Annotated in this window: 40 protein-coding genes and 1 riboswitch (1 of these 41 running past the window's edge); of the genes, 17 read left to right on the top strand and 23 right to left on the bottom strand. The window is 64.0% G+C overall.

Annotated features, from left to right (window positions below):
* Positions 1-295 precede the first annotated feature (295 nt).
* The 22 genes from NKJ11_RS26855 to NKJ11_RS26750 form a co-directional block, all read right to left on the bottom strand.
* Positions 296-1,024 carry an ABC transporter ATP-binding protein gene (locus NKJ11_RS26855; protein ID WP_206535279.1) on the bottom strand — a complete coding sequence of 243 codons (729 nt, stop codon included), beginning with the start codon at positions 1,022-1,024 and terminating at the stop codon, positions 296-298.
* Entirely contained in the window at positions 976-2,262 is a 1,287-nt protein-coding gene (locus NKJ11_RS26850; RefSeq protein WP_127293254.1) for a lipoprotein-releasing ABC transporter permease subunit, read from the bottom strand. Before NKJ11_RS26850 ends, NKJ11_RS26855 begins: the two co-directional genes overlap by 49 nt.
* Positions 2,259-3,587: a proline--tRNA ligase gene (proS, locus tag NKJ11_RS26845; protein ID WP_128304417.1), complete on the bottom strand. Its 1,329-nt coding sequence runs from the start codon at positions 3,585-3,587 to the stop codon at positions 2,259-2,261. Before proS ends, NKJ11_RS26850 begins: the two co-directional genes overlap by 4 nt.
* Before the next feature lie 654 nt (positions 3,588-4,241).
* Positions 4,242-4,526 carry a DUF1467 family protein gene (locus NKJ11_RS26840; RefSeq protein ID WP_023812375.1) on the bottom strand — a complete coding sequence of 95 codons (285 nt, stop codon included), beginning with the start codon at positions 4,524-4,526 and terminating at the stop codon, positions 4,242-4,244.
* A complete protein-coding gene (gene mce / locus NKJ11_RS26835; protein WP_352612446.1) occupies positions 4,523-4,927 on the bottom strand; it encodes a methylmalonyl-CoA epimerase in 405 nt (134 codons plus the stop codon). Before mce ends, NKJ11_RS26840 begins: the two co-directional genes overlap by 4 nt.
* Before the next feature lie 117 nt (positions 4,928-5,044).
* Complete coding sequence (locus NKJ11_RS26830; RefSeq protein ID WP_127267199.1) at positions 5,045-6,715, bottom strand: ribonuclease J; 1,671 nt, start codon at positions 6,713-6,715, stop codon at positions 5,045-5,047.
* A 118-nt stretch (positions 6,716-6,833) separates the two neighbouring features.
* Positions 6,834-7,655: a biotin--[acetyl-CoA-carboxylase] ligase gene (locus tag NKJ11_RS26825; protein ID WP_352612444.1), complete on the bottom strand. Its 822-nt coding sequence runs from the start codon at positions 7,653-7,655 to the stop codon at positions 6,834-6,836.
* A 5-nt stretch (positions 7,656-7,660) separates the two neighbouring features.
* On the bottom strand, positions 7,661-9,097 hold the full coding sequence (nuoN, locus tag NKJ11_RS26820) for an NADH-quinone oxidoreductase subunit NuoN (RefSeq protein ID WP_352794697.1): 1,437 nt from the start codon (positions 9,095-9,097) through the stop codon (positions 7,661-7,663).
* Positions 9,098-9,115: 18 nt separating this feature from the next.
* Positions 9,116-10,621: an NADH-quinone oxidoreductase subunit M gene (locus tag NKJ11_RS26815; RefSeq protein WP_352612441.1), complete on the bottom strand. Its 1,506-nt coding sequence runs from the start codon at positions 10,619-10,621 to the stop codon at positions 9,116-9,118.
* Positions 10,621-12,594 carry an NADH-quinone oxidoreductase subunit L gene (nuoL, locus tag NKJ11_RS26810; protein WP_352612439.1) on the bottom strand — a complete coding sequence of 658 codons (1,974 nt, stop codon included), beginning with the start codon at positions 12,592-12,594 and terminating at the stop codon, positions 10,621-10,623. The genes NKJ11_RS26815 and nuoL overlap by 1 nt, the downstream gene beginning before the upstream one ends.
* A 10-nt stretch (positions 12,595-12,604) precedes the next feature.
* The gene (nuoK, locus tag NKJ11_RS26805) at positions 12,605-12,913 is read right to left on the bottom strand and encodes an NADH-quinone oxidoreductase subunit NuoK (protein WP_010910101.1); all 309 of its coding nucleotides are present in this window, start codon (positions 12,911-12,913) and stop codon (positions 12,605-12,607) included.
* A 1-nt stretch (position 12,914) separates the two neighbouring features.
* Entirely contained in the window at positions 12,915-13,535 is a 621-nt protein-coding gene (locus NKJ11_RS26800; RefSeq protein WP_023812381.1) for an NADH-quinone oxidoreductase subunit J, read from the bottom strand.
* A gap of 239 nt (positions 13,536-13,774) precedes the next feature.
* Entirely contained in the window at positions 13,775-14,266 is a 492-nt protein-coding gene (nuoI, locus tag NKJ11_RS26795; RefSeq protein ID WP_023812382.1) for an NADH-quinone oxidoreductase subunit NuoI, read from the bottom strand.
* A complete protein-coding gene (gene nuoH, locus NKJ11_RS26790) occupies positions 14,266-15,309 on the bottom strand; it encodes an NADH-quinone oxidoreductase subunit NuoH (RefSeq protein WP_352794696.1) in 1,044 nt (347 codons plus the stop codon). The genes nuoI and nuoH overlap by 1 nt, the downstream gene beginning before the upstream one ends.
* A 2-nt stretch (positions 15,310-15,311) precedes the next feature.
* On the bottom strand, positions 15,312-17,393 hold the full coding sequence (nuoG, locus tag NKJ11_RS26785) for an NADH-quinone oxidoreductase subunit NuoG (protein WP_352794695.1): 2,082 nt from the start codon (positions 17,391-17,393) through the stop codon (positions 15,312-15,314).
* Positions 17,394-17,466: 73 nt separating this feature from the next.
* Positions 17,467-18,156, bottom strand: coding sequence for a helix-hairpin-helix domain-containing protein (locus tag NKJ11_RS26780; RefSeq protein WP_352794694.1), 690 nt, complete (start codon positions 18,154-18,156; stop codon positions 17,467-17,469).
* Between the two features lie 71 nt (positions 18,157-18,227).
* Positions 18,228-19,532 carry an NADH-quinone oxidoreductase subunit NuoF gene (nuoF, locus tag NKJ11_RS26775; RefSeq protein WP_352794693.1) on the bottom strand — a complete coding sequence of 435 codons (1,305 nt, stop codon included), beginning with the start codon at positions 19,530-19,532 and terminating at the stop codon, positions 18,228-18,230.
* A gap of 10 nt (positions 19,533-19,542) precedes the next feature.
* The gene (locus tag NKJ11_RS26770) at positions 19,543-20,823 is read right to left on the bottom strand and encodes an NADH-quinone oxidoreductase subunit E (protein WP_352612434.1); all 1,281 of its coding nucleotides are present in this window, start codon (positions 20,821-20,823) and stop codon (positions 19,543-19,545) included.
* Positions 20,824-22,014 carry an NADH-quinone oxidoreductase subunit D gene (locus NKJ11_RS26765; RefSeq protein WP_352632380.1) on the bottom strand — a complete coding sequence of 397 codons (1,191 nt, stop codon included), beginning with the start codon at positions 22,012-22,014 and terminating at the stop codon, positions 20,824-20,826.
* Positions 22,015-22,617: an NADH-quinone oxidoreductase subunit C gene (locus tag NKJ11_RS26760; protein WP_127293230.1), complete on the bottom strand. Its 603-nt coding sequence runs from the start codon at positions 22,615-22,617 to the stop codon at positions 22,015-22,017. It lies immediately after the preceding gene.
* A gap of 4 nt (positions 22,618-22,621) precedes the next feature.
* The gene (locus NKJ11_RS26755; protein ID WP_013531090.1) at positions 22,622-23,203 is read right to left on the bottom strand and encodes a NuoB/complex I 20 kDa subunit family protein; all 582 of its coding nucleotides are present in this window, start codon (positions 23,201-23,203) and stop codon (positions 22,622-22,624) included.
* Complete coding sequence (locus NKJ11_RS26750) at positions 23,194-23,559, bottom strand: NADH-quinone oxidoreductase subunit A (RefSeq protein ID WP_010910112.1); 366 nt, start codon at positions 23,557-23,559, stop codon at positions 23,194-23,196. The genes NKJ11_RS26755 and NKJ11_RS26750 overlap by 10 nt, the downstream gene beginning before the upstream one ends.
* Before the next feature lie 331 nt (positions 23,560-23,890).
* Between NKJ11_RS26750 and NKJ11_RS26745 the strand changes: the two genes are divergently transcribed.
* From NKJ11_RS26745 to NKJ11_RS26700, 10 genes are all read left to right on the top strand, one after another.
* Positions 23,891-25,099: a winged helix-turn-helix domain-containing protein gene (locus NKJ11_RS26745; RefSeq protein ID WP_352794692.1), complete on the top strand. Its 1,209-nt coding sequence runs from the start codon at positions 23,891-23,893 to the stop codon at positions 25,097-25,099.
* 51 nt (positions 25,100-25,150) lie between these two features.
* Positions 25,151-25,828: a DUF6348 family protein gene (locus NKJ11_RS26740; protein WP_352794691.1), complete on the top strand. Its 678-nt coding sequence runs from the start codon at positions 25,151-25,153 to the stop codon at positions 25,826-25,828.
* Between the two features lie 29 nt (positions 25,829-25,857).
* Positions 25,858-26,154 carry a hypothetical protein gene (locus NKJ11_RS26735; RefSeq protein WP_352612427.1) on the top strand — a complete coding sequence of 99 codons (297 nt, stop codon included), beginning with the start codon at positions 25,858-25,860 and terminating at the stop codon, positions 26,152-26,154.
* Between the two features lie 45 nt (positions 26,155-26,199).
* Positions 26,200-26,403, top strand: a riboswitch (cobalamin riboswitch).
* A gap of 38 nt (positions 26,404-26,441) precedes the next feature.
* Positions 26,442-26,870, top strand: a complete 429-nt coding sequence (locus tag NKJ11_RS26730) for a DUF1636 family protein (RefSeq protein ID WP_352439823.1) — start codon at positions 26,442-26,444, stop codon at positions 26,868-26,870.
* A gap of 2 nt (positions 26,871-26,872) precedes the next feature.
* On the top strand, positions 26,873-27,925 hold the full coding sequence (gene cobW / locus NKJ11_RS26725) for a cobalamin biosynthesis protein CobW (protein ID WP_352612425.1): 1,053 nt from the start codon (positions 26,873-26,875) through the stop codon (positions 27,923-27,925).
* Positions 27,926-27,943: 18 nt separating this feature from the next.
* On the top strand, positions 27,944-31,657 hold the full coding sequence (locus NKJ11_RS26720; protein WP_352794690.1) for a cobaltochelatase subunit CobN: 3,714 nt from the start codon (positions 27,944-27,946) through the stop codon (positions 31,655-31,657).
* Positions 31,654-33,165 (top strand): precorrin-3B synthase, encoded by a 1,512-nt coding sequence (cobG, locus tag NKJ11_RS26715; protein WP_352794689.1) that lies wholly within the window; start codon positions 31,654-31,656, stop codon positions 33,163-33,165. Before NKJ11_RS26720 ends, cobG begins: the two co-directional genes overlap by 4 nt.
* Positions 33,166-33,167: 2 nt before the next feature.
* A complete protein-coding gene (locus NKJ11_RS26710; protein ID WP_352723154.1) occupies positions 33,168-33,800 on the top strand; it encodes a precorrin-8X methylmutase in 633 nt (210 codons plus the stop codon).
* Positions 33,797-34,555 carry a precorrin-2 C(20)-methyltransferase gene (locus NKJ11_RS26705; RefSeq protein ID WP_352794688.1) on the top strand — a complete coding sequence of 253 codons (759 nt, stop codon included), beginning with the start codon at positions 33,797-33,799 and terminating at the stop codon, positions 34,553-34,555. The genes NKJ11_RS26710 and NKJ11_RS26705 overlap by 4 nt, the downstream gene beginning before the upstream one ends.
* Positions 34,552-35,316: a precorrin-3B C(17)-methyltransferase gene (locus NKJ11_RS26700; RefSeq protein ID WP_352794687.1), complete on the top strand. Its 765-nt coding sequence runs from the start codon at positions 34,552-34,554 to the stop codon at positions 35,314-35,316. The genes NKJ11_RS26705 and NKJ11_RS26700 overlap by 4 nt, the downstream gene beginning before the upstream one ends.
* Here NKJ11_RS26700 and NKJ11_RS26695 read toward each other — a convergent pair.
* The gene (locus tag NKJ11_RS26695; RefSeq protein WP_352794686.1) at positions 35,280-36,041 is read right to left on the bottom strand and encodes a cobalt-precorrin-6A reductase; all 762 of its coding nucleotides are present in this window, start codon (positions 36,039-36,041) and stop codon (positions 35,280-35,282) included. The genes NKJ11_RS26700 and NKJ11_RS26695 overlap by 37 nt on opposite strands.
* A gap of 1 nt (position 36,042) precedes the next feature.
* Here NKJ11_RS26695 and cbiE point away from each other — a divergent pair, with 1 nt between their 5' ends.
* The 7 genes in view from cbiE to cobT are tightly spaced (at most 50 nt apart) and all read left to right on the top strand, a layout consistent with a single transcriptional unit that may run on beyond the window.
* Entirely contained in the window at positions 36,043-37,284 is a 1,242-nt protein-coding gene (cbiE, locus tag NKJ11_RS26690) for a precorrin-6y C5,15-methyltransferase (decarboxylating) subunit CbiE (protein WP_352794685.1), read from the top strand.
* A complete protein-coding gene (locus NKJ11_RS33885; protein WP_502905818.1) occupies positions 37,263-37,817 on the top strand; it encodes a cobalamin biosynthesis protein in 555 nt (184 codons plus the stop codon). Before cbiE ends, NKJ11_RS33885 begins: the two co-directional genes overlap by 22 nt.
* Positions 37,814-38,578 carry a precorrin-4 C(11)-methyltransferase gene (gene cobM, locus NKJ11_RS26675; RefSeq protein WP_128304431.1) on the top strand — a complete coding sequence of 255 codons (765 nt, stop codon included), beginning with the start codon at positions 37,814-37,816 and terminating at the stop codon, positions 38,576-38,578. The genes NKJ11_RS33885 and cobM overlap by 4 nt, the downstream gene beginning before the upstream one ends.
* Entirely contained in the window at positions 38,575-39,393 is an 819-nt protein-coding gene (gene cobA, locus NKJ11_RS26670; RefSeq protein WP_352794684.1) for a uroporphyrinogen-III C-methyltransferase, read from the top strand. Before cobM ends, cobA begins: the two co-directional genes overlap by 4 nt.
* Positions 39,390-40,703, top strand: coding sequence for a cobyrinic acid a,c-diamide synthase CobB (locus tag NKJ11_RS26665; protein ID WP_352794683.1), 1,314 nt, complete (start codon positions 39,390-39,392; stop codon positions 40,701-40,703). Before cobA ends, NKJ11_RS26665 begins: the two co-directional genes overlap by 4 nt.
* A 3-nt stretch (positions 40,704-40,706) precedes the next feature.
* Entirely contained in the window at positions 40,707-41,483 is a 777-nt protein-coding gene (locus tag NKJ11_RS26660) for an adenosylcobinamide-GDP ribazoletransferase (RefSeq protein ID WP_352794682.1), read from the top strand.
* A 50-nt stretch (positions 41,484-41,533) separates the two neighbouring features.
* Positions 41,534-41,572, top strand: partial view of a nicotinate-nucleotide--dimethylbenzimidazole phosphoribosyltransferase gene (gene cobT, locus NKJ11_RS26655; protein WP_352794681.1) — the 5' portion only. It continues 972 nt past the right edge of the window; only the first 39 of its 1,011 coding nucleotides appear in the window; it begins with the start codon at positions 41,534-41,536; the stop codon falls past the right edge of the window.

The following is a 41,572-nucleotide window of genomic DNA, read 5'->3' as shown; positions in this document are numbered from 1 at the left end:
CATCGGCCACCTCGTCGAAACCATCGAGGCAGCCGAATGCAAGAACTACTTCGAAAACGCAGGCTACGCTTCCGTCAAAATATGAAACGCTCTAGGGCGGAGCAAGGGGCGGAGCGACGCGCACAGACCCTAGGATCCATGCCGTGACCTAGGGGCGATGCTACGGTGCAGAATTATCGCTCTGATAAAGGTCGCATATCCTCGACCCCTGCATTTGTCTCGAAAGTAACGGCATGGATCCTAGGGTCTACGCTCCGCTCCGCGGAGCTCCGCCCTAGGATGACGACATCGGAGACTAAAGCGGCACCACTTTGCCGTCGGCTAGCGTAACGCGCCGGTCCATGCGAGATGCCAGTTCGTGATTGTGGGTGGCGATCAGCGCCGCAAGGCCCGACTGCTTGACCAGCGCCGCCAGTGCCTCGAACACATAAGACGCGGTGACCGGGTCGAGATTGCCGGTCGGCTCGTCCGCCAGCAGCACCAGCGGCGCATTGGCAACCGCGCGGGCAATGGCGACGCGCTGCTGCTCGCCGCCGGAGAGTTCGGACGGCCGGTGCGACGCGCGCTTGCCGATCTGCATGTAATCGAGCAGCTGCGCCGCGCGCTCGGCCGCGTCCTTGCGGCTCAGCCCTTTGATGAGCTGCGGCATCATGATGTTTTCCAGCGCCGAGAATTCCGGCAGCAGGTGATGGAACTGGTAGACGAAGCCGACATCGTTGCGGCGGATCGCCGTGCGCTCGTCGTCGGAAAGCCGCCCGCAGGCACGGCCGGCCAGGATGACGTCACCGGCGTCGGGACGCTCCAGCAGGCCGGCAGTGTGCAGCAGCGTCGACTTGCCGGTGCCCGACGGCGCCACCAGCGCCACCATCTCACCGCGCTTCAGCGAGAAATCGGCGCCGTTCAGGATGGTGAGCTTGCGCGGCCCCTGGACATAGTGCCGCTCGACGCTCTTCAGCTCGATAATGACCTCGGCCACTACTCGTACCTCAAGGCTTCGACCGGATCGAGACGCGCGGCGCGCCATGCCGGAAACACCGTTGCCAGGAAGGACAGGCCGAGCGCCATCAGGACGACATAGGTGGTCTCGCGTGGATCCATCTTCGCCGGCAACTGGCTGAGGAAATAGAGTTCAGGATTGAACAGCACCTTGCCGGTCATCCATGAGAAGAACTGGCGGATGGATTCGATGTTGGTGCAGATCAGCACGCCGAGCAGCACACCGGCAAGCGTGCCGGTCACGCCGATCGCCGCACCCGTCATCAGGAAGATGCGCAGGATGGCGCCGCGCGAAGCCCCCATGGTGCGCAGGATGGCGATGTCGTGGCCCTTGTCCTTCACCAGCATGATCAGGCCGGAGATGATGTTCAGCGCCGCCACCAGCACGATCAGCGTCAGGATCATGAACATGACGTTGCGCTCGACCTGCAGGGCGGAGAAGAAGGTCTCGTTGCGCTGGCGCCAGTCGACCATGTCGATCGGCCGCTGCGCCGCCGCCTCCACCTTCGGTTTCAGCGCATCGACATCGTCTGGATTGTCGACATAGATCTCGATCGTCTGCGCCCGCCCATCCATGTTGAAATAGAGCTGCGCTTCGGAAAACGGCATGTAGACGATGGAGGTGTCATATTCGGACATGCCGACTTCGAAGATCGCCGCGATCTTGTAGCCCTTCATGCGCGGCGTGGTGCCGATCGGCGTCACGTCGCCGTCGGGCGAAATCAAGGTGATGGTATCGCCAAGCGTCAGGCCGAGATTCTCGGCCATGCGCTTGCCGATGGCAACCCCCTCGCCAGAGTCGAAATCGGCGATCGAACCCTGCTTGATGTTGCTGGCAACGATGGCGATCTTGCTCAGATCCTCGCCGCGTATGCCGCGCACCAGCGCTCCGGTTCCGCCGCCGACATTGCCTTGCGCAAGCACCTGGCCATCGATCAGCGGGATGGCATATTTGACGCCTGCTACACCGTTGATGCGGCTGGCGACCTGCGCATAGTCCTCCAGCGGCGAATCGAGCGGCTGCACGATCAGGTGACCGTTGACGCCGAGGATGCGCGTCAAAAGCTCCGCCCTGAAACCGTTCATCACCGCCATGACCACGATCAGCGTGGCGACGCCCAGCATGATGCCGAGGAAAGAGATCGAGGCGATCACCGAGATCACCGTCTCCTTGCGCCGCGAACGCAGATAGCGCCAGGCAACCATGCGCTCGAAGATGGAAAAGGGTCCGGCGCCGACCGGTCTTGCCGCCACCGCCTCGCTCATGCGGCGACACCGAAGCGCTTTTTCACGTCTGCGATCGGCAGCGTCTCGCGCTCGCCGGTCTTGCGATTCTTGATCTCGATCTCGCCGGCGGCGACACCGCGCGGGCCGACGATCACTTGCCAGGGCAGGCCGATCAGGTCGGCGGTGGCGAACTTGCCGCCGGGCCTCTGGTCGGTGTCGTCATAGAGCACGTCCTTGCCGGCGGCGACGAAAGCGGCATGCAGCTCGTCGCAGACGCGGTCGCACTCGGCGTCGCCCGCTTTCATGTTGATCAGCCCGATGTCGAACGGCGCCACCGCCTCCGGCCAGATGATGCCGTTGTCGTCATGGCTGGCTTCGATGATCGCAGCGACCAGCCGCGACGGACCGATGCCATAGGAGCCTCCGGAGACGAAATGATCCTTGCCGTCTGGCCCGGTCACCTTGGCGCCCATGGGTTTCGAATATTTATCGCCGAAATGGAAGATGTGGCCGACCTCGATGCCGCGCGCCGAAACCTTGTCGCTCTCGCCGATCTTCTCCCACGCCGCCTCGTCATGCATCTCGTCGGTGGCCGCGTAGGGTGTCGTCCAAGTCTTGACGATATCGCCGATCTCGGCGGCATTGGCGAAGTTGGTCTTCTCTCCGGGCACATCGAGCGAAAGATAGTCGCGGTGGCAATAGACCTGGCTCTCGCCGGTGTCGGCCAGGATGATGAATTCATGGCTGAGATCGCCGCCGATCGGCCCGGTGTCGGCCCGCATCGGTATTGCCTGCAGCCCCATGCGCGTAAAAGTCCGGAGATAGGACACGAACATCCTGTTGTAGGCCGCCCTGGCGCCCTCGAAGTCGAGGTCGAAAGAATAGGCGTCCTTCATCAGGAACTCGCGCGAACGCATGACGCCGAAGCGCGGCCGCACTTCGTCGCGGAACTTCCACTGGATGTGGTAGAGATTGAGCGGCAGGTCCTTGTAGGACTTCACATAGGCGCGGACGATCTCGGTGACCACTTCCTCATTGGTCGGGCCGTAGAGCATGTCGCGGTCCTGCCGGTCCTTGATGCGCAGCATCTCCTTGCCGTAGTCGTCATAGCGGCCGCTTTCGCGCCACAGATCGGCCGACTGGATGGTCGGCATCAGGATTTCCAGCGCACCGGCGCGATTCTGCTCCTCGCGAATAATGCGGCAGACCTTGTCCAGCACTCGCTTGCCGAGTGGCAGCCACGAGAAACTGCCCTGCCCCTGCTGGCGGATCATGCCGGCGCGCAGCATCAGCCGGTGCGAGACGATCTCGGCCTCGCGCGGATTTTCTTTGAGGATAGGCAGGAAATAGCGCGACAAACGCATGGACTGGTCCGTGAGTGAGGAGGGTCGCGTCAGAATCGGCGCGACTTTGGCTTGCTTGACCCGGCTTCATAGCCATTTCAAGGCGGAATGGGAACCCGGACGCTTCGGCCCGAAAAGCGGCAATCGATTTTCAAAAAGCACGGGATAGCCGGGATCAGAAGCGTCGCACCGTCCTTCGCCCGCCCAGAAGACCCACGGCGCCGCAAGGCCTCCCGGTCACCGCGCGCGTCTTGATGATCGTTCGCCAAGCAACGCCTGCCACACTATTGTGCAGTGCAGCACGAGAATGCCCGTTTCAAGGCAAAATTCTTCGTGACATTGTCATTCGCCTTAGGCTAATGTACCTCGATAACCGAGAGGGTAGAAAAAAATCTGCTCTCCTACGCGGTCAAAGTCTTGGGAGGATGCGATCTAGGCGCGGTTACTCGCTGCCGCCGGAAACCGGAAACAGATCGGACGCGTTTAAATTGCAAGGCCTCGTGCCTTGCATTTTTTTTGTGCAATCATCTGCTTAGCGCAATGCGTTGCCAAACCACCTTACCTAGCGTCAGCGCTCGTCCGGCCGCAAAACGACACAGCATTCCTGTCTGGAACCAAGCTGTTCCGACGGATGAAAACGTCTTTGCCGAACAAATCTTCTTGGGCCGGGACCGGCTATTTGGCTGGGGTTTGGCTGAATTCCGGCACGATGTGCGGGATGTCGTTGAGGCTGTATCCCAGCCCATGCGTCAGGCCATAGAAAATGCCCATCAGGATCGCGGTGGCGATGGTGGTGCGGATCACGGCGCGCAGCATGTGAGGCCCACGCGGCGCGCTCGGAACCGTGCCGAGCGTCACGTCACGATCGTCGTCCTGCGTCCTCACGCTGAACGGCAGCACGGCGAACAGCACCACCCACCAGGTCGCGAAAAACAGGGCGGTGAACGAAACCCAGCTCATGATTGCTCCAGTTCGATCAGCGTTCCGAAAAAATCCTTCGGATGCAGGAACAGCACCGGCTTGCCGTTCGCGCCGATCTTCGGATTGCCGTCGCCCAGCACGCGGGCGCCGGCGGCCTTGAGCTGATCGCGCGCGGCCAGGATGTCATCGACCTCGTAGCAAAGATGGTGCATGCCGCCGGAAGGATTCTTCTCCAGGAAGGCGGCGATCGGCGACCCCTCGCCCAAGGGCTCCAGAAGTTCGATCTTGGTGTTGCCGACATTGACGAACACCACCGTCACCCCATGCTCCGGCAGCGCCTGCGGCGCCGTCACTTCCGCGCCGAGCGTGTTGCGATAGGCAGCGACGGCAGCAGCCAGATCCGGCACGGCAAGCGCGACATGGTTCAGTCGTCCGAGCATTGGCACTCCCAGGTAAGGGAGTAGGGGAATAAGGGAGTAGGGGAAGACAGATATATCAGCTGCTTGCTCTTCCTATTCCCCTACTCCCCTACTCCCCTACTCCCCTACTCCCTTTCGTCACCTTGTGACGAATACAGTCACCAGCGGCTTCTTGCCCCAGGCTTCGTTGGCGGCGCCGCGCACGGCGCGCCGCACTGCTTCTTGCACCAGGTCGAGGTCTTTTCGGCGCTGACGGGGGATCGAGTCCACCGCGCCGATTGCCGCATCGATCATCAAGTCTTCCAGCGACTCGCCACGGCCATCGGCCTCGGCGACGCCGATGGCGACCAGGTCGGGGTCGCCGGCAAGCTCATATTTGTCGTCCAACACGACATTGACCGCCACGTGGCCGGCAAAGGACAGCTTGCGCCGGTCACGGATGCCCATCGCCTGATCGGTGCCGATCAGTCTGCCATCCTTGTAGATACGGCCGAACGGCACCTGATCCATGATGGTGGCTGGGCCGGGAGCAAGCCTGAGCATGTCGCCGTCGCGCACCTGCGCCACCTGGCCGATGCCCGATGTCGACATCAGCGAGCCCTGCGCCACCAGATGTGCCGCCTCGCCATGCACGGGAACGCCGATCTGCGGGCGCACCCATTCATACATCTTGCGCAATTCGCTGCGCCGCGGATGGCCGGAGACATGCACCAGTGCATCGCCGTCCTCTATGATCTTGACGCCGAGGTCGATGAGACGGTTCTTGATCTCGAGGATCGCCTTCTCGTTGCCGGGAATGGTACGCGAGGAAAACACCACCGTGTCGCCTGCCGTCAGTGACACCGACTTCATCTCTTCGCGCGACAGCTTGGCCAGTGCGGCCAGCGGCTCGCCCTGGCTGCCGGTGCAGATGATGACCAGGTTTTCGCGCGGGATGAAACCAAAATCCTCCTCGGCGATGAACTCCGGCAGACCGTCCATGTAGCCGAGTTCGCCGGCCACATCGATGACCCGCTTCAGCGAACGGCCAAGCACCAGACACTGGCGTCCGGCATCGCGCGCCGCTTTGGCGATCGAGACGATGCGTCCGACATTGGAGGAGAATGTGGTGACGGCGACACGGCCCTTGGCAGCCTGGATGACGCCTTTGAGGCCCTCGCCCACAGCCACTTCCGAAGGCGACTCACCTTCGCGCAGCGCATTGGTCGAATCGCAGATCAGCGCCAGAACGCCCTTGTCGCCATAGGCCCGGAAACGCGCCTCGTCGGTCTTCGGCCCAATCGTCGGCTCCGGATCGATCTTCCAGTCACCGGTATGGATGACGGTGCCGGCCGGCGAGGTAATCGCCAGCGACATCGGCTCGGGAATCGAGTGCGCGACCGGAATGGCTTCGATCTCGAACGGGCCGACGGTGAATTTCTCGCCCGCCCGATAGATCGTGACCGGTATTTTCGGCGCGCCCTGCTCGCCTTGCCGCTTGGCTTCCAGCAGGCCGGCGCTGAACGGCGTCATCCAGACCGGCGCCTTCAGCTTCGGCCATGTGTCGAGCAGCGCGCCGTAATGGTCTTCATGCGCATGCGTGATGATGATGCCGCGCAGATTGGCGAGGTTCTCCTCGATGAAGCGCGTGTCGGGCAGCACCAGGTCGACGCCCGGCAGGCTGGCATCCGGGAAGGTCACTCCGACATCGATGACGATCCATTCGCGCGCATTGGGCGGCCCGTAGCCGTAAAGAGCGAAGTTCATGCCGATCTCGCCGACGCCGCCGAGCGGCACGAAGACGAGTTCGGCGGTTTCCGCTTTCGCCATGATTTTTCCCTTCCTGGCCCTCAGGCCAAGCCCAAAAAGCAATTCCGGGAAAAGTGTGTAACGGTTTTCCCACCGGAGTTGCGCAAAAACAAACAGTTAGAACCGTGCATAAACGGCCCTATGCCCTGGCCGAAGCGACCGCGCCGAAATGCACATCGCCGGCGGCGATCGTCCGAACCGAACCTTCATCGTCGCGGATCACGAAACGGCAGTCCTCGTCAATGGTCTCGAACACCCCACGCACCACATTACCGTCAATTCTGACAGCAACCTCGCCGCCGAGCCCCGCAGCACGATCAAGCCACCGACGCCTGACGGCGGCAAGTCCGCGCCCCTCATCCCACAACCGGGCATTCTCGCTCCAGGCATCCGACAGCGCCAGGAACAGTGTTTCCGCATCGCATGCCGCGCCCAGCGCGCTGAGTGATGTTGCGGGATAGGGCAAATCCTCGGGGTATGCCACCACATTGACGCCGATTCCGACCGCCACCGCGAAACGGCCGCCTTCCAGGATTGCCGATTCCAGCAGGATGCCGGCCAGCTTGGCGCCGGAGGCAAGCACGTCGTTCGGCCATTTCAGTTCGAAACGGTTTTTCCCTCCGCTGCCACCGTCGAGGCCGATGGCTATCCGGCCCTTCGGCACCACGGCATCGAGAGCATCGGCCAGCGCCAGCCCGGCGACGAAGCCCAGCGTCGCGGCAAGGCGAAGCTCTGCCTTGGTGATGACGAGCAGCGTCGCCGCGAGGTTGCCTTCGGGGGTTGCCCAGACGCGGCCGCGCCGGCCACGCCCGCTTTCCTGTTTCTTGGAAACGACCCACAATTTGCCGGGGTCGCCTGCCCTTGCGTGGTCCAGTGCCAGCGCATTGGTGGAGCCGACGCTCTCATGCGCCTCGAGCCGGAACCCATCCGACGCCGAGGTTGGAGCCAGCCGAAATGCCATGCCGACTAGAAAAACGTCTTGGCGGCGGCTTCGGCATAGGTGCCGATCGGCCCGCCGATCAGCACGTAGAACAGCACGAAGGCGCCGGAGACGCCGAGCACGACACGCAATTCCGTCGCCATCGGCACGAAACCGCCGACCGGTTCGTCGAACCATATGATCTTGATGATGCGCAAATAGTAATAGGCGCCCACCACCGAGGCCAGCACGCCGATGATCGCCAGCGCATAGAGATTGGCGTTGATGGCGGCGAGGAAGACGTACCATTTCCCCCAGAAGCCGGCGAGCGGCGGGATGCCGGCCAGCGAGAACATCAGGATGGTCAGGATCGTCGCCATGATCGGATTGGTCGACGACAGGCCGGCCAGCTCGCTGATCTGCTCGACATTGCCTTCCTTGCGCCGCATGGCGAGGATGAAGGCGAAGGTGCCGAGCGTCATCACCAGATAGATCAGCATGTAGATGGCAACGCCGCGCACGCCAGCCTGGCTGTTGGCGGCAAGGCCGACCAGCGCATAGCCCATATGGCCGATCGAGGAATAGGCCATCAGCCGCTTGATGTTGGTCTGGCCGATGGCGGCGAAAGCACCAAGCGCCATCGAGGCGATCGAGATGAAGACGATGATCTGCTGCCAGTCGGAGGCGATCGGCTTGAACGCACCCATGGTGACGCGCACCATCAGCGCCATCGCCGCCATCTTCGGTGCTGCCGCCAAAAAGGCCGTCACCGGTGTCGGCGCGCCCTCATAGACATCTGGCGTCCACATGTGGAACGGCACCGCCGAGATCTTGAAGGCAAGGCCCGCCAGCACGAAGACGAGGCCGAAAACGAGACCGAGCTGGCGCTCGCCGCTGCCGAGCGCAGAAGCGATCTCCTGGAAGCCGGTGTTGCCGGTGTAGCCGTAGACCAGGCTGATGCCATAGAGCAGCATGCCCGACGACAGCGCGCCGAGGACGAAATATTTGAGGCCTGCTTCGGTCGAGCGCAGATTGTCGCGATTGATCGCGCACAGCACATAGATCGCCAGCGACTGCAGCTCGAGCCCGAGATAGAGGCCGATCATGCTGTTGGCCGAGATCATCAGCATCATGCCGAGCGTGCAGAGCAGGATCAGCACCGGATATTCGAACTTGTCGAAGCGTTCAGCTTTGGCAAAGCGCATCGACATCACCAGCGTCACCGCCGAGCCGACCAGCGCCAGCACCTTCATGAAGCGGGCGAAGGAATCCTGGATGAAGGCATTGCCGTAAGCGCTGCCCTGCCCGGTTCGGAAGATCAGCCAGGCGCCCGCGATCGCCAGCACGGCAACCGCAAGGCCGGTTACCGTGTTGGCCGTGTTGGCGCGCGAATAGGCTCCGACCATCAGCAGCGCCAGCGCGCCGACGGCAAGGATCAGCTCTGGCGTCGAGAGCGACAGGCTGGAGAGAAGGTCCGGCGTCATGGTTCGCAAAACCTCTGGTCAGTTCACCGCCGCGGTCTGCGCGGCGCCGATGGATGCAGTGACATTGGTGACGAGCGACTTGACCGATTCGGCCGTCGCGTCGAAGACCGGGGCGGGATAGACGCCGAAGAAGATGACCAGAACGACCAGCGGGTAGATGATCACCTTCTCGCGCAGCGACAGATCGAGCAGGCCCTTCAGGCTGTCCTTGGTCAGCGCACCGAAGATCACCCGGCGGTAGAGCCAGAGCGCGTAGGCGGCCGACAGGATGACGCCGGTGGCGGCGAAGAACGCCACCCAGGTGTTGACCCGGAACACGCCCAGCATGGTCAGGAACTCGCCGACGAAGCCGCTGGTACCGGGCAGGCCGACATTGGCCATGGTGAAGATCAGGAACACCGTGGCGTATTTCGGCATGTTGTTGACCAGGCCGCCATAGGCGGCGATCTCACGTGTGTGCATGCGGTCGTAGATGACGCCGACGCACAGGAACAGCGCGCCGGAGACGAGGCCGTGGCTGAGCATCTGGAAGATCGCGCCCTGCACGCCTTCCTGGTTCATGGCGAAGATGCCCATGGTGACGAAGCCCATATGAGCAACCGACGAATAGGCGATCAGCTTCTTCATGTCTTCCTGCATCAGCGCCACCAGCGAGGTGTAGATGATGGCGACGACGGACAGCGCAAAGACCAGCGGCGCGAACATTTCCGACGCCAGCGGGAACATCGGCAAGGAGAAGCGCAGGAAGCCGTACCCGCCCATCTTCAACAGGATGCCGGCCAGGATGACGGAGCCCGCCGTCGGCGCCTCGACGTGCGCGTCGGGCAGCCAGGTGTGCACCGGCCACATTGGCATCTTCACCGCGAAGGAGGCGAAGAAGGCAAGCCATAGCCAGGTCTGCATGTTGGCCGGGAAGTTGTGAGTCAGCAGCGTCGGGATGTCGGTTGTGCCGGACTGGAAGAACATCGCCATGATGGCGAGCAGCATCAGCACCGAGCCGGCGAGCGTGTAGAGGAAGAACTTGAACGAGGCGTAGACGCGCCGCTTGCCGCCCCAGACGCCGATGATGATGAACATCGGGATCAGGCCGGCTTCGAAGAAGACGTAGAACAGCACGATGTCCAGCGCGCAGAACACGCCGATCATCAGCGTTTCGAGCAGCAGGAAGGCAATCATGTAGGCCTTGACCCGCTTCTCGATCGATTCCCACGACGCCAGGATGCACAGCGGCATCAGGAACGTCGTCAGGATGACGAACAGCATCGAGATGCCGTCGACGCCCATATGGTAGGAAATGCCGGAGTCGAGCCAGGCGACCTTCTCGACGAACTGGAAGCCGGACTGCGAATTGTCGAATCCGGTCCAGATGAACAGCGAGATGATGAACGTGAACGTCGTCGTCAACAGCGCGATGGCGCGGATGTTGCGGCGTGCATTTTCGCTGTCGTCATTGATGAACAGGATAAGCAGCACACCAACCAGCGGCAGGAAGGTGACCAGCGAGAGGATTGGCCAGGCGGTCATCAGAGCATCATCCAGGTGACGAGTGCGGCAACGCCGATCAGCATGGCGAAGGCATAGTGGTAGAGATAGCCGGTCTGCAGCTTGACGACGCGGTCGGTGACATCGACGACGCGCGCCGAAATGCCATCCGGGCCGAGGCCGTCGATGATGGTGCCGTCGCCGGTCTTCCACAGGAAATGGCCGAGGCGCTTGGCGGGCCGCACGAACAGGAAGTCGTAGAGCTCGTCGAAATACCACTTGTTGAGCAGGAAGGCGTACAGCCCGCGATGCTGCGCGGCGAGGTTGACCGGCATTTCCGGCGAGCGGATGTAGAATTTCCAGGCCAGCGCGAAGCCGATCAGCATGGCGATGAAGGGCGACAGTTCGACCCACAGCGGCAATTCGTGGATGTCGTGCAGGATGTGGTTGTCAGGCAGCGTGAACAGCGATGCCTTCCAGAACTCGGCATAGCCCTCGCCGATGAAGGCGCCGTGGAAGATGACGCCGGCAAACAGTGCGCCAGCGGCCAGGATGAACAGCGGCACCAGCATCACAGGCGGCGATTCATGGACATGGTGCATCACCTCATGGCTCGCCCGCGGCTTGCCGTGGAAGGTCATGAAGATCAGCCGCCAGGAGTAGAAGGAGGTGAAGCAGGCGGCGACGACCAGAGCCACGAAGGCCATGCCGGCAACCGAATTATGGCCGGCAAAGGCGCTTTCTATGATGGCGTCCTTGGAGAAGAAGCCGGCGGTACCGATGACCGTCACCGGAATGCCGACGCCGGTCAGCGCCAGCGTGCCGATCACCATCATCCAGTAGGTGGTCGGAATCAGTTTCCTGAGGCCGCCCATCTTGCGCATGTCCTGCTCGTCGGACACGGCATGGATGACCGAGCCCGAGCCGAGGAACAGCAGCGCCTTGAAGAAGGCATGCGTGAACAGATGGAAGATCGCCGCGCCATAGGCGCCGACGCCGAGTGCCACGAACATGTAGCCGAGCTGCGAGCAGGTCGAGTAGGCGATGACGCGCTTGATGTCGTTCTGGACGAGACCGACGGTGGCCGCGAAGAAGGCCGTGAAGGCACCGATGAAGGTCACGACAGTCAGCGCCGAATGCGAGAGTTCGAACAGCGGCGACAGCCGCGCCAGCATGAACACGCCGGCCGTCACCATGGTGGCGGCATGGATCAGTGCGGAAACCGGCGTCGGGCCTTCCATGGCATCCGGCAGCCAGGTGTGCAGCGGCACCTGCGCCGACTTGCCCATGGCGCCCATGAACAAGAGCAGGCAGACGATCGTCATGGCCGCCTGCTTGTCCAGCGCATAGCCGAGGAAGGTCAGCACCGCGGCGCCGTGCGGGGCGCCTTCGGCCGGAATGAACGTTGCCGCATTGGCGAAGATGGTGCCCAGATTGACCGAGCCGAACAGCACGAACACGCCGAAGATGCCGAGTGCGAAGCCGAAATCGCCGACGCGGTTGACGACAAAGGCCTTGATTGCCGCGGCATTGGCCGACGGCTTCTTGTACCAGAAGCCGATCAGCAGGTAGGACGCCAGCCCCACGCCTTCCCAGCCAAAGAACATCTGCACGAGGTTGTCCGCCGTCACCAGCATCAGCATGGCGAAGGTGAACAGCGACAGATAGGCGAAGAAGCGCGGCCGGTTCGGATCGTGGTGCATGTAGCCGATCGAATAGATGTGGACCAGCGCCGAGACGGTGTTGACCACCACCAGCATGACCACCGTCAGCGTGTCGATCCGGAGCGCCCAGGACGCTTCCAGCCCACCCGACTGTATCCAGCGCAGCACCGGCACGGTGAACACCTCGCCATGGCCGAAACCGATGGTGAAGAAAGCGACCCACGACAGCACGGCCGCGATCACCAGGAAACCGGAGGTGATGTATTCGGACGCCTTGGCGCCGAGCGACGTACCGAACAGGCCGACGATCAGGAAGCCGAGCAGGGGAAGGAAGACGATGGCCTGATACATGGTGGTTCCGTCAACCCTTCATCATGTTCACGTCTTCGACCGCGATCGAGCCGCGGTTGCGGAAGAAGACGACGAGAATGGCAAGTCCGATGGCGGCCTCGGCCGCCGCGACCGTCAGCACGAACAGCGCGAACACCTGGCCGACCAGATCGCCCAGCGCCGCCGAAAAGGCGACGAAATTGATGTTGACCGCGAGCAGGATCAGTTCGACCGACATCAGGATGACGATGACGTTCTTGCGGTTCAGGAAGATGCCGAACACGCCGAGCGTGAACAGAACAGCCGATACGGTCAGATAATGTGCGATGCCGACAACCATCTCAGAGTCCCTCGCCTGTCTTGACCTTGCGGATTTCCATGCCGGTCGCCGGCGTGCGGCCGACCTGGGCCGCGATCGACTGCCGCTTGACGCCTGGCTTATGGCGCAGCGTCAGCACGATGGCGCCAATCATGGCGACCAGCAGGATGAGGCCCGAAATCTGGAAGTAGTAGAGGTAGTCGGTATACAGGATGTCGCCGAGCGCGGCGGTGTTGGTCCGCGTGGCGAGATCCGGAATGGGCTTGGAGACCGTCGAAGCGAGCTGCGGCGCGAACGTATAGCCGCCGAGAACGACGATCAGCTCCGCCGCCAGGATCAGCCCGACCAGCGCGCCGATCGGCGCATATTGCAGGGCGCCTTCCTTCATCTCGGCGAAATCGACGTCGAGCATCATGACGACGAACAGAAACAGCACCATCACCGCGCCGACATAGACGACGAGCAGGATCATCGCCAGGAACTCGGCCCCGGTCAGCATGAACAGGCCGGCGGCGTTGAAAAAGGTCAGGATCAGGAACAGCACCGAATGCACGGGGTTGCGCGACGAAATGACCATGAACGCCGACGCCACCGCGACAAAGGCGAAGAGGTAGAAAAAGGCCGCCTCTAGTCCACTCAACATTGGGGATCCCCCGGGTTCCTGTACGAACAGGACGCTCGTCCTGTTTGTTGTCTCTGGCCTGGTTCCGCCTCCGGTTCCAAAGCCGCGTTGTCCTAGCCCATGTTCCGATCGGGTTGAAAGGCCCGATCGAAAGAAACATGGGCCACTCTGTATTCCGGAGCATGATCTGGTCCGAAAAGTCCGCAACTTTTCGGGATCATCCTCTGGACGAGGCCCCTGCCCCGCCCATGCGTCAAATATCAGCGGTAGGGCGAGTCCAGCGAGATGTTGCGCGCCAGTTCGCGCTCCCACCGGTCGCCATTCGCCAACAGCTTGTCCTTGTCGTAGTAGAGTTCCTCGCGCGTCTCCGTCGCGAATTCGAAATTCGGCCCCTCGACGATGGCGTCGACCGGGCAGGCTTCCTGGCAGAAGCCGCAATAGATGCACTTCACCATGTCGATGTCGTAGCGAACCGTGCGGCGCGTGCCGTCATTGCGGCGCGGGCCGGCCTCGATGGTGATGGCCTGCGCCGGGCAGATCGCCTCGCACAATTTGCAGGCGATGCAGCGTTCCTCGCCATTGGGATAGCGGCGCAGCGCATGCTCGCCGCGGAAGCGCGGACTGGTCGGCCCCTTCTCGTGCGGATAATTGATCGTCTCTTTCGGCGCGAAGAACTGGCGCATCGACAGGAAGAAAGCGCTGACGAAATCCTGCAGCAGCAGCGATTTGGCGGCTTGGGAAAGAGCGGACATCACGCAAACCCCGTGATCTTGAGGAAGGCCGCGGTGGCGACCACCATGAACACCGAGATCGGCAGGAACACTTTCCAGCCAAGCCGCATCAATTGGTCGTAGCGGTAGCGCGGCACGAACGCCTTCACCATGGAGATGCCGAAGAACACGAAGCAGACTTTCAGCACGAACCAGATGACGCCCGGCACCCAGGTGAACGGCGCGAAGTCGAAGGGCGGCAGCCAGCCACCGAGGAACAGGATGGTGGCCAGCGCGCACATCAGCACGATGGCGACATACTCGCCGAGGAAGAACAAAAGGAACGGCGTCGACGAATATTCGACCATGTGGCCGGCGACCAGTTCCGATTCGGCTTCCACCAGATCGAAAGGCGGCCGGTTCGTCTCGGCCAGCGCCGAGATGAAGAAAATGATGAACATCGGAAACAGAGCCAGCCAGTTCCAGTCAAGGAACGTATTGGGCAGGCCAAGCCGCGTACCAATTCCATCATGCTGCGACAGCACGATATCGGTCAGATTGAGCGAGCCAGCGGTGAGCAGAACAGTGACGATGACGAAGCCGATCGAGACTTCGTAGGACACCATCTGAGCCGCCGAACGCAGCGCGCCGAGGAACGGATATTTCGAGTTTGACGCCCAGCCGCCCATGATCACGCCATAGACTTCGAGCGAGGAGATGGCGAAGACGTAGAGGATGCCGACATTGACGTTGGCGATCGCCCAGCCCTGATTGACCGGGATGACCGCCCAGGCCGAGATCGCCAGCACGGCCGAGACCAGCGGCGCCAGCAGGAACACGCCCTTGTTGGCGCCGGACGGGATGACCGGCTCCTTGAAGACGAATTTCAGCAGATCGGCGAAGGCTTGCAGCGTGCCCCAGGGGCCGACGACGTTCGGGCCACGGCGCAGTTGCACCGCCGCCCAGATCTTGCGGTCGGCATAGAGGATATAGGCGACGAAAATCAGCAGGATAACGATCAGCACGACCGATTTCAGCAGAATGATCAGCGCCGGCAGCACGTAGAAGGAGAAGAAAGTGTCCATGCTTATTCCGCCGCCTGCTTGAAGCCGCTCTTGGCCAGTGCCGAGCATTCCGCCATCACGGCCGATGCCCGCGCGATCGGGTTGGTCAGGTAGAAATCCGTCACCGGCGACGTAAAGGTGCCCTTGTTCAGCCGCCCGCCGAGCTTCGCCACCCCAGCGATGTCCTCGGCATTGCCGGCCGCGACCTGGTCGATACGGGCCAGATGCGGGTATTCGCCATAGAGCTTGGCGCGCAGTTGCGGCAGCGAATCGAACGGCAGTTTCTTGCCCAGCACATCCGACAGTGCCCGCAGGATCGCCCAGTCCTCGCGCGCCTCGCCCGGCGCGAAGCCGGCGCGGTTGGTCTGCTGCACACGCCCTTCGGTGTTGACATAGGTGGCCGACTTTTCCGTGTAGGCGGCCGCCGGCAGGATGACATTGGCGCGGTGCGCGCCCTGATCGCCATGCGTGCCGATATAGACGACGAAGGCGCCGCCGGTCTTGGCCATGTCGATCTCGTCGGCGCCGAGCAGGAACAGCAGCTCCATTTCGCCCAGCATGCCGGCAACGTTTCTGCCGCCCTCGCCCGGCACGAAGCCGAGATCGAGACCGCCGACGCGCCCGGCCGCATTGTGCAGCACGGCAAAGCCGTTCCAATCCGCGCGGGCAGCGTTGACGGCGGCGGCGAGCTTGGCCGCCTGACCGAGCACGGCCGCGCCATCGGCGCGCGCCAGCGCGCCCTGGCCGACGATGATCAGCGGATGCGTCGCCTTCTTCAGCACCTGGAAGAACTTGCCATTGCCGTCAGCCAAATCCTTCAGCGAATCCGGTCCGGCGCCCAGCTGTTCGTAGTCGTAGCGTGTGTCGCCGACATCGCCGATGACGCCAACCGGCAGATTGCCGGTCCGCCAGCGCTTGCGGATACGGGCGTTGAGCACCGAGGCTTCATAGCGCGGGTTGGCGCCGATGATCAGCACCGCATCGGCCTGCTCGATGCCTTCGATGGTCGGGTTGAAGATGTAGCTCGCACGGCCGAGCGCCGGGTCGAGTGCGGCGCCATCCTGGCGGCAATCCGTATTCTTCGAGCCGAGCGAAGCCATCAGCAGCTTGAGCGCATAGGTTTCCTCGACGGCGGCGAGATCGCCCGCGATAGCGCCGATCTTTTCGGGCGCCGTCTGCGACACCGCGTCCTTGATCGCGGCGAAGGCCTCGGCCCAGCTGGCGGCAACCAGCCTGCCGTCCTTGCGCACATAGGGGCGGTCGAGACGCTGCGTGCGCAGGCCGTCCCAGATGAAGCGGGTCTTGTCGGAGATCCACTCCTCGTTCACCGCCTCGTTGACGCGCGGCAGGATCCGCATCACTTCGCGGCCCCGGCTATCGACGCGAATCGCCGAGCCGACCGCATCCATCACGTCGATGGATTCGGTCTTGGTCAGCTCCCACGGTCGCGCCTGGAAGGCGAATGGCTTCGAGGTCAGCGCGCCGACCGGGCAAAGGTCGATGACATTGCCCTGCAGCTCCGAGGTCATCGCCTGTTCGAGATAGGTGGTGATCTCTGCATCCTCGCCACGGCCGATCAGGCCCAGTTCGGAAATGCCGGCGACTTCGGTGGTGAAGCGGACGCAGCGCGTGCAGTGGATGCAGCGATTCATCACCGTCTTGACCAGCGGTCCGATGTATTTGTCTTCGACCGCGCGCTTGTTCTCGTGATAGCGCGAGGAATCGACGCCGAAGGCCATCGCCTGGTCCTGCAGGTCGCATTCGCCGCCCTGATCGCAGATCGGGCAATCCAGCGGATGGTTGATCAGCAGGAACTCCATCACGCCTTCCCTGGCCTTCTTGACCATCGGCGTGTTGGTGAAGATTTCCGGCGCCTCGCCATTCGGCCCGGGACGCAGATCGCGCACGTTCATGGCGCAGGAGGCCTGGGGCTTGGGCGGCCCGCCCTTCACCTCGATCAGGCACATGCGGCAATTGCCGGCGATCGACAGCCGCTCATGGAAGCAGAAGCGCGGCACTTCCGCGCCAGCGTCTTCAGCCGCCTGCAGCAGCGTGTAGTGGTCGGGTACAGTGATCTCTTTCCCGTCGACCTTGAGCTTTGCCATTCGCCTCAAACCCCTGCGGAGTTCCCGCAATCTCTTTTTCCGGACGCGGTCGAGACCACGTCGGGCACTTCATTCACTTCTTGACGGCGAGCGCCGCCGCTTGGGCTGTCCAATCGTCGCGGCCGATGCGGCCGCCGAGCGACAGATAGTCCTCGACCCAGGCAACCTCTTGCGGCGTCCATGCCGCGATCTGGGCATACGTCCAGATGCCGAGGCCGTTGAGAACCTTTTCCAGCTTCGGCCCGATGCCCGAGATGGCCTTGAGACCCGCCGGTTTGGCCGGCTTCTCCATGGCGTTGGGCTGCCTGAAATCCTCGGGCATCAGCGCATCGCCGGCGCCGCCCGCAGCCGGAGCGGCATTCGCGGCCGGCACGGCAGTGGCGGCTTCCTTGGCGGCAATATCGGTGACCTCCCGGGCGAAGGACTGCGCCTCGGCAATCATGCTTTTCGCCGTCGCCCGTGCCTTGGTGGAGGAAGGACTTGGATCTTCGAACTGCGCGACGCGCGCCTCGAAATCATCGACGATCGGCTGCAGCAGCCGCTGCCAGGCTTCTGCGGCACCTGAAAGCGCACCCAGCCAGACGCCGAAAGCATGGTTGGCGAGCCCGAGGCCAAGCGCCGACATCGCCGCCGCACCCGCCACAGGATGCACGAAAAGGTTGACGGCGCTGGCCATCTCCTTCGGCATCATCCTGGTCAAGTCCTGGTTCATCTTCTCGATCTGGTCCAAATTGGGCATCAGCGGGTTCGAATACGGCGCCATAGAGTTCTCCTGGTCGTTTCTTCGTTCGCCCCGCCCTTCGCTGCGGACTTTCATCCGCATAAAACGTTCTTCTATTCCGCCGCCACCATCACAGGCTCCGCCCGGTGCGCATTGCGCGAAAACTCGTCGATGCGCCGCTCCACTTCGCCGCGGAAATGCCGCATCAGGCCCTGGATCGGCCATGCCGCCGCGTCGCCCAGCGCGCAGATCGTGTGGCCCTCGATCTGCTTGGTGACGTCGAGCAGCATATCGATCTCGCGCTTCTGCGCCTCGCCGCGCACCAGCCGTTCCATCACCCGCCACATCCAGCCGGTGCCTTCGCGGCATGGCGTGCACTGGCCGCAGCTCTCGTGCTTGTAGAAGTAGGAAAGCCGCGCAATCGCTTTCACGACATCGGTCGACTTGTCCATGACGATGACAGCCGCGGTTCCAAGGCCGGATTTGAGGTCGCGCAAGGCGTCGAAATCCATCGGCGCGTCGATGATCTGCTCGGCCGGCGCCAGCGGCACCGAGGCGCCACCCGGTATGACCGCCAAAAGATTGTCCCAGCCGCCGCGAATGCCGCCGCAATGCGTCTCGATGAGCTCGCGGAACGGGATCGACATCGCCTCCTCGACCGTGCACGGATTGTTGACGTGGCCGGAGATGCAAAACAGCTTGGTGCCGACATTGTTGGGCCGGCCGAAGGACGAGAACCAGGCCGCACCGCGGCGCAGGATGGTCGGCGCAACCGCGATCGATTCGACATTGTTGACCGTGGTCGGGCAGCCATAGAGGCCGACATTGGCAGGGAATGGCGGCTTCAGCCGGGGCTGGCCCTTCTTGCCTTCGAGGCTTTCGAGGAGCGCTGTCTCCTCGCCACAGATATAGGCGCCGGCGCCGTGGTGCATGTAGATGTCGAAATCGTAGCCGGACGTGTTGTTCTTGCCGATCAGCTTGGCCTCGTAGGCCTCCTCGATCGCGCGCTGCAGCGCCTCGCGCTCGCGGATGAACTCACCGCGCACATAGATGTAGGCGGCAATCGCGCCCATGGCGAAACCGGCAAGCAGCGCGCCCTCGACCAGCGTGTGCGGGTCGTTGCGCAGGATGTCGCGGTCCTTGCAGGTGCCGGGCTCGGATTCGTCGGCGTTGATGACGAGATAGCTCGGCCGGCCGTCGCTCTGCTTGGGCATGAACGACCATTTGAGCCCGGTCGGGAAGCCTGCGCCGCCGCGACCGCGCAGGCCCGACGCCTTCATCTCGTTGACGATCCACTCGCGCCCCTTGGCAACGATGCCGGGCGTGTTGTCCCAGGCGCCGCGTGCCATCGCGCCGGCCAGCGACTTGTCGAACAGGCCGTAGATATTGGTGAAGATGCGGTCTTTATCCCCGAGCATTTTTCGTCCCTCAGACCGGCTTCTTGCCGAAGACGCGGATGTATTCGGCCACGCCACCCTTGGCGAGCACCTTGGCCTGCTTGACCCAGTCGTCGCGATCGATGCGGCCCTGGAAAGAGAGATAGCCATCCACCCACTCGCGTTCGGCCTTCTTCCACGACGCGACCTGCGCGAAGGTAAAAATGCCCAGCGTATGCAGGATGCCCTCGATCTTGGGGCCGACGCCGGAGATCAGCTTTAGGTCATCGACCTGTACCGGTTTATCGATGCCGGCCGGACGGTTCTTGTCCTCGAGCGACGGTTTGGCCGGCTTGGCTGCCGGTACCTTGACCTCCGGCGCCTTGAAGGCGGATGCCGGCTCGGCCTTGGTTATTGGACCGTTGCGCTGCTTGGAAACCTGCTCGACCTTGGAGTCTGCCTTGTTGGCATTGGCGGCCGAATGCAGTGGGGCGGCAACGCTCGCCGCCTTTTCAACCGTCGGCGCGACCTTGGTTTTTGAAGGCGTCTTCAATGCCGGGCTGGTTTCAGGGGCGTCGGTCTTCGGCTTGCTGGTGTTGGACGGCGCGACAGGGGCCGCAGCCGGTGCCGGCACGGGCCCTGCGATGATCGCGTCGGGCGCCGCCCTGGCGGCCCTGGCCGCTTCCCTGGCTTCCCTTTCACGGGTCGACTTGAGGATCGCCTTTTCGCTCTTCAGCGTGGTGAGGCCGGAGGCCGGCTCCGAGCCGGTACGGCCGTTCTGCGGCCCCGGTTCCACCGAAGCACCCTTGCCGGCGTCATAGAGATCGATGATTTCAGCCAGGCGTTCCGGCGTCAGATCCTCGAACGTGTCCTTGAAGATCATGACCATCGGCGCGTTGACGCAGGCGCCAAGGCATTCGACCTCTTCCCAGGACAAGGTGCCTTTGTCGTTGGCGTGGAACTGGTCGTGATGGATCCTGGAGCGGCAGACATCCATCAGCGCTTCCGAACCGCGCAGCATGCAGGGCGTGGTGCCGCAGACCTGGATATGCGCACGCGTGCCGACCGGATTCAGCTGGTACTGCGTGTAGAAGGTCGCGACCTCGAGCCCGCGGATACGCGGCATGCCGAGCATGTCGGAGATCGTCTCGATCGCCGCCTTCGTCACCCAGCCTTCCTGCTCCTGTGCGATCATCAGCAGCGGGATGATGGCCGACTGCTCACGGCCCTTCGGATATTTCTTGATCCATTGCTTCGCAGCCGCGGCATTCGCCCGGTTGAAGGCGAAGGATGCTGGCTGGGCGCTGGCTTCTGCGAGACGGCGGACTGACATTTAGCGATCGACCTCACCAAACACGATGTCGAGGGAGCCGAGAACGGCGGTGACGTCGGCCAGCATGTGGCCGCGGCAGAGGAAATCCATCGCCTGCAGATGCGCGAAACCCGGCGCGCGCAGCTTGCAGCGGTAGGGCTTGTTGGAGCCGTCGGAAACCAGATAGACGCCGAATTCGCCCTTCGGCGCTTCGACGGCGGCATAGACCTCGCCGGCGGGTACACGATAACCCTCGGTGTAGAGCTTGAAGTGATGGATCAGCGCTTCCATCGAGCGCTTCATCGCCTGGCGCTTGGGCGGCACCACCTTGCCGTCGAGGTTCGACACCGGGCCGGCGCTTTCCTTGCCGAGCAGGAGATCGACGCACTGGCGCATGATCTTCGCCGACTGGCGCATTTCTTCCATGCGCACGAGGTAGCGGTCGAAACAGTCGCCGTTCTTGCCGATCGGAATGTCGAAATCCATTTCCGAATAGCATTCATAGGGCTGCGACTTGCGCAGGTCCCAGGCTGCACCCGAGCCACGCACCATCACGCCCGAAAAACCCCAGGCCCAGGCATCCGCCAGCGAGACGATGCCGATATCGACATTGCGCTGCTTGAAGATGCGGTTGCCGGTCAGCAACTGATCGAGGTCGTCGATCGACTTCAGGAACGGGTCGATCCACTTGCCGATGTCCTCGACCAGCTTCTGCGGCAGGTCCTGATGGACGCCGCCGGGACGGAAATAGGCGGCATGCATGCGCGAACCGGAGGCGCGCTCATAGAACACCATCAGCTTTTCGCGCTCGACGAAGCCCCACAGCGGCGGCGTCAGCGCGCCGACGTCCATAGCCTGCGTCGTCACATTGAGGATGTGCGACATGATGCGGCCGATTTCGCAATAGAGCACGCGGATCAGCTGCCCGCGCTTCGGCACTTCGATGCCGAGCAGGCGCTCGGCGGCGAGCGCGAAGGCGTGCTCTTGGTTCATCGGCGCGCAATAGTCGAGCCGATCGAGATAAGGGATCGCCTGCAAATAGGTTTTGGCTTCGATCAGCTTTTCGGTACCGCGATGCAAGAGCCCGATATGCGGATCGACGCGATCGACGACTTCGCCGTCCAGCTCCAGCACAAGGCGCAAAACGCCGTGCGCCGCAGGGTGTTGCGGGCCGAAATTGATGTTGAAGTTGCGGACCGAGGTTTCAGCCATTTACTGCTTTGCCTTCTCGTCACCCGGCAGCACGTAATCCGTACCTTCCCACGGGGACAAAAAATCGAAATTGCGGAATTCCTGCTTGAGCTCGACCGGCTCATAGATGACGCGCTTGGCCTCGTCGTCGTAACGCACCTCGACGAATCCGGTCAGCGGGAAATCCTTGCGTAGCGGATGGCCTTCGAAACCGTAGTCGGTCAGCAGGCGACGCAGATCGGGATGGCCCGAAAACAGCACGCCGTAGAGATCGTAGGTCTCGCGCTCGAACCAGTCGGCGCCGGGGAACACGCCGGTGATCGACGGCACCATGGTTTCCTCGTCGGCCTGCACCTTGACGCGGATGCGCACATTCTGCTTCGGCGACAACAGATGATAGACGACGTCGAAGCGCTTGGCCCGCGACGGATAGTCGGCGCCGCAGACGTCGATGATCGAGATGAACTGGCAGCGCGCATCGTCGCGCAGGAAGGTCATCACCTCGACCAGATCGCGCGGCTCGACGTGAACGGTAAGCTCGCCATAGGCAAGCACCCCGTCACTGAAGCGGCCAGGCAGCTTCTCGCCGAGATAGGTCGACAGTTCGCTCAGGGATGCGGTCATGGATTTACCGTTCGATCGTGCCGGTGCGGCGGATTTTCTTCTGCAGCAGAAGAATGCCGTACAGCAACGCTTCGGCGCTCGGCGGACAGCCGGGCACATAGATGTCGACCGGCACGATGCGGTCGCAGCCGCGCACCACCGAATAGGAATAATGGTAGTAGCCGCCGCCATTGGCGCAGGAGCCCATCGAGATGACGTAGCGCGGTTCCGGCATCTGGTCGTAGACCTTGCGCAGCGCCGGCGCCATCTTGTTGGTCAGCGTGCCGGCGACGATCATGATGTCGGACTGGCGCGGGGACGCACGCGGCGCGACGCCGAACCGCTCCGAATCATAGCGTGGCATCGAGGTGTGGATCATCTCGACCGCGCAGCAAGCGAGGCCGAACGTCATGAACATCAGCGACCCGCTGCGCGCCCAGGTGATGAGCGCCTCGGTCGAAGTGACCAAAAAGCCCTTGTCGGCCAACTCATTGTTGATCTCGAGGAAGAAGGGATCGTCCTCCCCCACCGGCCTGCCGGTGTTGGGATCGATAATACCCTTGGGCTTCGGCGCGACGAGGGTGCCTGAACTGTCGTTCAATCCCATTCCAGCGCTCCTTTTTTCCATTCATAGGCAAAGCCGATGGTCAGCACCGCCAAAAACACCATCATCGACCAGAAACCGAGCATGCCGATCTTCGAAAACGACACCGCCCACGGAAACAGGAAGGCCACTTCCAGGTCGAAGATGATGAACAGGATCGACACCAGGTAGAAACGGATGTCGAACTTCATGCGCGCGTCGTCGAACGAGTTGAAACCGCACTCGTAGGCGGAAAGCTTTTCGGGATCGGGATTGCGATAGGCCACCAGGAAGGGTGCGGCCAGCAACGCCAGGCCGACAACCAGCGCCACGCCTATGAACAGGACGATGGGCAGGTATGAGCTCAAGAGTGCGTTCATGCTCGGCTTTCCGTTGGCGCCAATCCACTTTGATTACAGCACCGGACCCTAATGCGGAAGCGTGACAGTTTAACCGCTGAACCGTTTTAAGGGCCTATGCTGCAACGCGGCGAGGGTTAGCGCAGCACTTCCAGCGAAGCAAGTCAAACCTTGTTCAAAACACCGACCTGGACGGCATATCGCGGCAAACTGGTCCGATCCGCTCCTGTTTGATTTCCTTCGCTTTTTACTCCACTTTTCTCTCCTGACATGGATGCCGCCAAAACCCTGCTAGCATGGGTTGGAATCAGCCATTCGACCCTCGGTCAAAACACTTCAAAGTGATGCCTGCATGAAGGAAAAGATCTCGCTCCCCACGGCCCGTCGCATCGCGCTTGCCGCCCAGGGGTTTCTCGATCCCCGCCCGACCGGCACGCCTGACCGCCGACATTTTGCCCGCACCCTCTCCCGCACCGGCCTGCTGCAGATCGATTCCGTCAGCGCGGTGGTGCGCGCTCATTATATGCCGCTCTATTCGCGCCTTGGCCCCTACCCGTTCTCGCTGCTCGACAACGCGGCCGTGACGCGCAAGCGCACGGTTTTCGAATACTGGGGGCACGAGGCCTCCTTCCTGCCGGTCGAGACATACCCGCTGATGCGCTGGCGCATGCAGCGCGCCGAGCGCGGCGACGAAATGTATCTGGGCCTCGCCAAATGGGGCCGCGAGCACGCCGCCTACATCGAAGAGATCTACCGCCAGGTCGCCGAGCGCGGCCCGATCGCCGCTTCCGCGCTCGAAGGCCAGAAAGGCTCGGGCGGCTGGTGGGGCTGGAGCCATGCCAAGCACGCCTTCGAATGGCTGTTCTGGGCCGGGCGCATCACCACGGCGCACCGCCGCGGTTTCGAGCGCTTCTATGACCTGCCCGAACGCGTGCTGCCGCAGGCGATCCTCGACCTTCCAGTGCCGACGCCTGAGGACGCGCACCGCGAATTGCTGCGCATTTCTGCCCGCGCCCACGGCGTGGCGACTTCAGGCGACCTGCGCGACTATTTCCGCCTGTCGCCGGCCGACATGAAGGGCCGGCTGGAGGAACTGGTTGAAACGGGCGAGCTGCTGCCGGTGCGTGTCGAAGGTTGGGACAAGCCGGCCTATCTTCATAAAGACGCCCGCCTGCCGCGCAAAGTCGAGGCCCGCGCCCTGCTGGCGCCGTTCGATCCGGTCGTCTTCGAGCGGTCGCGCACCGAGCGGCTGTTCGATTTCCACTACCGCATCGAGATCTACACGCCGGCCGACAAGCGGCAATATGGCTATTATGTCCTGCCGTTCCTGCTCGGCGACAGGATCGTGGCACGCGTCGACCTCAAGGCCGACCGTCCGGCCAGCATACTGCGCGTCCATGCGGCCTATGCGGAGCCCGGTGCACCGCCTGAAACCGCTGCAGAGCTGTTCGAGGAATTGAAGCAGATGCAGGGCTGGCTCGGACTCGAACGCATCGAAGTGACGCCTGCCGGGGATTTGGGTCCGGCGCTGCTGAGCGTGATCAGCGACGGGCGCTCTTGACATCAGCCGTCGGCTGCAGCCGTTTGAGGGAGTTTTGTCGGCCTAGGTTCAATGATGGCATCGCAAGAGGTTCTCGACCTGATCCACGAAGCGTTGATTGCGCATGGGATCAGCGCCATCCGTGGACAGAACGATGTCTGGATTGGACTGGAAGACCTGCGCTTTGAAGCCCAAGTTTTCGACAAGGAGCCGTCAGGCTCGGGTCGCAGGCTTGTTCTCGAAATCTACGTCTTCTCACCGTTGCTAGGCACTCAGCCGGTCATCGAATCTTTTGTTGGACTGGGCGACACGCGTGAACAGGCGATTTTCCAAGCATTCGGAAAATTCCTGATCGGTGTATTTCATGTGCTGATCGAGGGCCTTGCGGAGCATGTTTGCGAGAACATGCAAGCCCAGATTGCATTCTGGCAACGGAATGATGCTGGCTGGAAGATCTACGGTGGACCTGTGATCACACAGGCTGCAGTGGAATGCACTCTCAACCGGACATATCCAGCGTTTTATGCCCGCTTGGAAAAACTGTTCACGGCTAAGGTTCGCCCTGGCAGTCATTTCATCCGGATATTCCTGGCGAGCTATGGCGGAGCACTGGTCGGCAACGAAATTCTCCTGGACAACGAAACTTGGCCGGAAGGTCAAGAGCTCCTCGTTGATCAGGACTGGCACCACGGCGACGGGTACCAGGCGCTGCGTCAGGTCATCCTTGCGTTGCCGGGAGATAACAATTGAGCCAACGTACACAGGCTAGCGGATAAACAATGGATATCAAAGCCAGGCTGACCCAAGAGGTGCAGGAGTGCCTCGATAGGATTTCGTCCTTTTCATGGGACGTACATGCGCAGGCAATCCGAAAACGCTACCCTAGACCTGCTGGAGACACATTTGGCTTCAAAGTTGATGGCATTTACTTCGATGTGGGTGACAGCGCCGGATGGCTGGACCGGCAAGATGGAGATATCCTTCTGACGGCTTTCGTTACAGCTTTTCCTGATCCCAACAACGAAGATGGCATTCGCGAAGAGCGGTCAGTGGTAGTGAAGCGTCCCCGCCCCTGATTTCAGATTGCCCCTGCGTTGCGTTGACACCGCTGCCCGCAAAAGCCTAAATCCGGTTCAGATGGTCTCTTGCCCGCAACGGCAAGAGCTAAGAGGGAATGCGGTGCGGGGCAAAATCCCAAATCCGCGGCTGTCCCCGCAACTGTAAGCGAAGAGCCAAGGCCGAAAGCCACTGGGGAGTTCCCGGGAAGGCGGCTACCAAGGCGATGACCCGCGAGCCAGGAGACCTGCCGTCTGCGACTTTAGAATCCGATCGCCCGGCGGGTTTCCGGGCAAGGAGCCCGATCTTGGACCACGACAGCAGTTTTTCGGCTGGCACAGCGGATATTTCGTCCGGCCATGATGATGCCTTGGCCGGCGTCACCATCATCGTCTGCGCCTCCTGCCGCGATGAGACCGGCGCCGACGCTCATCCCCGCGCCGGCGAATTGCTGGCGGACGACACGCGCCGCGCCGCATCCGGCGACGACATCCGCATCCGCAGCGTCGAATGCCTCGGCAATTGCAAGCGCCGCCTCAGCGCCGCCATCCTGCGCGACGGGTGCTGGAGCTATGTCTTCGGCGACCTGACCACGACCAGCGGCGCCGACCTCGTGACAGGCGCCAAGCTCTTCGCCACCTCGAAGGACGGCCTGATTCCATGGCGCGGCCGCCCCGATAGCCTGAAGCGTGGCCTCGTTGCCCGCATCCCTCCCTTAGACCTGCTGAAGGATTGACCATGACTGCCCCAGATTCGCCTGCGAACCTCTCCCGCGTTCCCTGCACCGTCGTCACCGGCTTCCTCGGCGCCGGCAAGACGACGCTGGTCCGCCATCTCCTGGAAAACGCCGGCGGCAAGCGCATTGCCATCATTGTCAACGAATTCGGCGACATCGGCATCGATGGCGAGATCCTCAAGGGCTGCGGCATAGACACCTGCCCGGAGGAAAACATCGTCGAACTGGCCAATGGCTGCATCTGCTGCACCGTCGCCGACGATTTCGTCCCGGCGCTCGACAAGATCCTCGCGCTGACGCCGAGGGTCGACCACATCCTGATCGAGACTTCGGGCCTGGCGCTGCCCAAGCCGCTGGTCCAGGCGTTTCAATGGCCGAGCGTAAAGAGCCGCGTCACAGTCGACGGCGTCATCGCCGTGGTCGACGGGCCGGCATTGGCCGAAGGCCGCGTCGCCAACGACATGGATGCTTTGCAGGCGCAGCGCGCCGGGGACGAGACGCTCGACCATGACGATCCGGTGGAAGAAGTGTTCGAGGATCAGATCGCCTGCGCCGACCTGATCATCCTGTCGAAAAGCGACCTGATGGACGCCGCCGGCACCGCCCGCGCCAACGCCATCATTGGCGAACACTCCGCCCGCGCCGTGAAGATCGTGCCGACGTCGCATGGCAAGGTCGATCCCTCCGTGCTGCTCGGGCTCGGTCTCGCCGTCGAGGACGACATCGAAAACCGCAAGTCCCACCATGACGGCGCATTCGACCATGAGCATGACGACTTCGACACGTTCATTGTCGACATTGCCTCGATCGCCAATCCCGATGAACTGGCAAAGCGTGTCGCCACAGTCGCCGAAGAAGAAAACGTGCTGCGTGTAAAAGGCTTCGTCGAGGTCGGTGGCAAGCCGATGCGGCTCTTGCTGCAGGCCGTCGGGCCGCGCGTCAATCATTACTATGACCGCGCCTGGACCGCGCAGGACGACCGCCGCTCGCGTCTCGTCGTCATCGGCCTGAAGGGGCTGAACCGCCCGGCGATCGAGCGTATACTCGCCGGCTGATCTCGGACACGGGTTGCGATGCACATCCTCACCACGACATCCGCCTCGCTCGACGACCTCGCCGAGCCGGTCGATCTGCGGCAGACGCCGGCGGATATCGTGGCCCTGTCCTTCACCGACAGCGACCTCGCCGGACTGGCGGCAGCCTGGAAGGCCGATGCCGGCCGCCTGCCCTCGATGCGGCTGGCTGCCCTGCGTGACCTGCGCCATCCCATGTCCGTCGACCTCTGGGTCGACAGCGTCGCCCGCCACGCCAAGGTCATCCTCGTGCGCATCCTCGGCGGCTACGACTGGTGGCGCTACGGCTGCGACCAGCTTGCCTCGACCGCTCGCGCACACGGCATAAAGCTGGCGCTGCTGCCCGGCGAATGCCGCGACGAGGATCTGCGCCTGATCGAAGCCTCGACGCTGCCGCGCGAGGAGCTCGATGGCCTGCTCGACTATTTCCGCGAGGGCGGCCCGGCGAATATGAGCGCGCTGGTGCGGAGATTGGCGGGGCTGGCTGGATCGGATGCGGACGTAGCAGAGCCGGTTCCAGTGCCGAAAGCCGGGTTTTATGAGCCAGGACTTGGGGTCGTTGGTGATCCTTCACACCCCCCTCTGTCCTGCCGGACATCTCCCCCGCAAGGGGGGAGATCGGACTGCATCAAAGCCGGCTCTTTTCCCGTTTCATTAGAAGCTGACGCGTCCGCAACCTCGACAATTGGCGAAATCTCCAATGACAGCGCAATCTCCCCCCTTGCGGGGGAGATGTCCGGCAGGACAGAGGGGGGTGTGAAGGAACTCGACGCTGACAACGTCAACGCTCCTATCATCCCCATCCTGTTCTATCGCTCGATGCTATTGGCCGCCGATGTCGCGCCCATCGATGCGCTTTTCGAAGCGCTCCGCCAGCGCGGCATCAATCCGGTCCCAATCTTCGTCTCCAGCCTCAAGGACCCCGCATCCCTGGCCTTCGTGGAAACAGCACTCGCCTCGCTGAAACCCGCCGCCATCATCACCGCGACCGCTTTCGCGTCCGGCGCCGAACCCGGCAATGAGACCCTGTTCGACCGCGCCGGCGTGCCCGTCTTCCAGGTCATCGTCGCCACCACCCGCCGCGACGTCTGGGAGACCAACCAGCGCGGCCTGGCGCCCGCCGACCTCGCCATGCATGTCGTGCTGCCCGAACTCGACGGCCGCATCCTGGCCGGCGCCATTTCCTTTAAGGGCGAGAGCGAGATCGATCCAGCACTTGGCCACCGCGCCTTTGCCAACCGGCCGGAACCGGATCGTGTGGCGCAAGTGGCTGACCGCGTCGCGGCCTTTATCCGCCTGCAGGAGACAGCCCGCGCCGAACGCAAGCTGGCCATCCTGATGCCGGATTATCCCAGTGCCCCCGGCCGCACCGGCTACGCCGTGGGTTTGGATGTCCCGTCCAGCGTGCTGGCCATGCTGCAGGACCTCAGCGAACAGGGCTATGTCGTTGAGGGGATTCCGCAAACGCCGCGTGAGTTGCTGGCGCGGCTGGGCCAGGGCGGGCATGGCTTGGCCTTGAGGGATTATGTGGAGTTCTCGAAGGCATTGCCGTCTGCAGCAATTGCTGCCGTAGATGCAGCTTGGAAGGCTGAATATGAGATAGGTTTGTGCGAGGCCCCCCCCTCTGTCCTGCCGGACATCTCCCCCGCAAGGAGGGAGATCGGCAGTTCCGCCATCGGCGCTCATTCTGCGACGTTCGTAGCTGGCGAAAGCGGCAATGAGAGCTCAATCTCCCCCCTTGCGGGGGAGATGTCCGGCGGGACAGAGGGGGGCGCCTCGCGCCAAAGCTTCCCCTTCCGCGCTGCCACCTTCGGCAACATCACGGTCGCCCTCGCCCCAGACCGCGGCCGCTCCGTCGACCGCCGCGCCGACTACCACGACCCGACGCTCCCGCCGCGCCATGCGCTGATCGCCTTCGGCCTGTGGCTGCGCAAATCGCTCGGCGTCCATGCGCTCGTCCATGTCGGCGCGCATGGCACGCTGGAGTGGCTGCCGGGCAAGACCGTTGCGCTTTCGGAGAACTGCTTTCCCGAGATCGTCACCGGCGCCATGCCCGTCATCTATCCCTTCATCGTCTCCAACCCCGGCGAAGCGGCGCAGGCCAAGCGGCGCATTGCCGCCGTCACCCTTGGCCACCTGCCGCCGCCACTGACCGATGCCGAGCTGGACGAGAACCAGCACAAGCTGGAACGGTTGGTCGACGAATACGCCCAGGCCGACGGGCTCGACCGCCGCCGCCGCGACCGCCTTGCCAAGCTGATCGTCGAGACGGCGCAGAAGACCGGCCTCGCTTCCGAAGCCGGCGTCGCCACGACCGACGCGCCCGACGAAGCGTTGCGCCGCATCGACGCCTGGCTCTGCGACCTCAAGGATTTTGCCATCAAGGACGGGCTGCATATCTATGGCCGCGCCCCTGAGGACGAGCCCGACGCCATGCGGCGCCAGAGTGCGGCAGCCGAGAAGGCGGCGCTGCTCGCCGCACTCGATGGCCGCCACGTCAAGGCCGGCCCGGCCGGCGCGCCCGCGCGGGGTCGCTCGGACGTTCTGCCCACCGGCCGCAATTTGTTCACCTCGGACCCGCGCACCATGCCGACGCCGACCGCCTATGATCTGGGCAAGGCAGCGGCGGAGGAAGTGGTGCGCGGCTACATGCAATCGCATGGCGACTGGCCGCGCTCGCTGGTCATCGATCTCTGGGGCTCGGCCTCACTGCGCACCGGCGGCGAGGAGATCGCGCAAGGATTGGCGCTGATGGGCTGCCGGCCGCAATGGGATTCGGCGACCGGCCGCATCACCGGCATCGAGGTATTGCCTCCCGCCGCACTCGGCCGGCCGCGCGTCGATGTCACCTGGCGCATATCAGGCCTGTTCCGTGACATGTTCCCGACCCAGATCGCGCTGATCGATGCCGCCGCCAACGCCGTTGCCGTCCGCGACGAGGAGGATTCGGAAAACCCGCTCGCAGCCAAAACCCGTGCCGACGGCAAGCTCAGCCCGCGCATCTTCGGCACCTCGCCCGGCACCTATGGCGCCGGCGTCGAGGATCTTTTGTCCAGCGGTGACTGGGGAGTGCGCGAAGAGGTCGGCCGCGCCTATCTCGACGCGACCTCGCATGCCTATGGCGGCGCAGAAGGCGAAGGCGTCTCTGCGCCCGGCGCCTTCGAGGACCGCATCGCCGAGGCCGATCTTCTCGTCCACACCGGCGACGACCCCGGTCGCGACATCCTCGAAGGTTCCGCCGACGTCGCCTTCATCGGCGGCTTTTCGGCTGCCTTGGCGACGCTCGGCAGGAATGCCGACGTCATCGTGCTCGACACCACGGACCCGCAAAAGCCGAAGCCGCGCTCGGTCAGCGAAGCCGTATCGCGGGTGGTGCGCGCCCGCGCCGTCAATCCTCGCTTCATAACGGGACAAATGCGTCACGGCCCGCGTGGCGCCTCCGAATTTGCCGAAACCGTCGACCGGCTGGTCGCCTTTGCCGAAACCACGCATGCCATATCGGGCACGCTGATCGAGGCGGTTCATGACGCCTATCTCGGCGATCCACTGGTCCGCGCCTTCATCCTGCGCGAGAACCCCGCCGCTGCCAAAGTCATCGCCGAGCGCTTCCTGTCGGCGCGCCGGCGTGGCCTGTGGCACCCCTTGCGCAATTCCATCGACGACGACCTCGCCGCCCTGGTTGCCGAGGCAGAAGCGCTTGGGGTGGCGGCATGAACGCCTTCTCGCGTCGCGGCGCCTGCCCGGCTTTGTCGGCGCCAATGCAAACCGGCGACGGGCTTTTGGTGCGGCTCAACCCGGTTGTTGGAGGCCCGTCTTCTGGAGGATTGTCGCCGAAGCTTTTGATCGGGTTAGCCGAATCGGCTTTGCGGCATGGCAACGGCATCATGGAAGTCACCGCGCGCGGCAGCCTGCAGATACGCGGGCTGACGGCGGACAGCGCGGCGTTGCTGGCGGCGGAGGTCGATGCGCTTGATATCGCGGTGCGCACCGGCGTGCCGGTCGAGACCGGGCCGCTGGCCGGCATCGATCCGCAAGAGATTGCCGATCCCAAGCCGCTGGCTGAGCGGATCAGGGCTGCGATTGACGAGGCTGGGCTGACGCAACGGCTCGGGCCGAAGGTTTCCGTGATTGTCGATGGCGGTGGGCAGTTGACCATGGATGCGGTGACGGCCGATGTGCGGCTGAAGGCGGTGCGGGCCAGCGCTGGCGTGCTGTGGGCTGTGTCTGTTTCAGGTGACGGCCAAAGCGCGAGGCCGCTTGCGACGGTCGATGACGATGTAGCGCGCGATATTGCCGTTGCGGTGCTCAGGATGATTGCCGAGAAGAGTCGGGAGGCGCATGCGAGGGATTTGACGGACCGCCAATTGGCCTCTCTCGCAGGTTGGCACTCCGTCACACCCCCCTCTGTCCTGCCGGACATCTCCCCCGCAAGGGGGGAGATCGGCAGTTCCGACGCCGGCTCTCGTCCTGCAACATCGGCGGTGGACGTGACGTCGGCAATTGGCGAAAGCGCCGATGACGGCTCAATCTCCCCCCTTGCGGGGGAGATGTCCGGCAGGACAGAGGGGGGTGTGCAGGATCGCCGACCTATCGGTCTTTTCTCTTTATCGACCGACCACGCCCTCGGCATCGCCCTCCCCTACGGCAGCATGCCGGCGGACAAAATCATCTCTCTCGCCCAGAGTGCCCTCACCCTCGGCACCACCGAAATCCGCCTCGCCCCCGGCCGTGCCCTGCTTTTCCTTGGTCAACCAACCGCCGCCAACCAAACCCTTCAGCACACCGCCGCCACCCTCGGCTTCGTCACCGCCCCCACCGACCCGCGCACGCGCATCGCCGCTTGCCCCGGCACACCGGCCTGCGCCTCCGGCCGCATCGCCACGCGCGACATTGCCGAGACGATTGCCGCTGAAACTGCCGACATCCCAGACCTCACCCTGCACATTTCCGGATGCGCCAAGGGCTGCGCCCATCCCGGCCCGACAGCCCTAGCGATAGTCGGCGGCGAAAACGGAGCCGGACTTGTCGTGAACGCGACGGCAAAGGCCCTTCCTGCGGGCTACAGGCCGGGCTATGACGCCGCGCGCGGCATCAGCCGCGTCGCGGCAATGATCCGCAGCACACGATATCAAGGCGAAACCGCCGCCGCTTGCCTGGCAAGGCTCGGACCGGCCGGTGTCGCCGAGGCTTACCGACAGGCCCAAACTGAAAAACGGAAATGAGCATGGCCGCCTACGACTATATCCATGACGGCACGGCGATCTACGAGCGCTCCTTCGCCATTATCCGCGCCGAGGCCGATCTGTCGCGCTTCTCCGAGGCCGAGGCCGATGTCGCCATCCGCATGATCCATGCCTGCGGCCAGGTCGAAGCTTCAAGTCATTTCGTCTTCTCCACCGATTTCGTTGCCGCCGCGCGCACCGCTTTGGCGGCTGGCGCGCCAATTTTCTGCGACGCGGAAATGGTCTCGCATGGCGTCACCCGCGCCAGGCTGCCGGCCGGCAACGAGGTGATCTGCACCTTGCGCGACCCGCGCACGCACGACATCGCCAGGGAGATCGGCAACACCCGTTCGGCCGCCGCGATCGACCTGTGGGGCGAGCGCATGGCCGGCTCGCTGGTCGCCATCGGCAATGCGCCGACCGCGCTCTTCTATCTCCTGGAAAAACTGCGCGACGGCGCGCCGAAGCCAGCGGCCATCATCGGCATGCCGGTCGGCTTCGTCGGCGCGGCCGAATCCAAGGATGCTTTGGCCGAGAATTCCTATGGCGTTCCCTACGCCATCGTGCGCGGCCGGCTCGGTGGCAGCGCCATGACCGCCGCCGCGCTCAATTCATTGGCGAGGCCGGGCCTGTGAACGCCTTTCTCAAAGGCCGTCTCATCGGCGTCGGCACCGGTCCCGGCGACCCCGAACTGCTGACGCTAAAAGCCGCGCGCGTCTTGGCGGAAGCCGATGTCGTGGCCTATTTCGCCAAGCGCGGCAACAACAGCAACGCGCGTGCCATCGTCGAAACACGCTTCCGGCCGGATATGCTGGAACTGCCGCTGCTCTATCCCGTCACCACCGAAATCGACAAGGATCACGACGACTACCGTTCGCAGATCACGGCTTTCTACGAGGAGTCGGCCGAGAAGGTCGCCGAACATCTTGAGGCAGGCAAAATGGTTGCCGTGCTGTCCGAGGGCGACCCACTGTTCTACGGCTCCTACATGCATCTGCATGTGCGGCTCGCTCATCGCTTCCCGACCGAAGTCATTCCCGGAATCACCGCCATGTCCGGCTGCTGGTCGCAGACTGGTGTTCCGATCGTCCAGGGCGACGATGTGCTGACGGTGCTGCCCGGCACGATGAGCGAGTTCGAGCTGACGCGCCGGCTGGCTGACACCGATGCCGCCGTCATCATGAAGGTCGGCCGCAACCTGCCCAAGATCAGGCGTGCGCTGGAGGCTACGGCCAAGCTGTCGCGCGCCGTCTATGTCGAGCGCGGCACCATGGCCGGCAGCGTGTCGATGAAGCTTGCCGACAAGCCGGACGACAAGGCCCCCTATTTCGCCATCGTGCTGGTCGCCGGCTGGTCCGGCCGCCCCGGCGCTTTGGGAGCGCAAGCATGAGCGGCCGTCTCACCGTCATCGGGCTTGGCCCCGGCAATACCGATCAGGTCACGCCGGAAGCCAGCCGCGCCGTCGCCGAGGCCAAATTCTTTTACGGCTACAAACCCTATCTCGACCGGCTGGAATTGCGCCCGGATCAGACCCGCGTCGCTTCCGACAATCGCGAGGAACTTGCCCGCTCCAAGGACGCACTGGTCAAAGCCGCCGAGGGCCACGACGTCGCGGTGGTTTCCGGTGGCGATCCCGGCGTGTTCGCGATGGCGGCGGCCGTCTGCGAGGCGATGGAGGCCGGACCGGCCGAATGGCGCGCGGTCGATGTCGCTGTGGTGCCCGGCATCACCGCCATGCTGGCGGTCGCCGCCCGCATCGGCGCGCCGCTTGGCCATGATTTCTGCGCCATCTCGCTGTCCGACAATCTCAAGCCGTGGGAGCTGATCGAATTGCGTCTGCTGGCGGCGGCCGGCGCCGGCTTCGTCATCGCGCTCTACAACCCGATCAGCAAGGCACGCCCCTGGCAGCTCGGCCGCGCCTTCGAGTGCCTCACTGCCATCCTGCCGGGCACCACGCCGGTGATTTTCGGCCGCGCCGCCGGCCGCCCGGACGAGCGCATCGAGGTCTACCTGCTGGCCGATGTCGAGGCTGAAAAGGCGGACATGGCGACCTGCATCATCATCGGCTCGCCGGAAACCCGCATCATCAAGCGCGCTGAGAAGCCGGCGCTGGTTTACACGCCGCGCTCGTCCACGGGGCGGACAAAATGATCGACCATCACGGTCAGCGCTTCAACGCTTTCAGCCGCGGGAACATCCGGCAAGGTTGGCCGTTGGATCATGACCACCTCGAGATCAAGCGCCCGCGCCGCGGCGATCTTGCCATAAGTCGCTTCGCCGCCGCTGTTCTTGGACACGACGACATCGATGCGTTGCTTTTCGAGCAGCGCGCGTTCCTCCGCCTCACGAAACGGGCCACGGGCCAGAAGATAGCTCGCATCCGGCACGGCAAGCTTGGGCTCGATCGCGTCGACGCTGCGGACGAGATAATGATGCTGGGGCGCAGCTTCGAAAGCGGCGACCTCTTGCCGGCCCAGCGCCAGGAAAACACGGCGCGGCGCCAGTCCAAGTGCTCGCGCGGCATCGCCGGATGTATTGACCTCAGTCCAGCGGTCGCCTTCGACAGGCTCCCAGCCGGGGCGTCGCAGCGCAAGGATCGGCACACCGGCCGCGCGCGCGGCTTGCGCCGCATTGGCGGAGATCTGCGCCGCATACGGGTGCGTCGCGTCGATCAGCAGGTCGATAGGCTCTTTCCGCAGATAGTCGGCCAGCCCATCGGCACCGCCAAAGCCTCCGCTTCGCACCGGCACGCCTTGCGCGACCGGGCTTTCAGTGCGGCCAGCCAGCGACAGCGTGACCGAGGCGCGCGCCGCCAGTTTTCCGGCCAGTTGCCGGGCTTCGGTGGTGCCGCCGAGGATCAGAATACGGTGGGTCATCATGCCTGCTGAAGGTCCGCGCGGTGCCAAGCTCACCCCAAAATGGCTCACAATCGTCGGCATCGGCGAGGACGGTTTAGCGGGTCTCGGCGACGAGGCCAAGCAACGGATTGCCCAGGCGGAGATCATCTTCGGCGGCAAGCGGCACCTGGCGCTGGTCGCTTCCTGCGCCAAGGGCGAGCCGCACCCGTGGCCGGTTCCGTTCGATGCCGAGATGGCTGACGTGCTGGCGCTTGCGGGTAGGCGCGTCTGCGTGCTCGCTTCCGGCGATCCGTTCTTCCACGGCGTCGGCGCCACCCTCGCGCGCAAGGTCAAGCCACAGGAGATGCATGTCATCCCCGCACCGTCGGCCGTTTCGCTGGCGGCCGCGCGCCTTGGTTGGGCGCTGCAGGACATCGAGACCGTCTCGCTGCACGGCCGGCCGCTCGACTTGATCCGGCCGCTGCTGCAGCCAGGCGCGCGCATTTTGGCACTGACGTCGGATAGCGATGCGCCGGCGGCAATAGCGCGCCTGCTCACCGAACTCGACTTCGGCGCCTCGCGGCTGACAATCCTGGAGGCACTAGGCGGGCCAAGCGAAAACCGGCGCACCGCCCGCGCCGATGCTTTCGATCTCGAAAACATCAATCCGCTCAACGTGCTGGCGATCGAAGTTGAATCCGGTCCGGATGCGCGCGTCCTGCCTCTCACATCAGGTCTTGCCGACCATCTGTTCGATCACGACGGCCAGATCACCAAACGCGAAATCCGTGCGATCACCCTGTCAGCGCTGGCGCCCAAGCGCGGCGAATTGCTGTGGGACATCGGCGCCGGCTCCGGTTCTATCGGCATCGAATGGATGCTGGCCCATCCTTCGATGCGCACCATAGCCATCGAGGCCGATCCGATCCGCGCCGCCCGCACTGGCCGCAACGCCGCCGCATGCGGCGTTCCCGGCCTTGTCGTGGTCGAAGGCAGCGCCCCCAAGGCACTTGCCAGGCTGGACACGCCGGACGCGATCTTCATTGGCGGCGGCGGCAGCGATGCCGGCGTCTTGAACGCTGCCATCAAGGCCCTGCGTCCCGGCGGCCGCCTCGTCGCCAATGCGGTGACGCTGGAGATGGAAACCTTGCTTCTTGCCCGCCATGTCTCGCTCGGCGGTGACCTTACCCGGATAGCCATATCCCGCGCTTCGCCCGTCGGCGCGATGCAGGCGTGGCGGCCGGCCATGCCGGTGACCCAATGGAGCTGGGTGAAGCCATGATGGTCGCGGGCATAGGCTGCCGAAAGGGCGTGAGCGTCGAGGACGTGCTTGCGGCGATCGAAACCGCCCTCGAAGCGCGTGGACTGGCAATGACGGCGCTGTCTGCGCTGGCAACGACCGAGTTCAAACGCAACGAAGGGGCTATTTTCGCTGCCGGCCGTGAACTCAACATCCCGGTGATAGTGGTGGATGTCGCTGGGTCCGAACCGTCGCTCCCCCTCACCCAGCCTCCGCTTCCCTCGGCTGACCATTCCGGGGCGAGCCACGTGTCTCGCCCGTCCTTCGGACCCCCGAGCGGAGAGGAGACTACCGGCGCCGGCGCCAGTCTCTTCTCCCCGGCGGGGAGAAGGTGGCCCGAAGGGCCGGATGAGGGGGCTGCCTCGCGCAACCTCTCGCAAGAACTCGCCGGCACGCCATCGGTTTCCGAGGCGTCAGCCCTCGCCGTTGCCGGCGCCGGGGCAAAACTGCTGGGCGCCCGTACGGTGCTCGGCCCGGTCACTTGCGCCATCGCCATCAGCGGAGATGCGCCATGACCGTCCATTTCATCGGCGCCGGCCCGGGTGCCGCCGACCTCATCACGTTACGCGGCGCGAGGCTGCTGGCAAGCTGCCCGGTCTGCCTCCATGCCGGCTCGATCGTAGCGCCCGAATTGTTGCAGCACTGCGCGCCGGGAACAAGACTGATCGACACCGCACCTATGTCGCTCGACGAGATCGAGGCCGAGTATGTCGCGGCGCACAAGGTTGGCCACGATGTCGCCCGCCTGCATTCCGGCGACCTGTCTGTATGGAGCGCCGTGGCCGAGCAGATCCGCCGGTTGGAAAGGCATGGCATTCCCTACACGCTGACGCCCGGCGTCCCCTCCTTCGCCGCTGCTGCCGCCGCATTGCGCCGCGAACTGACCATTCCCGAGATCGCGCAAAGCCTGGTGCTGACCCGCATTTCCGGGCGCGCATCGAAAATGCCGCCCGGCGAAACGCTCGCCGGCTTCGGCCGCACCGGCGCCACGCTCGCTATTCATCTTGCCATCCACGCCATCGATCGCGTCGTCGCCGAGTTGACCCCACACTATGGCGGCGATTGCCCGGTGGCGATCGTCTTCCGCGCCTCCTGGCCGGACGAACGCGTGCTGACCGGCACGCTGGCGACCATCGAAGCGTTGCTGGCCGCCGATCCGATGGAGCGCACGGCGATCATCTTTGTCGGCCGCTCGCTGGCGGCGGAAGGTTTTGGCGAGAGTTCATTGTACGACGCCCACTATCAGCGGCGTTTTCGCGGACGGGACGGATTGTGAGCGGCAGCACCAAAAAAACCGGCGAAAACGCCACGCTCGAAAAAGCCTTGTCCCGGCTGAATTTCAAGCCGCGACGGCTGGAACCGGGCCATGTCTGGCTGGCCGGCGCGGGTCCCGGCGATCCTGGCTGCCTGACCCTGGAAGTGCTGGCTGCGTTGGCCGAGGCGGACGCCTTGGTCTACGACGCGCTGGTCTCTCCCGATGTCGTCGCCGTTGCCGAAAGCGCAGAGCTGTTCTTTGCCGGCAAGCGCGGCGGCAAACCGTCGATGAAACAGGACGACATCACCGCCCTTTTGGTCCGGCTGGCGCGCGACGGCCGCCGCGTCGTCAGGCTGAAGGGCGGCGATCCCTATATTTTCGGCCGTGGCGGCGAAGAAGCGCTGGCGCTGGCGCGCGAAAACATCCCGTTCCGCGTCCTGCCCGGCCTGACCTCGGGCCTCAGCGCGCTGGCCGCGACCGGCATTCCCGCCACCATGCGCGGCATCAACAAGGCGGTGATCCTGGCCACCGGCCACGCCGCCGGCACCGATGACGATCTCGACTGGGCGGCAATCGCCCGCACCGGCCAGCCTGTCGTCGTCTATATGGGCATGGCCAATCTGCCGCTGATATCAGCGGCACTGCTGGATGGCGGACTGGCGCCGTCGACACCGGCGGCAGTGATCGTCGCCGCGACGACGCCGCAGGAACGAACCGTCGTCGCCACGCTCGCCACCATTGCCGAGGAAGCCGCGGCCGCCGGCCTTGCCTCGCCGGCGCTGATCGTCGTCGGCGGCATCGTCGCCATGCGCGCGGCACTGGTAGGTGCTTTGTGACCGCCCGCGCGATCATCATCGGCGCGCCGCGCTCCGGCTCCGGCAAGACCAGCGTCACCATCGGCATTTTACGCGCGCTCACACGGCGCGGGTTGAAAGTGCGCGGCGCCAAATCCGGCCCCGACTATATCGACCCCGGCTTCCACGCCGCCGCCACGGGACTGTCCGGCGTCAACCTGGACAGCTGGGCGATGCCGCCATCGCTGCTCAACGCACTCGCTGCTCAAGCCGCCGATGACACCGATTTCGTCATCCTCGAAAGCGCCATGGGCCTGTTCGATGGCATTCCGGCCTCGCCGGGGCGCACCGGCTCGGCCGCCGACCTGGCGCGGCTCTACGGCCTGCCGGTGCTGCTGGTGCTCGACGTCTCCGGCCAGTCGACCACCGCGGCCGCCGTCGCCAAGGGTTTTGCCACCTATGATCCGGACGTGCGCATGGCGGGCGTCGTGCTCAACCGGCTGGGCAGCGAGCGGCACCGCAAGCTGTGCAGCGAGGCCATCGAGGCGATCGGCCTGCCGGTCGTCGGCGCCATCCTGCGCGATCCCACGCTCAATTTGCCCGAGCGCCACCTCGGCCTCGTCCAGGCCGGCGAGTATGACGACCTGATGACGCATCTCGACCGGCTGGCCGACATGGCGGAAAAGTCGCTCGACCTCGATGCGATCATGGCCCTGGCGACACCCCTCACCCCGGCACATGGCGGCTTCGACGACGCGCTGGCGCCGCCCGGCCAGCGCATCGCACTGGCCGAGGATGCCGCCTTCACCTTCCTCTATCCACATGTCGCCGCCTACTGGCGCAAGGCGGGTGCGGAAATCGTCCCGTTCTCGCCGCTTGCCGATGAAGCGCCCGACGAGGCTTGCGATGTCTGCTGGCTGCCCGGCGGCTATCCCGAGCTACACGCCGGCAAGCTCGCCGCCGCCGCGAATTTCCGCGCCGGGATGGCGCGTTTTGCAGCAACAAAGCCCATCCACGGCGAGTGCGGTGGCTTCATGGTGTTGGGCGAAGCGCTGGAGGATGCGTCGGGCGAAACGCATGCGATGCTCGGCCTGCTCGGCCATTCCACCAGCTTCGCCAGGCGCAAGATGAACCTCGGCTACCGCGAGGCGCGGTTGCGCGCCGATTGCCCGCTGGGCTCAGCTGGCGCGCTGATCCGCGGCCACGAATTCCACTATGCGCAGATGACTTCTACCGGCAATGACGAGCCGCTGGCCGACCTCGCCGACGGGCAGGGCAACCCGATCGGCGCCTCGGGCTACCGGCGCGGCCATGTCAGCGGCACCTTCTTCCACGCCATTGCGAGGGGCTAGAGCATGAAGTTCAGGAATCTGGCCCTTTCACCGCGGCAGGTCGTCGACGACATCGCGCTTTGCCTTGTCTTCTTCACCCGTCTGCCGCTGCCCGTCTTCGATTTTCGCGGCCGCAGCCTTGCCGCCGCGATCTGGGCAGCCCCCATTGCCGGACTTGTCGTCGGCCTGATCGGCGCCATCGTCTTCGCCACGGCGGAACGGTTTGGCCTGGCCATGGGGCCTGCGGCCGCACTTGCGCTTGTGGCAACCGTGCTCACCACCGGCTGCCTGCATGAGGACGGGCTGTCCGACGTCGCCGACGGTTTTGGCGGCGGCAAATCACGCGGCAAAAAACTCGAGATCATGCGCGACAGCCGCATCGGCGCCTATGGTGCGGCGGCGCTGGGCCTGTCGCTGCTGATCCGCTGGAGCGCACTGTCGGAGTTCGTCGATCCCACTCAGGCCCTCTTCGCCCTCATAGCCGCACACGCGGCCTCGCGCGGCGTGATCGGCGCTTTCATGCATCTGCTGCCTCCAGCGCGCGTCGACGGCCTCTCGGCCGATGCCGGCACCGTCTCGCAGGAGGCCGCCATGGCAGGCGCCGTGCTCGGCGCGATCCCGCTGCTCCTGCTCGGATTGGGCGGCGCCGTCTTCGCGCTGATCCTGCTTGGCCTGCTGTTTGCCGCTTTCCGCGCCCTTTGCCTCAACCAGATCGATGGCCAGACCGGCGACACGATCGGAGCCTTGCAGCAGGCAAGCGAGATCGCGGTGCTGCTCGTCGCTTCGGTAGCGCTTTCCTGATCCCTTGGCCTGATCCCTTGGCCTGATTCCTTTTCGGAGACTTTGCCCTCATGCCCTTCAAATCGCTTAGTGAATTGCGCGCCGCCTGC

Origin of the sequence: Mesorhizobium sp. M0243, from assembly GCF_040321775.1 — a bacterium.
Lineage (GTDB): Bacteria > Pseudomonadota > Alphaproteobacteria > Rhizobiales > Rhizobiaceae > Mesorhizobium.
This window is presented reverse-complemented; position numbering and strand designations above follow the sequence as displayed.

Coding starts and splice junctions, on each gene's coding strand:
- NKJ11_RS26855 (WP_206535279.1), bottom strand. CDS start 1,024: ATGGCGCGCCGCGCGTCTCGATCCGGTCGAAGCCTTGAGGTACGAGTA.
- NKJ11_RS26850 (WP_127293254.1), bottom strand. CDS start 2,262: ATGAGCGAGGCGGTGGCGGCAAGACCGGTCGGCGCCGGACCCTTTTCC.
- proS (WP_128304417.1), bottom strand. CDS start 3,587: ATGCGTTTGTCGCGCTATTTCCTGCCTATCCTCAAAGAAAATCCGCGC.
- NKJ11_RS26840 (WP_023812375.1), bottom strand. CDS start 4,526: ATGAGCTGGGTTTCGTTCACCGCCCTGTTTTTCGCGACCTGGTGGGTG.
- mce (WP_352612446.1), bottom strand. CDS start 4,927: ATGCTCGGACGACTGAACCATGTCGCGCTTGCCGTGCCGGATCTGGCT.
- NKJ11_RS26830 (WP_127267199.1), bottom strand. CDS start 6,715: ATGGCGAAAGCGGAAACCGCCGAACTCGTCTTCGTGCCGCTCGGCGGC.
- NKJ11_RS26825 (WP_352612444.1), bottom strand. CDS start 7,655: ATGGCATTTCGGCTGGCTCCAACCTCGGCGTCGGATGGGTTCCGGCTC.
- nuoN (WP_352794697.1), bottom strand. CDS start 9,097: ATGACGCCGGACCTTCTCTCCAGCCTGTCGCTCTCGACGCCAGAGCTG.
- NKJ11_RS26815 (WP_352612441.1), bottom strand. CDS start 10,621: ATGACCGCCTGGCCAATCCTCTCGCTGGTCACCTTCCTGCCGCTGGTT.
- nuoL (WP_352612439.1), bottom strand. CDS start 12,594: ATGTATCAGGCCATCGTCTTCCTTCCCCTGCTCGGCTTCCTGATCGTC.
- nuoK (WP_010910101.1), bottom strand. CDS start 12,913: ATGGTTGTCGGCATCGCACATTATCTGACCGTATCGGCTGTTCTGTTC.
- NKJ11_RS26800 (WP_023812381.1), bottom strand. CDS start 13,535: ATGTTGAGTGGACTAGAGGCGGCCTTTTTCTACCTCTTCGCCTTTGTC.
- nuoI (WP_023812382.1), bottom strand. CDS start 14,266: ATGTCCGCTCTTTCCCAAGCCGCCAAATCGCTGCTGCTGCAGGATTTC.
- nuoH (WP_352794696.1), bottom strand. CDS start 15,309: ATGGACACTTTCTTCTCCTTCTACGTGCTGCCGGCGCTGATCATTCTG.
- nuoG (WP_352794695.1), bottom strand. CDS start 17,393: ATGGCAAAGCTCAAGGTCGACGGGAAAGAGATCACTGTACCCGACCAC.
- NKJ11_RS26780 (WP_352794694.1), bottom strand. CDS start 18,156: ATGGCGCCGTATTCGAACCCGCTGATGCCCAATTTGGACCAGATCGAG.
- nuoF (WP_352794693.1), bottom strand. CDS start 19,532: ATGCTCGGGGATAAAGACCGCATCTTCACCAATATCTACGGCCTGTTC.
- NKJ11_RS26770 (WP_352612434.1), bottom strand. CDS start 20,823: ATGTCAGTCCGCCGTCTCGCAGAAGCCAGCGCCCAGCCAGCATCCTTC.
- NKJ11_RS26765 (WP_352632380.1), bottom strand. CDS start 22,014: ATGGCTGAAACCTCGGTCCGCAACTTCAACATCAATTTCGGCCCGCAA.
- NKJ11_RS26760 (WP_127293230.1), bottom strand. CDS start 22,617: ATGACCGCATCCCTGAGCGAACTGTCGACCTATCTCGGCGAGAAGCTG.
- NKJ11_RS26755 (WP_013531090.1), bottom strand. CDS start 23,203: ATGGGATTGAACGACAGTTCAGGCACCCTCGTCGCGCCGAAGCCCAAG.
- NKJ11_RS26750 (WP_010910112.1), bottom strand. CDS start 23,559: ATGAACGCACTCTTGAGCTCATACCTGCCCATCGTCCTGTTCATAGGC.
- NKJ11_RS26745 (WP_352794692.1), top strand. CDS start 23,891: ATGAAGGAAAAGATCTCGCTCCCCACGGCCCGTCGCATCGCGCTTGCC.
- NKJ11_RS26740 (WP_352794691.1), top strand. CDS start 25,151: ATGATGGCATCGCAAGAGGTTCTCGACCTGATCCACGAAGCGTTGATT.
- NKJ11_RS26735 (WP_352612427.1), top strand. CDS start 25,858: ATGGATATCAAAGCCAGGCTGACCCAAGAGGTGCAGGAGTGCCTCGAT.
- cobW (WP_352612425.1), top strand. CDS start 26,873: ATGACTGCCCCAGATTCGCCTGCGAACCTCTCCCGCGTTCCCTGCACC.
- NKJ11_RS26720 (WP_352794690.1), top strand. CDS start 27,944: ATGCACATCCTCACCACGACATCCGCCTCGCTCGACGACCTCGCCGAG.
- cobG (WP_352794689.1), top strand. CDS start 31,654: ATGAACGCCTTCTCGCGTCGCGGCGCCTGCCCGGCTTTGTCGGCGCCA.
- NKJ11_RS26710 (WP_352723154.1), top strand. CDS start 33,168: ATGGCCGCCTACGACTATATCCATGACGGCACGGCGATCTACGAGCGC.
- NKJ11_RS26700 (WP_352794687.1), top strand. CDS start 34,552: ATGAGCGGCCGTCTCACCGTCATCGGGCTTGGCCCCGGCAATACCGAT.
- NKJ11_RS26695 (WP_352794686.1), bottom strand. CDS start 36,041: ATGACCCACCGTATTCTGATCCTCGGCGGCACCACCGAAGCCCGGCAA.
- cbiE (WP_352794685.1), top strand. CDS start 36,043: ATGCCTGCTGAAGGTCCGCGCGGTGCCAAGCTCACCCCAAAATGGCTC.
- NKJ11_RS33885 (WP_502905818.1), top strand. CDS start 37,263: ATGGAGCTGGGTGAAGCCATGATGGTCGCGGGCATAGGCTGCCGAAAG.
- cobM (WP_128304431.1), top strand. CDS start 37,814: ATGACCGTCCATTTCATCGGCGCCGGCCCGGGTGCCGCCGACCTCATC.
- NKJ11_RS26660 (WP_352794682.1), top strand. CDS start 40,707: ATGAAGTTCAGGAATCTGGCCCTTTCACCGCGGCAGGTCGTCGACGAC.